Here is a 47,294-nt window from a genome sequence, read left to right as displayed (position 1 = left end):
CGGCCGGCGGCATTGTCCAGACCGATGCCGACCTGTCCTGGTCGGGCGACATCAGCGGCAGCGGCGCCCTGACGAAGACCGGGAACGGCACCCTGGTGCTGACCGGAACCAACACCTATTCCGGCGGCACGACGATCGCCGGCGGCGTCTTGCAGATCGGCGACGGCGGTACCTCGGGTTCGATCACCGGCGCTGTCGTCGACAACGGCACGCTCGTCTTCAACCGCTCGGACGATATCGCCTTCGCCGGCGCGATCTCGGGCACGGGAGACGTGCAGAAACAGGGCGCCGGAGCGCTCACCCTGACCGGAACCAACACCTATTCCGGCGGGACGACGATCGCGCAGGGCACGCTGATCGGATCGGCGACGAGCTTCGGCAGCGGCGCGATCGAGATCACCGGCGCGCTGGTGATCGACCAGCCGAGCGACGCAGGCTTCGCCAATGCGATCGACGGAACCGGCTCCTTCACCAAGCGCGGCGCGGGCGATCTCGACCTGACCGGCACGAGCGCGCTCGTCGGCTCGACCACTGTCGAGGCCGGCAAGCTCTCGGTCAACGGCTCGCTCGCCGCCTCGGCGGTCACCGTGATGAGCGGGGCGGAGCTCGGCGGCTCAGGCACGGTCGGCGCCACCACGATCCAGTCAGGCGCGACGATCGCCCCCGGCAACTCGATCGGCACGCTCACCGTCAACGGCGATCTTCTGCTGTCGCCGGGCTCGACCTACGAGGTCGAGATCACGGGAAATGGTGACTCCGATCGCATCGCGGTGACCGGTGCCGCGACGATCACCGGCAGCCAGGTCAGCGTTACCGCCCTCGACCCGCAGACCAGCTATGCCAGCGGCCAGCGCTATACGATCCTCACCGCCTCCGGCGGGATCAGCGGCACTGCCGCCGCCACCGTCTCGAACTCGGCCTTCCTCGATCTCACGCTCGACCAGCAATCCAACCAGCTCGACCTCGTCATCCAGGTCAAGGGCAGCGGCACCTCGCCGGATCCCGATACGGACCCGTCCACGCCGCCGCGCGTGTTCCAGGGCGTCGTCGAGACTCCGAACCAGCTCACGACCGCGCTTGCGCTCAACACGCTGCCGCAGGCGGGGGGCACGCTGGCGCTCTACAACAGCCTCTTAGTGCTCGACGCCGCCTCCGCCCGCCGGGCCTTCGACCAGCTCTCGGGTGAGATCCACGCCTCGGCCCGGACGGCGCTGGTCGAGGAGAGCTGGCTCCTGCGCAATGCGATGAACGACCGGCTGCGCTCTGCCTTCGGCGCCGTCGGCGCCGCGCCCATGGGGACGCTGGCCTATGGTTTCACGGCCGGTCTCGCGCCGCGCATCCACGGGACGATGCCGAGACTGCCTGCGCCGGAGCGCTTCTCGCTCTGGGGCCAGGGCTATGGCGCCTTTGGCCGGACCGATAGCGACGGCAATGCCGCCAAGCTGACGCGCTCGACGGGCGGCTTTCTCATCGGCGCGGACGTCGCGGTGGCCGACAGCATGCGCTTCGGCATTGTCGCCGGATATAGCCGCAGCGTGTTCGACGTGAATGCGAGGCTCTCCTCGGGCGAGAGCGACAACTACCATCTCGGCCTCTATGGCGGCGGCCAATGGGGCGCGCTCGGCCTGCGCTTCGGGGCGAGCTACACCTGGCACGACCTCTCGACCCGCCGCACCGTCGCCTTCGCCGGCTTCGGCGACAGGCTGCGCGCCGATTACGATGCCGGCACGGCGCAGCTCTTCGGCGAGATGGGCTACCGGATCGCGCTCGGCCAGGTCGCGCTCGAGCCCTTTGCGAGCCTGACCTATGTCGACCTGCGCAGCGATAGCTTCGGCGAGACAGGCGGAGCAGCCGCCCTCGGCGCGCGTTACGGCGACACGCGGGTCGGCTACTCGGCTTTGGGGCTGCGCGCCTCGGCCAGCCTCCGCCTGCAAGGCATGGACCTGACCTTGCGCGGGGCCCTCGCCTGGCGCCATGCCTTCGGCGAGGTGAAGCCGGAGGCGATGCTCGCCTTCTCGGGCTCGAGCCCGTTCACCGTCGCCGGCGTCCCGATCGCCAATGATGCCGCGCTGGTGGAAGCGGGGGTGGACCTCGCCATCGGCCGAGACGCCACGCTCGGAGCGTCCTATACCGGCCAGCTCGCCGAAGACGCTCAGGACCACGCCTTCAAGGGCGTGCTGGCGGTCAGGTTCTGAGGCGGCCACGCCGGCCCATCCGCGAGGAGCGTGAGCGACGAAGCAATCCAGGGGCCGCCGAGCGCTGCCGCCACTGGATTGCTTCGCCTAGGCTCGCAATGACGGAAGGCGCGGCGCCCTCCCTCCCGCCTCGTGGAGAGAGCCGGAGAGGGAGATCGTCAGCCGCGCGCTGATCGAAACCGACGCCACGGCGCGACGGGCACGGCGTAGCCCTGCATACAAAATTCCGCATACACACTTGCCGCGTCGGCACGGGCGCTCTACTCCTTGCATGCAAGAAATGACGACAAGCATGGGAGGAGCATGATGAAGGGTTTCCGCAAGCTCGCTTTGGGCGTCGCCGCGCTCGCCATCGGCGCGGCGCCGGCCTTCGCCTTTCCGGATCGGCCGGTGCAGCTGATCGTGCCCTGGGCGGCCGGCGGCGGCATGGATTCGGTGATGCGCATCTTCGCCGCCGGGCTCGAGGCCGAGCTGAAGCAGCCGGTCAACGTGGTCAACCGCACCGGCGGCGGCGGCGTCACCGGCCATACCGCGATCGCGACGGCCGCACCGGACGGCTATTCCATCGGCGGCGTCAGCCCGGAGATATCCTTCTTCAAGACGCTCGGCCTCGGCGATCTGACGCCCGAGAGCGTCGACATGTTCTCGCGCGTCTCGCTCATCCCGGCCGGCGTCACCGTCAAGGCGGATTCGCCCTACAAGAGCGTCGCCGACTTCCTCAAGGCGGTGAAGGAGAGCCCGAAGGGCACCTTCACCTCCTCCGGCACCGGCACCGGCGGCTCCTGGCACATCGCCTCTGGCGGGCTGATGAAGGCGGCCGGCCTCCCGGCCGACCAGATCCGCTGGGTGCCGAGCAATGGCGGCGCCCCGGCGCTGCAGGACCTCGCCGCGGGCGGCATCAGCGCCTTCACCGGCTCGCCGATCGAGGCCAAGGCGATGCTGGAGGGCGGGCGCGTGCGCACCATCCTGATGATGACCGAGGAGCGCCACCCGAACTTCCCGGACGTCCCCAGTGCCAAGGAGGCGGGTCTCGACTGGACCTATCAGAACTGGTTCGCCATCGCCGCGCCCAAGGGCGTCCCGGACGATCGCCGCAAGATCCTCTATGAGGCGGCCGCGCGCACGATGAAGCGCGAGGATGTCCGCAAGGGCATGGCCGATCGCGGCATCACCCCTGTCTGGGACACGCCCGCCGAGTTGCAGGCCTATGTGAAGAGCTTCGGCGAGCGCGGCAACGGCGTGCTGAAGGATCTCGGCCTGGCGAAGAACTGACGGCTTGGCCGTCATTCTCGGGCGAAGCGAAGCGCAGACCCGAGAATCTCACGACGAGAAGGCACCCGTCGGCGCCTTCTCCGGCCTGAGATGCCCGGGTCATGCCCGGGCATGACGGCTGTGGGGCGCCCTACATCCTGAACACGCCGAAGCGCGTCTCCGGGATCTCGGCGTTGAGGCAGGCGGAGAAGGCCAGCGCCAGGACGCGGCGCGTCTCCGAGGGCAGGATGATGCCGTCGTCCCAGAGCCGGGCGGTGGCGTAATAGGGCGAGCCCTCCGCCTCGATCTTGTCGCGGATCGGTGCCTTGAAGGCCTCCGCCTCCTCGGCCGACCAGGGCCTGCCTTCGGCCTCGAGATTGTCGCCGCGGACGGTCGCGAGCACGCTCGCCGCCTGTTCGGCGCCCATCACCGAGACCTTCGAGTTCGGCCAGGCGAACAGGAAGCGCGGCGAGTAGGCGCGCCCGCACATGCCGTAATTGCCGGCGCCGAACGAGCCGCCGACCAGCACGGTGATCTTCGGCACCCGCGCCGAGGCGACCGCGGTCACCAGCTTGGCGCCGTCCTTGGCGATGCCGCGCGTCTCGGCCTCGCGCCCGACCATGAAGCCCGTGATGTTCTGCAGGAACAGCAGCGGGATGCGGCGCTGGCAGCAGAGCTCGATGAAATGCGCGCCCTTGAGCGCGCTCTCCGAGAACAGGATGCCGTTATTGCCGATGATGCCGACCGGGATGCCGTGGATCCGGGCGAAGCCCGTGACCAGCGTCGAGCCGTAGAGCGGCTTGAACTCGTCGAGCTGCGAGCCGTCGACCAGCCGGGCGATGACCTCGCGGATGTCGTACTGCTTCTTGAGGTCGGTCGGCACCACGGCGTCGAGCTCGTCCGCCCCGTAGAGCGGCTCGGCCGCCTCGGCGATGTCGATGTCGGGCCGCTTGACGCTGTTGAAATTGCTGGCGATCCGCCGCGCGATCGCGAGCGCGTGGGTGTCGTCGCCGGCATAGTGATCGGCGACGCCCGAGAGCCTGGCATGGACGTCGGCGCCGCCGAGGTCCTCGGCCGAGACCACCTCGCCGGTCGCGGCCTTCACCAGAGGCGGACCGCCGAGGAAGATGGTGCCCTGGTTCCTGACGATCACAGTCTCGTCCGACATCGCCGGCACATAGGCGCCGCCGGCGGTGCAGGAGCCCATCACCACCGCGATCTGCGGGATGCCGAGGCCCGACAGGGTCGCCTGGTTGTAGAAGATCCGGCCGAAATGCTCGCGATCGGGGAAGACCTCGGTCTGGTGCGGCAGGTTGGCGCCGCCCGAATCGACCAGATAGATGCAGGGCAGCCTGTTCTCGCGCGCGATCTCCTGCGCCCGCAGATGCTTCTTCACCGTCATCGGGTAATAGGTGCCGCCCTTGATGGTGGCGTCGTTGCAGACGACCATCACCTCTCGCCCTGAAACGCGGCCGACGCCGGCGATCATGCCAGCGCCGTGCACGTCCTTGTCGTACATGTCGAAGGCGGCGAGCGAGCCGATCTCGAGAAAGGCGGAGCCGGGATCGAGCAGGCGCAGCACCCGCTCCCTCGGCAGCAGCTTGCCGCGCGCCGTATGGCGCTCGCGCGAACGGGCGTTGCCGCCGAGCGCAGCGACGGCGCGCCGCTCGAGCAACTGCTCGCGCAGCACGGTCCAGGCCTGGGTATTGGCGCGCGCCTCGGCCGAATTGAGGTCGACCTTGCTCTCGATGACCGCCACGGCGCGCTCCCTTGCGATAGTCTTGCCCCGGTTATGGCGCGCTCGACGCAAAAGGCAAACCGGCGGCGGCGCACAGATGCGCCGTGCGCAAAGCCGAAGCGGCGGTCGCCGCGGGCTTGACCATGTCGGACAGTCGTCCTAGAAGCCGATTAGGACAATCGACCTAGGCATTCGACCAGGACGAAGCGTCGGCCGGAGGGGATGTGGTGACCGGTAAGGATACGCGCGGGCTCATCGTCGAGACGGCCGACCGGCTGTTCTACGAGGCCGGCTTCGACCATACCTCCTTCGCCGACATCGCCGGCCAGCTCGGCATCTCCCGCGGCAATTTCTACTATCATTTCAAGAGCAAGGACGAGATTCTCGACGCGGTCATCGCACTGCGCCTGGAACGGACCGCCGCCATGCTCGCCGCCTGGGCGCAAGGCTCGGACGAACCGGCCGGCCGCATCCGCAGCTTCATCGACATGCTGGTCGCCAACCGGACGAAGATCATGGCCCATGGCTGCCCGGTCGGCACGCTCTGCAACGAGCTGGCGAAGCTCGACCATGGCGCCCGTTCCCGGGCCGGCGCGATCTTCACGCTGTTCCGGGACTGGCTCGGCCGCGAATTCGCCCGGTTCGGCCGTTCGGCCGATGCCGACGCGCTCGCCATGGAGCTGCTGGTCCGCAGCCAGGGCGTCGCCACGCTCGCCAGCGCCTTTCGCGACGAGGCTTTCATCCGCCGCGAAGTCGCGCAGATGCACGCCTGGCTGGAAGCGCAGCGCCCCTCGCCGCAGCCCGGCTGATCCTGCCCGCCCTACCCGCCGCGCTCACGAAGAGGTACAGCATGTTCATCGTCCTGCTCAGATTCTCGCGGAATGTCGGCCGGGCCGGCGAATTGATGGCCGGCCATAATGCCTGGCTGAGGCGCGGCTTCGCCGAGGGCGTCTTCCTGCTCGCCGGCAGCCTCCAGCCCAAGCTCGGCGGCGCCATCCTGGCGCATGCCGCCACGCTGCCGGAGCTCCGGGCCCGCGTCGACGAGGACCCGTTCGTCGCCGAGCGCGTCGTCGAGGCCGAAATCCTCCCGGTCGCGCCCGGCAAGGCCGACGAGCGCCTCGCTTTCCTGCTCGACGGCGCTCCGGGGGCCGAAAGGTGAGCGCGACCATTTCCGGACCGGACGGCAGGCCGCGTTGCCGCTGGTGCGCGGCGGCGCCGGAGTTCCTGGCCTACCACGACACGGAGTGGGGATATCCGGTCGGCGACGACCATCGCCTGTTCGAGAAGCTGTCGCTCGAGGCGTTCCAGTCCGGGCTGAGCTGGCGAACCATCCTCGCCAAACGCGACAACTTCCGCCGGGCCTTCGCCGGCTTCGACGTCGATCGCATCGCCGGCTTCGGCGAGCAGGATGTCGCCCGTCTCCTCGGGGACGAGGGCATCGTGCGCCATCGCGACAAGATCGAAGCCGTCGTCGACAATGCCCGGCGGGCGCAGGCGATCATCGCCGAATTCGGCTCGCTGGCGGCGTTCATCTGGCGCTACGAGCCGGCCGCCGACCAGATCGCGGCACCGCAGAGCGCCTCGACATCGGCCGCGTCGATCGCTCTGTCCAGAGAGCTGAAGCGGCGCGGCTGGCGCTTCGTCGGCCCCACCACCGTCCATGCCTTCATGCAGGCGATGGGGCTGATCAACGACCATGTCGAAGGCTGCGTCATCCGGACGGAGGCCGAGCGCGCGAGGGCGGGTTTCCCGCGGCCGGGGCGACCGGCCGCCTGAGCGGAGGTCGCGCCGCTATTCGCGCATGCGCCGGACCGAGCCGGTCACGGTCGGGGCGGCGATGGCGCCGACCGCTCCGCCTGCGACCGCGCCGATCGGCCCGCCGATGATCGCGCCCGTTCCAGCGCCGGCGGCTGCGCCCGCGATCCGCTCCTCGGTCGTGGTGCAGGCCGAAAGCAGGGCCGCCAGGCAGCCCGCGAAGATGATCCTCATCGTCGTCCCCGTGGTTGGCTCGTCACGGGGCAGAGCATCCGGGCGGATGGTCAACGCAAGGTAAACGTCAGGAAACCGCGACGGTCGGGCCGAAGACCCGCTCGAACTCCGCCCTGAGCGCGCTGTCGACCTCGGGCATGGTCACCGGCAGGCCGAGATCGACCAGGGAGGTGACGCCCTGGTCTGAGACGCCGCAGGGCACGATTCCGTCGAAATGGCCGAGATCGGGCTCGACATTGAGGGCGATGCCGTGGAAGGACACCCAGCGCCGGACGCGGATGCCGAGCGCGGCGATCTTGTCCTCGGCATTCGCCCCCTTCTCCGGCCGGCGCACCCAGACGCCGACGCGCTCCTCGCGCCGCTCGCCGCGGATGTTGAAAGCGGCGAGCGTGCCGATCAGCCAGGCCTCCAGCGCCGAGACGAAGCGGCGCAGATCGGGCTCGCGCCGCTTCAGGTCGAGCATGACATAGGCCACGCGCTGGCCGGGGCCGTGATAGGTGAACTGGCCCCCTCGCCCGGTGCGGTGCACCGGAAAGCGCTCCGGCGTCAGCAGGTCCGCGTCCTTCGCCGAGGTGCCGGCGGTATAGAGCGCCGGATGCTCGACAAGCCAGACACGCTCGCGGGCGGCACCGTCCGCGATCAGCGCGGCGCGCGCTTCCATCTCGGCGACGGCGGCCTCATAGCCGACCGGCTCCTCGGCGATCAGCCATTCGACCGGCTCGGAGCCCGCCGCCGGCAGGAACGACACCGAAAGCGCCTCGCGCGTCTTCACCTTGCCTTAACCCTGTCCGTTCAACTCTTGGAAACCGGTGCTGCGCCCATTCGCTTCGCCGCTGCTCATGCGCCGTTTTCCACGTCGCTGGCAAGGTCTTGGAATTGTATTCAGGTAGATCTGCGGAGGCGGATTTTGAAGGCTGATCTCGATCTCGTCTCGGTGGAGCTGACGGTGGTGCTCGGCTCGGCGCAGATGCCGATCTACAAGCTGCTGCGCATGGGCCGCGGCGCCATCATCGAGCTCAACGCGACCGAGAACGACGAGGTCCAGATCCTCGCCAACAACCACCCCTTCGCCAAGGGGCATGTCGTCGTCGCCGGCTCGCGAATCTCGGTCGAGATCACCGAGATGCTGAAACGGCCGACGGTCTACTCGCTCGAAACCGTCGCCGACGCGGCCTGAGCCCCCCGCCCCTTCGCAACTCCAGCGCTCGCCCCGAGGATTTTCGAGGGATGCGACGGCTTCGGGCCGGCTGCGCGCACTTCCCTCGATTTTCCTCGCAGCCGGTACTTGTAGCCGGGAACCCGATTTGCTAGACCCGCGCCGCTCCGGAGTTCACCGCCACAGCGCGGTGCCCTTTGGGAGCCGCTGCGGTCATGGCGGAATTGGTAGACGCACTACCTTGAGGTGGTAGCGGGGAGACCCGTGGAGGTTCGAGTCCTCTTGACCGCACCAGTTTGGAGCGAAGCTCGTGAAACGGCGATCCGCGAGGATCGCCGTTTTTCGTTCCGGGCGCATCGAATCCGCGCCCGGCGCGTTGCCTTGGAGCGGCAGCGCTGACACAAGGGCGCTGGCGCGTCCCCGGCGCGAATCTCCAGCCCCGACCCCCCTGCCCTCGAATCGCGGAGCGACCCATGGCGGACGCCGAGCACGCTCCGGACGAGATGCAGAAGCGCAAGGTCCGCGACGAGGACGGCGCGATCGACGCCGGCTTCGTCGAACAGGTCTCGCAGGCCGTCCTGCTCTCCGACATCACCGCGCTGCGCGAGCTCGTCGCCGAACTGCACGAGGCCGATCTCGGCGATCTGATCGAGGCGCTCGACACCGAGGAGCGGCCGAAGCTGATCTCGCTGCTCGGCGGCGATTTCGACTTCGCCGCGCTGACCGAGGTCGACGACGCCGTCCGCGAGGAGATTCTCGAGGAACTCTCGCCGGAGACCGTCGCCGAAGGCGTGCGCGAGCTCGACACCGACGACGCGGTCTACATCCTCGAGGACCTCGACGAGGCCGACAAGCGCGAGATCCTCGACAAGCTGACGCCGGCCGAGCGCACGGTGCTGCAGCAGGGCCTCGACTATCCCGAGGGCTCCGCCGGGCGGCGCATGCAGCCCGAGGTCATCGCGGTCCCGCCCTTCTGGACCGTGGGCCAAACCATCGATTTCCTGCGCGAGACGGCCGACCTGCCCGAGCGCTTCTTCGAGATCTTCGTCGCCGACCCCGCCCATCATTTCGTCGGCACCGTCAGGCTCGACCGGTTGCTGCGCACCAAGCGCCCGGTCAGCGTCGCCGACCTCGTCGAGGACGATCGCCGTGTCGTGCAGGCCACCGACGACATCGAGGACGTGGCGCGCCAGTTCCAGCGCTACAATCTCGTCGCGGCGCCGGTGCTCGACGCCGCGGGCCGGCTCGTCGGCGTCATGACCGTCGACGACATCGTCGACGTGATCGAGGAAGCCGCCGATGACGACGTCAAGCAGCTCGGCGGCGTCGACGCGGAGGAAGAGATCTCCGATTCGGTGCGCCAGGTCGCGCTCGGCCGCTTCCGCTGGCGCTTCATCAGCCTGATCGCCGCCTTCGTCAGCGCGTCCGTCATGGCCCTGTTCGAGGAACAGCTCGGCAAGCTCGTCGCGCTCGCCGTGCTGGCGCCGATCGTCGCCAGCCAGGGCGGCAACGCGGCAACGCAGACGATGACGGTGGCGGTGCGCGCGCTCGGCACCGGCGAGCTCGGCGGCTGGAACATGGGCCGCTTCTTCCGGCGCGAAATGGTCGTCGGCCTGCTGAACGGCGTCGCCTTCGCGCTGATCACCGCGCTGGTCGCCGGGTTCTGGTTCGGCAATCCCATGCTCGGCGCCGTGATCGGCCTCGCCATGGTCGCGACGCTGATCATCGCCGCGCTCGCCGGGGTCGCCGTGCCGCTCGCCCTCGACAGGGCCGGCATCGACCCCGCGATCTCGTCCGGCACCTTCGTCACCACCATCACCGACGTCGTCGGCTTCTTCTCCTTCCTCGGCATCGCGACCTTGCTGCTGCGCCTGGGCTAGAGGCGCTCCGATCACATGGAAGCGTCATTCCGGCCGTAGCGAAGCGGAGCGCCGGCGCCATCGTAGAGCGCTGTTCCCGACGATGGATTCCGGGGCTGCGCGGCTTCGCCGCTTGTCCGGAATGACGGAGATTGGGCGAACAATGTTCCAAATCTCGAAGCGACGGCCATCGAAAAACCGGTAACGTAAACCGGGCGTCAAGCTTTCTCCGCAATTGTCCGGGAAATGACCGCCCGCCGCATGAAATCCTTCTCCCTCGCCCCTTTCGCGCTGCTCGCCGCCCTGACGGCCCTGGGCGGCTGCGTCGCGCTGGATAATTATCCGGCGAAGGGCGATGCACGCCCGCATCCGGGCGTCGAGGCGGCGCGGCGCTATCCGATCCAGGGCATCGACATCTCGCGCTGGCAGGGCGAGATCGACTGGGCCGCGGTCAAGGCCGCCGGCACCCGCTTCGTCTACATCAAGGCGACCGAGGGCGGCGACCATATCGACCCGGCCTTCCTGAAGAACTGGGAGGGCGCGCGCCGCGCCGGCGTCCCGCGCGGCGCCTATCACTTCGTCTACTGGTGCCGCCCGGCGCATGAGCAGGCGGTCTGGTTCAAGCAGCACATCCCGAACGATCCCGACGCGCTGCCGCCGGTGCTCGACCTCGAATGGAACGGCCACTCCAAGACCTGCCCGAAGAAGGTCGAGCGTTCGCTGGCGCTCGAGAAGATCCGGCTGATGCTGACCGAGCTCGAGCAGCTCACCGGCAAGAAGCCGGTGATCTACACCGACATCACCTTCCACAAGGACGTGCTGGAAGGCGAGTTCAACGACTACCCCTACTGGATCCGCTCCACCGCGGCGAAGCCCGAGGTCCGCTACCACAACCGGCCCTGGGCCTTCTGGCAGTTCACCACCACCGGCCGCGTCCCCGGCATCAGGGGCGATGTCGACCGCAACGCCTTCTTCGGCAACGAGGGCGAGTTCACCGGCTGGCGCGAGGGTCGCTTCGACATCGGCACCCGCACCTGGACGCGCGAGCGCCCGGCGGCGCCCAATCCCAGCCCGGGCCCCGAGCATACGCCTGTCGCGACGCTGCCGGGCGCCAGCAGGCCCGTGGCCGCCGCCTCCTTCGAGCCCGCGCAGCTCGGCCAGGCGGTCGACGACGAGGCCGGCCCGGATTCCGAATAGCGCCGCCGCGCGGCCCCGCCGGTTAACCAAGGCTGAAGCCGGCCGCTCGAATGCTAACCACCTCTTAACCCGCCCCTCGCCTATGCTTTTCTCGCGAACAGGAGACGAGCATGGCGCCCCGCGCTGAGACCAGACCAGAGGCGCGGCGCATGACGGGAGCGACCGGGCGGCTCGCGATCTGCGTCCTGCTCGGCCTGCTCGGGGCCCAGCCGGCGCTGGCGCTCTATCCGAAGAAGGGCGATTCCGACCCCCATGCCGGCGTGCGCGACGCGCGCCGCCGCGTCATCCAGGGCATCGACGTCTCGCGCTGGCAGGACGACATCGACTGGCGCAAGGTCAAGGACGCCGGCACGCGCTTCGCCTTCATCAAGGCGACCGAGGGCGGCGACCATCTCGACCCGATGTTCAGGAAGAACTGGGCCGAGGCGAAGGCCGCCGGCGTGCCGCGCGGCGCCTACCATTTCGTCTACTGGTGCCGGCCGGCGAAGGACCAGATCCGCTGGTTCAAGCGCCACATCCCGCGCGATCCCGACGCCCTGCCGCCGGTGCTCGACGTCGAGTGGAACGGCGAATCCGCCAGATGCGGCAAGAAGATCCCGCGCGACAAGGCGCTCGCCAAGATCCGCGAGATGCTGAGGGGCCTGCAGGAGCACACCGGCAAGAAGCCGATCATCTATACCGACATCACCTTCCACGAGGACGTGCTGGAAGGCGAGTTCAACGACCATCCCTACTGGCTGCGCTCCACCGCCGCCCCGCTGCACCATCGCTATGAGCGCAAGCAATGGGAGTTCTGGCAGTTCACCACCACAGGCCGCGTACCCGGCATCGGCGGTGACGTCGACCGCAACGCCTTCTTCGGCACCGAGCAGGAATTCGCCGCCTGGCGCGAGGGGCGCTACGACATCGGCGCCCGCAAATGGCGCGGCGGCGAGCCCAGGGTCGCGACCATGCCCAAGCCGCCCGCCAGCCCGGCCGGGCTCCGCACGCCCAGGGCGGCCGGGGCCGCCCCGCCGAAAGTCCTGCCCCCCGGCCGGATACCGCGCTCGGCGCAGCTCCGCGACAGCGCGACGACCGGCTCGATCGCGCGCGACTGAGGCGCCGTCGCAAAACTGTCATCTGACGGGTGCTGATGCGCGCCAGCACCGGCGGGACATGGAAGCGCGACATCTCGATGCGGCTTGATCTCCAATCGCAGACGGGCATCGTCTGGGCCTACCGCTTCGCCGCGGACGGAAGGCCCGCGCTGATGCCGCGTGACGAGCTGCCGACGCTGGCGCCGGACGAGGGTTTCGTCTGGCTGCATCTCGACCTCGTCCACACCAGGGCGCAGGCCTGGATCGACGAGCGCCGGGAGCTGCCGCCGGCGGCGCGTGAGCTCCTGCTCTCGCGTGAGACGCATCAGCGCCTCGACCATTCCGCCAGCCTGGTCTGGGGCATCGCCCATGACCTGACCCGCGACATCGTCGACCGCACCGACAATGTCGGCACGCTCGCCTGGGCGGTGGGCGAGCGCTTCCTGCTCACCGGACGGCGCGAGGCGCTGCAATCGGTCCGCAAGGCGGTCGAGGCCCTCGACGCCGGTGAGCAGATCGCCTCGCCGGCCGAACTGTTCGAGCACCTCATCGAATACCTGATCGACGACGTCACCGACGCGGTCGTGCGGCTCTCGGACGAGACCGACAGCATCGAGGACCAGATTCTCCTCGACAAGCTCGAGGATGGGCCGCAGCGCGTCGGCGCCGTGCGCCGTTCCGCCGTGCAGCTGCACCGCCAGCTCGCCGGCCTGCACCTGCTGTTCCGGCGCTTCGCCGAAACGCCCTCCGGCCGCTCGGCGCCGGAAGCGGTGCGGGCCGTCGCGCTCAGGCTGCTGCTGCGGGTCGATACCTTGCGCCAGGACATCCAGTCGGTGCAGGACCGCGCCCGCCTGCTCCAGGACGAGATCGCCGTGCGCTCGGCCAACCAGACCAACCGGCAGCTCTACACGCTCTCGATCCTGACGGCGCTGTTCCTGCCGGCGACCTTCATCACCGGCCTGTTCGGCATCAATGTGAAGGGCCTGCCCTGGGTCGAATCGGATCTCGGCGCCGAGATGGTGGCGCTGGCCTGCCTCGCCGCCTCGATGGCGACGCTGTTCCTGCTGCGCCGGCGCGGAGTGATCGGGCGGTAGGGCGCAAGTCGTCACCGCTTCAGCAGCGGCTCGGCATCAGCGCCGGGGGCGGGAGCAGACAGTTGGAATGCCGCGTCGAGTGGGCGGAGATCGGCGGCGGCTGCCGCGATAGGCCCGGTGCCGCAGGATAATATGCTGTCCCCATGGTCTAGAATGGCTCGGCGGAGCAAAACGGGACGGGCGCGCGCCATGGAGACATTGCTGCTCAGCAAGGAGAACGTCGCGAGTCTCGCCGTGCAGTCCGACGTCATTTCCGCCGTCGAGGATGCCTATCGCGCCTATAGCGAGCGGCAGATCGAACAGCCCGATTATATCGGATTCCATTGCGGTACGGGCGGGGAGATCGATTTCAAGATCGGCCATCACAAGCCTTGTTCGATCATCTCCGCGAAGGCCTCGTCGGGTGGCTTCAGGGACAATCGGGTCAACTATCAGCTGCCGAGCGGGATGGGCACGGTTCTGCTGTTCGACTCGCGAAACGGCGCACTGCTTTGCGTCATGGACGGGAGCCTCCTGACCGGGTTGAGGACGGGCGCCTCAGGCGCGGTTTCCGTCAAGGCGCTGGCGCGCCGCGACGCCCGGACAATTGCTGCGATCGGGCTGGGCAATCAGGCGCGGATGCAGATCCGCGCCATCAGGGAGGTCCTGGATATCCAGTCCATCCATGCCTGGCACCCCGACGGAGAAAAGGCTCAGGCATACAAAGCCGACATCGAAGGCGCTTTCGGCATTCCCGTCGTCCTGGCCACATCTGCCCGAGCGGCCGTGGAACAGGCGGACATCCTCGTCACCACCACGCGCGGCAAGGGCCCGGTCGTCGAAGCATCCTGGGTCAGACCCGGCACGCACGTCATCGCAATCGGCACCGATCAGAAGGGCAAGCGCGAACTCGATCCGCAGCTTTTTGCCGGCGCCAAGCTCGTCGTCGATTCGAAGGGCCAGTGCGTGGAGAAGGGTGAAACCGCCAATGCGCTTGCGGCCGACGTCATCCGTCGCGATCAAATCCATGCCGAGATCGGCGAGGTTCTCCTCGGTCTCAAAGCCGGACGATCGAACGACGACGAGATCACGATCTTCGATTCGACCGGCATGGCGATACAGGACAACACGACGGCTTACGCGATCTATCGCAAGGCTCTGGCCGGCGGCGTCGGATCCAAGTTCGCATTCTTCGAATCGTGACGGCAGCTCATCATGCCCTCAACGGAAATCATGAAGACCTTCCCCACCATTCAAGACATTCACGAGGCGCGAGAGAGGATCCAGCCGTTCATCCGTCGAACGCCACTGCTGCGCGCCGAGAGGATCGAGCCCAAGGTCGGATGCGAGCTCTACTTGAAGCTCGAAACCCTGCAGATCACCGGAGCGTTCAAGCTTCGCGGCGCGCTCAATTGCACTCTTTCGCTGCCGCGCGACCGGATCGCCAAGGGCTTGATCTCATCGTCTTCGGGCAATCACGCTCAGGGACTATCTTACGTCGCCAGAATGCTTGGCATCGGGGTCACCCTCGTCCTGCCCGTTACGACACCCGAGATCAAGATACGGAACACGAGGGATCTGGGTGCCGAGGTCATTCTGTTCGATGGCGATAACGCGGCCCGCTGGCGCGAAGTCTATGCGCTGGCCGAAAAGAACGGATATGCCGTCGTGCACGGCTTCGAGGACCCGATGGTAATGGCCGGTCAGGGCACCGTGGCCTGCGAAATCCTCGAAGACCTGCCTGAGATCGACACGATCATCGTGCCGCTTGGCGGCGGCGGCCTGATCGGCGGAATCGCAACCGCCATCAAGGAGACCAAACCGGATGTCCGGGTCATCGGGGCGGAGCCCGCCTTGACGCCGAAATACTACCATAGCCGCCTGAATGGGCAGCCGACGCCGCTGCCGCTCGGCAATACGATCGCAGACGGGCTGCGGCTCAGCGTCCCCGCTCGAAATCCGTATCCGATCATCGAGAAATATGTCGACGAGATCGTGCTGGTGAGTGACGAGCACATCATCGCGGCGATGCAGACGCTCGCAAGGGAAGCAAAGCTCGTCGCCGAACCCGCGGCATCCATCGGCGTCGGAGCTTTGTTGGCTGGTTCGATAAAGCTCAGGCCCGACGAGAAGGTTGCGACAATCCTGACGGGCGGAAACTGGGATCTCTTCGATCTCGCGACCGTCTTTCAGGACCGATGGCGCGCGCCGGTCTGATTGTCAGCCATCGGAAGAGAGCTGTGCCTCACCCGCTCCGGTGCAGGGACCTCCGGTGACTTCTCGGCTGCTCCTGCGCAAGCCTGCGCATCGGCGCAGAACCGTCTGCCGCCTCCCGCCCGCTGACTCCGCCGCCGGCCGCGCTATAACCGGGCAAAGGCCTCATCCGAGCCGGGAGGACATCATGCTCGCCAACGCGCCCCGCCCCTTCAATTTCGATCTCGGCGAGACCGCCGACGCGATCCGCGACACCGTCCACGCCTTCGCGCAGGAGAAGATCGCCCCGCGCGCCGAGGAGATCGACCGCACCAACCAGTTCCCGCGCGATCTCTGGCCGCAGATGGGCGCGCTCGGCCTGCACGGCATCACCGTCCCGGAGGAGTATGGCGGCGCCGGCCTCGGCTATCTCGAGCATTGCGTCGCGATCGAGGAGGTCTCGCGCGCCTCGGCCTCGGTCGGCCTCTCCTACGGCGCCCATTCCAATCTCTGCGTCAACCAGATCGCCCGCAACGGCAACGAGGCGCAGAAGCGCAAATACCTGCCGAAGCTGATCTCCGGCGAGCATGTCGGCGCGCTCGCCATGTCGGAACCGGGCTCGGGCTCCGACGTCGTCTCGATGAAGACCAAGGCGGTGAAGAAGGGCGACCGCTACGTCCTGACCGGCAACAAGATGTGGATCACCAACGGCCCGATCGCCGAGACCCTGGTGGTCTACGCCAAGACCGATCCCGAGGCCGGACCGCGCGGCATCACCGCCTTCCTGATCGAGAAGGGCATGACGGGTTTCTCGACCCATCAGAAGCTCGACAAGCTCGGCATGCGCGGCTCCGACACCTGCGAGCTCGTCTTCGAGGACTGCGAGGTGCCCGAGGAGAACGTGCTCGGCTCCGTCGGCCGCGGCGTCAACGTGCTGATGAGCGGGCTCGACTATGAGCGCGTCGTGCTCTCGGCCGGCCCGCTCGGCATCATGCAGGCGGCGCTCGATATCGTCCTGCCCTATGTCCACGAGCGCAAGCAGTTCGGCCAGCCGATCGGCGAGTTCCAGCTCGTCCAGGGCAAGGTCGCCGACATGTATGTCGCGATGAACTCGTGCAAATCCTATGTCTACGCCGTCGCCAAGGCCTGCGACCGCGGCGAGACCACCCGCGAGGACGCCGCCGGCGCCATCCTGATCGCCGCCGAGAAGGCGACGCAGCTCGCCCTCGACGCGATCCAGCTGCTCGGCGGCAACGGCTACATCAACGACTACCCGACCGGGCGCCTGCTGCGCGACGCCAAGCTCTACGAGATCGGCGCCGGCACCAGCGAGATCCGGCGCATGCTGATCGGGCGGGAATTGTTCAACAAGACGAGGTGACGGCGCGCCGCTTTCTTCCTTCTCCCGGATGGGAGAAGGTGGCGCGGAGCGCCGGATGAGGGCCTGCCCTCTCCGCAGAAGGCGCGTCGGCGCCGTTGCATCCGGATGATCAGCGGCGGTCCCTCACCCCTGCCCCTCTCCCATCCGGGAGAGGGGTTCCCGCGCTCTACGACCGAGCGGACGAGCTCAATGCCCCTCTACTTCGCCTACGGCCTCAACATGGATGTCGCCGGCATGCGCGAGCGCTGCCCGCGCTCGGTGCCGCTCGGCCTCGCCCGCCTGCCGCGCCACCGCTTCATCGTCACCAGCGACGGCTACGCCTCGCTGATCCGCGATCCGCGCGAGAGCGTCCATGGGGTGCTCTGGGACTGCGCCCTCGGCGACATCCGCACGCTCGACAAGTTCGAGGAGCTGGCGAGTGGCCTCTACGTCAAAATCAGCCAGCCGGTCGTGGTCGAGGGTGGCGCCAGGCGCGCCCTGATCTATGTCGGGCGCAGCGCGCAGATCGGCCGGCCGCGCCCCGGCTATATCGAGCAGGTCGTCGCGGCAGCCAAGGAGCGAGGCCTGCCAGAGGCTTACATCGCCGGGATGACTCGTTTTCTGAGCAAGCCGGTTCCGGATCTGAAGTCGCCGCCGAGCGCGGACGCACCGCTGCTGCCCGGACCAGTCGCCGGTGTCCGCCCGCGCGCGGCCGCGCCGAAGTGACGCGGTCAGCCGTTATGCTCGGAATCGACCCGCATCGGAAGAGCCGCGGGGAACCCCTCTCCCGGATGGGAGAGGGGCAGGGGTGAGGGACCGCCCTCTCCGCAGCAAGCGTCAACAGCCCCGTTGCGCTCTCTGCGGAAACGGCAGGCCCTCATCCGGCGCTCCGCGCCACCTTCTCCCATCCGGGAGAAGGAAGGCCGCGCGGGCGGCATCAAGGTTGGCGGCTTTACGCCGCCAGCCCCTTGGCCAGCTCGCTGACCTGCTTCTCGAACAGCGCCCGGTAGATGCCGCCGTCATGGCCGAGCAGCGCCTCATGCGTGCCCTGCTCGACCACCTTGCCCCGGTCGAAGACCAGGATCCGGTCCATCGCCCTCACCGTCGAGAGCCGGTGGGCGATGACGATGGTGGTGCGGCCCTCCATCAGGCGTTCGACCGCCTGCTGGATCAGCGCCTCCGATTCCGAATCGAGGCTCGAGGTCGCCTCGTCCAGGATCAGGATCGGCGCGTCGGCGAGGAAGGCGCGCGCCAGCGCCACCCTCTGCCGCTCGCCGCCCGAGAGCTTGACGCCGCGCTCGCCGACCAGCGTGGCGTAGCCCTTGGGCAGGCGCATGATGAAGTCATGCGCGTTGGCGAGCTGCGCCGCCTGCTCGATCTGCGCCTGGCTGGCGCCGGGCCTTCCATAGGCGATGTTCTCCGCCAGCGAACGGTGGAACAGCACCGGCTCCTGCTGCACGATCGCGATCTGCGCCCGCAGCGAGGCCTGCGTCGCCGCGGCGATGTCGCGCCCGTCGATGGCGATGCGCCCGCCGGTGACGTCGTAGAGGCGCTGCACCAGCTTGACGAAGGTGGTCTTGCCGGAGCCGGAGCGCCCGACCAGGCCGACCTTCTCGCCCGCGCCGATCGTCAGCGAGAAGTCGCGATAGAGCGGCTCGACATGGCCTCCGTAATGGAAGGTCACCCGCTCGAAGGCGATCTCGCCGGCGGTCACCTCCATCGGCGAGGCACCCGCGCGATCCGGCACGCCGAAGGGCAGCGCGTGCATCGCGACCATCTCCTCCATGTCGTTCACCGAACGCTGGAGATTGTGGACGTGCTGGCCGACATCCCGCAGATAGCCATGCACCACGGCATAGCTGGTCAGAACGAAGGCGACGTCGCCGGGCGAGGCCTGGCCATGGGCCCAGAGCCAGATCACCAGGCCGATCACCGAGGCGCGCAAGCCAAGCAGCACGAGCTGCTGCGCCGTGCCGGAGAAGGTGCCGCGGACCCAGGTGCGCCGCGTCCGTTCCGCCCATTTCACCAGCACGCCGGAAAGCCGGGCGTCCTCGCGCGTCTCGGCGCCATAGGCCTTGACCACCGGATTGCACGAGATCGCGTCGGCCAGCGCGCCGCCGAGCCTGGTGTCCCAGCTGTTGGCGAGCCGCGCCGCCGGCGCGACATAGCCGAGCGAGAGCGCCACCGTGACGGCGCAGTAGATCACCGCCCCGGCGAGCACGACCGCGCCCATCGCCGGCCAGTGCCAGGCCAGCAGCGCCGTGGTGCCGGCGAGCACCACCAGCGAGGGCAGGAGCGCGATCAGGATCGTGTCGGTGAGCAGGTCGAGCGCGCACATGCCGCGCGTGATCTTGCGCACGGTCGAGCCGGCGAAATTGTTGGCGTGCCAGTCGGTCGAGAAGCGCTGCAGGCGCGCGAAGGCCTCGCGCGCCACGTCGCTCATGGTGCGCAGCGTCATCTCGGTCAGCCCGATGAAGGTGAGATGCCGGAAGAAGACCGTGCCGGCGCCGAGCGCGATCATCATCGCGAGCGCCGCGAGCGCGGCGTCCAGCCCGCGCGACCGTTCGCCGGCGACGGCGTCGACCAGCCGGCCGGCATAGAGCGGCATGAACAGGTCGGCCGCGGTCGCCGCCATCACGGTGAAGACGACGCCGGCGACGCGCCAGCGCTGGCGGCCCCAATGCGAAAAGGTGAAGCCGAGAACGGCGCGGAACGGCTCCTGCCGCTCCGTCTGCGAAGAAAGGGACATGAAAGCATCCGGTCTCGGCGAGACCGGCTCCAAATTCAGGCGAAGCGGGACAGCGGCCGCCGCTTCAGAAAACACGCTGGAAAATGCTGGCTCGGGCCGCCGGCGGGGCGGGCCTCGTGCGGATCCGACCTAGTGGTGGGACGCCCGCATGGTGGGAGCGGCTACGACGATGAATCTCATTCAGCCCTCCCTGTCCTGAGTTGGAGCCAAGGCGGACAACATGCCGCATGCGCGCTGGCTGTGCAAGCCGCGCCCGATGCATGGGGTGGTTGCATCCGCAACCGGGCGGGCTTCACATTGCGGTCACGCTGGCGCGGGCCGCCGAGCTCTGATGAGTCGGAGCAGGCGCGATGCGAAACCGCCCCCTTCCGCGGCATGCCCTATGGCAGCCCGAGGAAGCGGAACGGGGCGGCCGGCCGGAAGCTCGCATTCGCTTCCCCTGCGAAGATGTTGGTCTGGTTCTCGCCGAGGTCGAGCTTCAGCACCTTGCCGGTCTCGGCCGACAGGTCGACCTTGCGCAGATCGACCCAGAAGGTGTTCGGGGTCAGCGCCGATTCGAAGAAATACAGCCTGCGCTTATGGTCGATCACCGTGCGCCAGCGTGTCGAGGAGATGTTCGGCTCCTCCGGCGTCGTGATCCCGAACGGCACCGAGGCGTTGCGGATCACGCTGAAGACGCTCGCGACGGCGATGTCGGGGTCGTCGAACTTCGGAATGGCGCTGATGTAGAACGAGGCGCGCGCGAACCGGTCCGCGGCGCGGTTGGTCCCCGGCAGCATCACCGTGCCGCCGATCTGCTTCCAGTAGCTGTTCAGCGCCAATTGCTCGTCGAAGATCGGAGAATTGGTCATCACCTGATAGGCGGGGCCGTGATGGATCACGAGCTTGCCGGCGATGTATTCGAAGATGGCGCTGTTGCCGCTCGCATCCGAGAGCGACAGATGCAGGGTGGTGAGCCGGTCCTCGCCCGGAACCCTGTCGGTCACCAGGACGAACGGCTCGGCCCGCAATGCCGCGACGGCCTCGTCGACCGTCGCGAAATTGTCGAGCGCATACTGGGCCCAGGCGGCGATGGTGAGCCCCGGCCGCGACCCCGTCATGGACGGGATATTGCGACTCGACCAGCCACAGCACGTTCGCCGCCAGCCCGGCCTCGTTGACGCCGTCGGTCGTGGAGACGTCGTAGCCGGAGGCGATCACGCTGCCATAGCGTGACCGCCAGCGCAGCGAGTTCGGGCCAGCCTCGCCGCTGCGCTCCATGCCCCGCGGGAAGATCCAGAGATTGGTCGCGACGTCGCGCCGCCAATCCATCGAGCGCGCGGTGATCACCATGCCGTCGCGGCCGAGATAGACCGCCCGCGTGCAGGCTTCGGCCGCGACCGAGGCCGCTCCGGCGAGCATCAGCGACATTGCAAGGGCGCGCATCCGCCGCCGAAAGACCCCGGGCATGGCACCATCTCCGGCTGCTCCGGGGCGATGATAGCGCCGCGCCCGCCGGCCGGCCATGGCGCGCTACAGGAAAAGCGCGAGCAGCCGCGCCCCGATCACCAGCAGGAAGGCCGCGATGATCGTGCCGAGCACGCGCTGGCGCTTCTCCCGATCGGGAAAGCGCTTCGCCAGCAGGCGGCCGAGCGGCTTGCGGAAGACGAAGCAGACGACGAGGAAGACGATGACGAAATGGGACAAGCCGCGGGCTCAGCCTTGCTTCGGCTCGGGCGCATCGACGGGCGCGCCGGCCTTCTTCCAGGCGCCGAAGCCGCCGGCGACATGGGCGACGGGCTTCAGCCCCATCTCCTGCGCCGCCTTCGCGGCGAGCGCCGAGCGCCAGCCGCCGGCGCAGAAGAAGACGAAGCGCTTGTCCTCCTGGAAGACCGGCTTGGCGTAGGGGCTCTCCGGATCGATCCAGAACTCCAGCATGCCGCGCGGGCAGTGGAAGGCCCCCGGCATGCGCCCTTCCCGCTCGAGCTCGCGCGGATCGCGCAGGTCGACGAAGACGGTGTCCTCGCGCCCGACCAGTTCCTTCGCCTCCTCGACCGAGAGCGTGGTCACCGCGGCCTCCGCCTCCGCCAGCAGCGTCTTGTAGCCCTTGGTGATCGTCTGCGGCATGGCCGGCCCTCCCCTGCGAGGCCGGCAAGGTGGCGGCTGCTGCGGCTGTCGTCAATCGCGCCATCCCTCTCCCCGCTAGCGGCGGGAGGGGCGGGGTGGGGCCAGTTCCGCTCGGCGCGGCGAATCCGGTTGCCCAGGTCCGCGACGCCCGTCAGATTGCCGGCCGGAGGGCTCATGGCCGGATTCGGACCACTCGACGCGATCGCCATCGCATTCTTCGCCGCAGCCTGGATCGGCTACCTGCTGGCAGTCGAGGTCGGCCCGCACTCGCGGCGCAGCCTGAATGCGCTGATGAATACGCGCCGCGAACGCTGGATCATGGAGGCGGTGAAGCGCGAGAACCGGATCATCGACACGCAGGTGATGAACGGCCTTCAGAACGGCACCGCCTTCTTCGCCTCGACCTCGCTGATCGCCATCGGCGGCTCGCTGACGCTGCTGCAATCGGCCGACCGCGTCGTCCAGATCTTCGCCGACCTGCCCTTCGCCACGCAGACGACGCGCACCGCCTGGGAGATCAAGGTGATCGGCCTCGCGGTGATCTTCGCCTACGCCTTCTTCAAGTTCGGCTGGAGCTATCGCCTGTTCAATTACTGCGCCATCCTGATCGGCGCGATCCCGTCCCATACCGAGGCCGACAAGCCCGAAACGATCGCTGCGGCGCGCGAGGCGGTGAGAATGAACATCGTCGCCGGCCTGCACTTCAATCGCGGCCAGCGTGCCTTCTTCTTCGCGCTCGCCTATCTCGGCTGGTTCATCTCGCCCTGGCTCTTCCTGATCGCCACGGCCGCGGTGCTGACCGTGATGTGGCGCCGGCAATACGTCTCGGATTCGGCCGCCGCGGTCGGCGCAGGGCGCCACAGCGCTTGACGAACGCGGGCCGCGAGCCCAGCAAGCGGCATGACCAGACCGACCGACGACGAGCTCGCCGATATGATCCTGCGTCTCGCGGCCGCGCGCGGCGACCGCACGCTCGGACCGATGGACGTCGCCCGCGCCCTCGGCGGCGACCATCCCGACGGCTGGGGGCCGCTGATGCAGCCGATCCGCCGCGTCGCCGTGCAGCTCATGAAGGACGGCCGCCTGGTCATCACGCGGAAGGGGCGTCCGGTCGATCCCGACGATTTCCGCGGCGTCTACCGCCTGCGGCTGCCCGGACGGGACGAGGCCAGCCAGGGCTAGGCCGCCCGGAGCGATCAGCTCGCTCGGAACCGCAGTGACAGTCTGCCGGCAGCGACGGCGCCCGCCCGCTTCACGCTGCCTGGAATGGTCGAGGATGTCGCGGCGGCTGCGCTGCCAGCCCGCAAGGAGCGCCTTCCGCTGCAACAAAAAAGAGGCCGGGGAACACCCCGCCTCTTGCCACTATCATCGTCTAACCTGCCCGGGGGCTTGCGGCAAGCCCCCCTCCATGGCCTAGGAACGCTGCCCTCGACCTGAACCTCAGGTCCAAGGGAGTAGCAAAATGCGTGTCTTGTTATCGACTTACGGCTCGCGCGGCGATGTCGAGCCCATGGTGGCGCTCGCGGTCGAATTGCAGAAGCTCGGCGCCGAAGCCATCATGTCCGCCCCTCCGGATCAGGAATTCATCGGCCTGCTGGCCCGGGCCGGCATGCCGCTCGCGCCGGCCTTCATGCCGATCCGGCAATGGGTCGGCGAAAGGGCCAAGCCCTCTTCGACCGCGGATTTCCACAAGCTCGCCTCCGACATGATGGCGGCGCAGTTCGAGGCCATCTCCGCAGTCGCCGGGGGTTGCGATGCGATCGTCGCGACCGGCCTGTTCCCGTCGGCGAGTGCCGCGCGCTCGGTCGCGGAGCTGAGGGGCCTCGCCTATCGGCACGTCACCTTCTGCCCGCTCTTCCTGCCGTCGCATCACCACCGGCCCTTCCCCTATCCGGGCCATCCTCTGCCGCCGGAGGTGAGCGACAATCGTGAACTGTGGGATTTCAACGCCCGGACCATGGATGCCCTGTTCGGCGAAGCCCTCAGGGCCCATCGGTCGGCGGTCGGCCTGCCGCCCGTCGACAATGCCCGCGATCACATCTTCACGGAGCAGCCGTTCCTGGCGTCGGATCCGACCCTGTGGCCCTGGCGCGAGACGAAGCTCTGCGACGCCGTGCAGACGGGTGCCTGGATCCTGCCTGATACCCGCCCCCTCCCGGACCGGCTGACGGCATTCCTCGAAGCAGGCGAACCGCCGATCTACATCGGCTTCGGCAGCATGTTCATGCCGTCGGCAGGGGACGCCGCGCGCGTCGCGATCGAGGCGCTCCGGGCGCAGGGCCGCCGCGCGGTCGTGTTGCGGGGCTGGGCCGGCCTGTCGGCGGAGGACGACGGCCATGATTGCCTCGTCGTCGGCGACGTCAATCAGCAGGCGCTGTTCCCGCTGATGGCTGCCGTCGTGCACCATGGTGGCGCCGGCACGACGACCGCGGCGGCCCGCGCCGGCGCTCCGCAGGTCATCATCCCGCAGATCGTCGACCAGCCCTATTGGGCCGGCAGGGTGGCGGAACTGGGCATCGGCGCGGCGCATGAGGGTCCGACGCCGAGTTTCGAATCATTCTCGGCGGCGCTCGCCACGGCGCTGGCACCCGAGACCAGGACACGGGCAGCGGCTGTGGCCCGCACGATCCGCCCCGATGGAGCGGAGGTCGCTGCACGGCTCCTGCTCGAGGGGATCAGCCGGGAAAGGCCGCCGTCCTAGCGCCGGGTCGCCGCCTGCGCCGGGCCGGGAAACAGCGAATCCGAATAGCCGGCGAGGTAATAGGCCAGCAGCCCGGCCCACTCCTTGAAGGCGTCGTCGGCGATGTCGAGCCCGCGCGCCGCCTTGCGATAGGGCCGGATGTAATCGGCCCTATCGCCGCCCGACAGGAAGTCGACCGGGAAGGCCTCGACATCGAAGCCGGCCTTGCGGAACACGCCCATCGCCCGCGGCATGTGCCAGGCCGAGGTCACCAGCAGCCAGCGCTCGCCCGGCTTCGGGTCGACCAGCCGGCGGGTGAACACCGCGTTCTCGACCGTGTTGCGCGACTTGTCCTCGAGGACGAGGCGGCTCTCCGGCAGGCCGAGCCCGAGGAAGAGCAGGCGCGCTCCGTCGGCTTCGGTGCGCACCACCGGCGAGAGCAGGTTGGCGCCGCCGCCGGTGAAGACCAGTTTCGCCTCCGGATGGGCCCGGGCGAGCTCGACCGCCTTGGTCATCCGCGCCGCGGCGTTGTTGAGAACGATGTCCTCGCGCGCCACGCCGATCGCGCCGCCGAGCACGATGATGCCGTCGACCTTGCCGGAGTTCACCGCCTGCTGCGGGAACCGGTCCTCCAGCGGCCTGACCACGATGCGCGGCAGCGGGCTGAAGGCGAGCAGGCCGAGAACGACCACGCAGACGAGCCCGAGCCAGCGACCCGGCCGGGCGAAGCGCGTGAAGGCGAGCAGGCTGGCCAGAGCGAGGCCGCCGATGGCGAGGTTCACCGGCGAGGCGGCGAACCAGAGGATCTTGGAGAGGACGAAGAACATGGCTTTCCTGAACGACCCGGCCTTCATACGCGCAGAATGCTGACAGCCCGTTAGAGCCGGATCCGATCAGATTGACTCAATCTGATCGGTGAATCCGTCTCTCACTTTTAGGTTTGAGATCGTTTTACCGATCAGCTTGCAGTGCAAGCTGATCGGAACGGGCTCTCGGAAACGGGGCGCAAAGGGCGCGGATCGGGTTCGGATGAGTGCCAGCCACCACCGTCGTTCCGGACAGGCCGCGCAGCGGCGCAGTTCCGGAATCCATCGAAGGGCGGCGCGCTCTACGAGGGATTCCGGCGCTCCGCGTCGCTGCGGCCGGAATGACGGCGCAGGGGTGAAAGGATTACCGGATGATCCGCGGCGGCGCCGCGGGCGGCCGCCGGCTGCGCCCTTCCGCGAAACGTTCGACTTCCAGCGCCCGCTCCGCCACCTCGCGCAATTCGCAGCCGGCCTGCAGCCCGGCCGCGCGCGCCGGCGGCTGCGCCGCACCGTAGAAGGCGCATTTCTGCACGGCGTAACTCTGCCAGGCGAGCTGCAGCGCGGCGAACTGGCTGCGGGCGCCGGCATCGAGCGTGCGCCCCAGCGCCTGCGTCGCCAGCGTCAGCCGCTCGCGCCAGACCGCCTCCTCGCGCCGGGCGCAGGAGATCTCGGCCTGGGCCCGATCGGTGCTGGCCGCGGCGCGGACGCAAGGCACGGCGACGAGCCCGATGCAGGCGGGGCTGGCGCTGAGGCCCTGCCGCACGCAATTCGCCACCTGTATGCGGTCGGCGGATTGCACGGGATTGGCCGGTACCTGCGCGAGCGCCGCCGCGCCCAGCACCTGCGCCAGCCCGATGGGAACGACGAGAAATCCGCGCATGGCGGCGATCATGACTGCTCCGGCCGGCCGGTCAAGCCGGCGACGGCCCGCTTCACGAAATCGGCAATGGCAGCGCCGGAGCGGCCGCGGGCCGCGCCGAGACCAGCCCGTACCAGCGCCGGATACCGGGCCATGGCTTCAGCGGCACCGGCATGTTGAGCCAGCGATGCGCGCCGGGCGCCACCGTGATGTCGGCCATGCCGAAGCGCTCGCCGGCGAGATAGCTGCGTCCCGCCAGATGGGCCTCGAGGATGTCGAGCTTGGCTTCGGCCCGGGCGACCGAGGCGTCGATCACCGCCTGGTCGGTATAGCCGGCCGATTTGCGGATCAGCCCCCAGAACGCCGGCGTCATCGCCGGCTGCAGCTCGGAGATCATCCAGTCCATCCAGCGATCCGCCTCGGCGCGCCGGGCCGGCTCCTCCTCCCAGATCCAGCCGGCGCCGTAGCGGGCCGCGAGGTAGCGCACGATGCTGTTCGATTCCCAGACGATCGTCTCGCCGTCCTCCAGGGTCGGAATCTGCCCGTTCGGATTCTTGGCGAGATAGGCGGGCTCGCGATTGCCGCCGAACTTGCCGCCGATATCGATCCGCTCGAAGGGCTGGCCGACCTCGCCGGCGGCCCAGACCACCTTCTGGACATTGATCGAGCTGATCCGCCCCCAGATCGTCAGCATGGTCGCCACCTTCGCGTGATAGGGCGGCGACAATCGGCTTGCCGGCGCGCGAAGGCAAGCGCCTGCGGCTGCCCGGATACGCCCGTCATTCCGGCCGCAGCGACGCGGAGCGCCGCAATCCATCCTAAACTGCCGAGCTCCACGATGGATTCCGGAGCTGCGCGCCTTCGGCGCCTGTCCGGAATGACCGAGCGTGAGGGCGGCTAACGCGCCCGCTCACGCAAACTCCATGATCACCGCGTCGACCGCCAGCGAATCGCCCTCCTTCGCCAGGATCTTGGCGACGGTGACGTCCTTCTCGGCGCGCAGCACGTTCTCCATCTTCATCGCCTCGACCATGGCGAGCGGCTCGCCCGCCTTGACCTCCTGGCCGACCGTGACGAGCAGCGCCTTGACCAGGCCAGGCATCGGGCAGAGCAGCACCTTGCCGGTGTCGGCCGCGGCCTTTTCCGGCATCAGCGCCGCCAGTTCCGCCTCGCGCGGCGTGTAGACATGGGCGTCGGCATAGGCGCCCGCATGGCCGAGCGCGACGCCGTTGAGGATCGGCCGGACCTGCGCCGCGATCACCACGCCGTCGAGCGTTCCGCGCCAGACCGGCTCGCCCGGGCGCCAGTCGCTGGCGACGCTGAGCTCGCGATCGGCGAAGGCGATGACGACGGCGCCGCCCTGTTCCGAGACCGCGCCCTCGAAGCGCTCGCCGCCGAGGGTGACGATCCGGGTGCGCTCGAACTCGACCTTGCGCCAGCCTTCCATCTGCGCCGAGACCTGGCGCTTGCGGGCGTTGAGCCGATGGTCGCAGGCGATCGCGATCGCCGCCATGCGCAGCGCCGTCTCGCCCTCCGGCTGCGGCAGGGAGAAGCCCTCCGGGAACTCCTCGGCGATGAATCCGGTCGAGAGATTGCCCGAGATCCAGCGCGGATGCTGCATCACCGCGGCGACGAACGGAATGTTGTGGCGGATGCCGTCGATGGCGAAGGCGTCGAGCGCGCGCGCCTGCGCCTCGATCGCCGCTGCCCGCGTCGGCGCATGCGTGACCAGCTTCGCGATCATCGGGTCGTAATAGATCGAGATCTCGCCGCCCTCGAACACGCCGGTGTCGTTGCGCACGGTGGCGTCGCCGTCCGGCCCCTCGCTCGGCGGGCGATAGGTGACGAGCCGCCCGGTCGAGGGCAGGAAGTTGCGGGTCGGGTCCTCGGCATAGACGCGCGACTCGACCGCCCAGCCGTGGAGCTTCACATCGTCCTGGCTGATCGCGAGCTTTTCGCCGGCGGCGACGCGGATCATCTGCTCGACCAGGTCGATGCCGGTGACCATCTCGGTGACCGGGTGCTCGACCTGCAGCCGCGTGTTCATCTCGAGGAAATAGAACGACCTGTCCTGGCCGGCGACGAATTCGACCGTGCCGGCGCTGTCGTAGTTCACGGCCTTGGCCAGGGCGACGGCCTGCTCGCCCATCCTGCGCCGCGTGGCTTCGTCGAGCAGCGGCGACGGCGCCTCCTCGAGCACCTTCTGGTTGCGGCGCTGGATCGAGCATTCGCGCTCGCCGAGATAGATGACGTTGCCGTGCTTGTCGCCGAGCACCTGGATCTCGATATGGCGCGGATCGACGATGAACTTCTCGACGAAGACGCGGTCGTCGCCAAAGGACGAGGCCGCCTCGGATTTCGCCCGGGCGAAGCCCTCGGCGACTTCGCCGGCCGAATGGGCGATGCGCATGCCCTTGCCGCCGCCGCCGGCCGAGGCCTTGATCATCACGGGATAGCCGATCTCGTCGGCGATCTTCACCGCGTGCTCGGGGCTCTCGATCACGCCGAGGAAGCCGGGAACGGTCGAGACCTTGGCGGCCGCCGCCGCCTTCTTCGACTCGATCTTGTCGCCCATCGCGGCGATGGCGCCGGGGTTGGGGCCGATGAAGACGATGCCGTTCTCCTTCAGCGCCGTCGCGAAGGCCTCGCGCTCCGAGAGGAAGCCATAGCCGGGATGCACCGCCTCGGCGCCCGTCTGCCTGCAGGCGGCGATGATCCTGTCGATCTGGAGATAGGACTCGGCGGCCGGCGCGGCGCCGATATGCACGGCCTCGTCCGCCATCTCGACATGCAGGGCGTCGCGGTCGGCGTCGGAATAGACCGCCACCGTCTTGATGCCCATGCGCCTCGCCGTCTTGATGACCCGGCAGGCGATCTCGCCACGGTTCGCGATCAGGATCTTCGAGAACATGCGTGGCGTCCCCCCTGCCTTTACTGTGCAGTGCGGGATTTACGGGAGGCGAGCGCATCCGTCCACTGATGCGAAAGTTCTGTAACGTGCGCGAAGCCCGCAAGGCGCTGTGCGCGGATCGCCGGGCCTGGCGCCGCGGGGGAGATTCGGTCGCCCGGGCAGCGGGCGCAGCGAAGCGGAGATCCGGGCCCGTGCCTCAGCTCGCCAGCAGGACGCGCCGGGCGCTCGCGCCGGCGGCGACCCGGGCGTCGGCCTTGCGCAGGGCGAAGCTGACCAGAGCCTCGTCGCAGCTCTCCGCCTCGCGCACGATCTCGAAGGCGATCTTCTGTGCCAGCGGCGTCGGGCCCTCGCCGGCGGCGAGCGTCGTCACCAGCCAATGCGCCTTGTCGCGGTCGATCCGGCCGGTCGGGCGGCTCTCCCAGACGGCGAAGTCGACGCTGAACGCCAGCAGCACATCGGCGAAGAGCGGCGACTTGTCGGCGACGGCGCGGTCGAGCGCCACCAGCACATCGATGATCTCGCGGGTCATCACGACCTCCTGCAAGATCTCGCGCTGAAGAATTCGGACGTCTTCATCGTCGATCACGCGCCTGTCCATCACGTGATCGACGAATTCGCGAAGTTCGTGGCCAATCATCGTTCAACCCCTGTCCGACGTTGTTGTGTGTCGGTTCGTCCCTGTCGTGTGAAGACGATGCGGCCGGGCCGGTCATCAGGTGGTTAACACGCAAATCTGAACGTCCGTTCAGGTTAAACGGTGCTGAGTCGACGTGGTTGCGCGGAGATTACCGAGACGCGCCGTGCGGTCATGGCACGAGCGGCCGGCCAGTGCTCCGTCGCGGTTCCCGACGACCGGAACGATGCCGCCATCCCGCCGCGGCGGTTATCCGGCTCCGGGGCGCCGGCCGGCGGCTGCGGTGGCGGGTGGCCGCAGGGCGAGCGCATGCGCCATGCCCGAACGGCTCGGCCGATGCCGCCGCCGAAGGCCCGGCTCCGTCTCTGGAGACTGGTCCGCGAGAGCGGGACCCGCCCTCGCGACGAGACCATGCTCCGCCTCCCGGCGGCGCGCGAGGGCTTCCGCCCGCTCGAATCCGACCGGAAAAGCGGGCTACGCCACCAGCTGCGCGGCGCCGATCAGCGGGACGAGCTCGGCGCAATCCTCGATCACATGCCGCGCCCCGGCCGCGCGCAGAGCCGCCACCGGCTGGAAGCCCCAGGAGACCGCGACCGGCGTCACGCCGGCCGCCACGGCCATCTCCATGTCGAATGTGCTGTCGCCCACCATCAGCGTGCGCTCCGGCGCGGCGCCCGTCTCGGCCATCGCCCGCAGGATCATCTCCGGATGCGGCTTCGAGAACGCGTCGTCCGCGGTCTGGACCGTCGTGAACAGCTTCCCCCAGCCATGGCGCTCGACGATGTAGTCGGCGCCGCGCCGCGACTTGCCGGTGGCGATGCCGAGCAGCGTCCGCGGCCGCCGCGACAGCCCCGCGAGCAGGTCGACGACGCCGGGAAACAGCGGTTCGGCCAGGGCCGGGTCGCTCTCCGCCTGCTGGCGCATGCCGTTGAACACCTGCCTGTAGGTCTCGGTCAGCACATCGTCCGGCTCGGCCAGCCCTGCCAGCCGCATCAGCGCGATGTCGAGCGTCAGGCCGATGACGCCGAGACCCGCCTCGCGGCCGGGGTGGCTGCGCCCGCAGCGCGCGAAGGTCTCGTACTGGGCGCCGAGGATGATCGCTTCGGAATCGATCAGCGTGCCGTCGAGGTCGAAGATGACGAGGTCCATGCCGGCGCTCTACAGGAGATGGCGGGCCGCCGCCATCGCCAGCGGCGCAGGGGCCTCATGCAGCGCCTCAGCCTTCACGGCTGCGGGCGCAGCCGGCGAGCGCGGCACGCAGCGCCTCGCCGTCGAGCCCCCTGGCTCGGGCCTCCTTGCGGCACTCGGCGCGCTGGGCGAGGTCCGGACGCTTGCCGTTGAAGCAGGCGACCAGCGCCGAGGTACGCTCCGCGCCGGCCAGCCCGCGCGCATCGGCCTCCTGCTTGCAGACGGCCCGCGCCGTCGCCGCGGTCGGCTTGCCGTCGCGGGTCAGCCCGTCGCTGGCATAGAGCTTCACGCCCGGAAAGCGTTCCTGCATGCAGCTGCGCATGGCGCGGCGCAGATCCTCGCCCGAAAGCGCGACGTTCTCGGCATAGCAGTCGCGCCGGGCCTCGGCGCGGGCGGCGCGCGGCACCGGCTCGTCGGTGGCGGCGGGCGGCGGCGCGGCCGATGCCGGTTGCGCCTGAGCGAGGGCCGCGGAGGAACAGGAGAGAGCGAGGCCGGCGGCAAGTAAGGCAATGCGCATCATGGAAAGCCTCCCGTGCTGGAATTCACAGGAACAAACTTAGAACATAACGCGCTTTGTTCCGCAAGTGTTCTGACCTGAGGTCACGCAACTTTCCGTTGCACCCGGTCTCACTCGTCAGGCGCCTCGACGATCGGATCATAGGGCGCGTCGTCGAAGCCGAGCAGGTTCCAGCTCTGGCGCATATGCGGCGGCAGCGGCGCGCTGACGTCGATCGTGCCCTTGCCGCGCGGATGCGGCAGCACAATCCGCCGGGCGAGCAGGTGCAGCTTGTTCTGGATGCCGCCCGGCAATTCCCAGTTCAGGATGTTGAAATATTTGGGGTCGCCGACGATCGGGTGCCCGATATGGGTGGTGTGGGCGCGCAATTGGTGGGTGCGGCCGGTGACCGGCTTCAGCGAGAGCCAGGCCAGCTTCTGCGCCGCGGTCTCGACCACGGCGTAATAGGTCACCGCGTGCATGGCGCCCTCCTCGCCATGCTGGGCCACGGCCATGCGCTGGTCGCCGTCATAGGCTTCCTCGCGGGCGAGATAGGTCGAGATCCTTCCCTGGCGCACGCGCGGCACGCCGGCGACCAGCGCCCAGTAGACCTTGCGGGCCGAGCGCGAGCGGAAGGTCTTGGCCAGCGTCGCGGCCGCGAAGCGCGACTTGGCGATGACAAGGCAGCCGGCCGTGTCCTTGTCGAGCCGGTGGACGAGGCGCGGCTTCTGCCCGTCCTTGCCGGTCAGCGCCGCCAGCATGCCGTCGACATGCTTCGTGGTGCCGGAGCCGCCCTGCACGGCCAGCCCCGCCGGCTTGTTGAGGACCATCACGTCCTCGTCCTCGTAGAGCGTGATCGAGCGCAGGAAGCCGATCGTGTCGGCGTCGAGCCTGGCCGAGCGCGGGCGCTCCGCCTGCTGCTCGAGCTTCAGCGGCGGGATGCGCACGGTCTGGCCGGCCGCCAGCCTGTCCTTGCTGTCGGCGCGCTTGCCGTCGACGCGCAATTCGCCCTTCCGGACGATGCGCTGGATATGGCTGAAGGAAAGCTGCGGGAAGCGCGCCTCCAGGAAGCGGTCGATGCGCATCTCGTTCTCGTCCGGCGTCACCACCAGCTGCTGCACGCCGGTGGAGAGCACCTGCGCGGTCGCGGCCTTGACCTCGGCGCGCGTCGGCGCATCCGCGATCGGCGGCTTGCGCGTCGCGGGCTTGCGCGGTCCCGCCGACCTCGGCGCAGGATGATGGGGCTTCGGGTCGCGCGTCGGCTCGGTGTGAACGACCCCTTCCTCCGCCGGGCGCGGCCTCGCCGCGGCGCGGGCCGAGCGGCGCGCATCATGGCTCGGGCGCCGGCCCTTCGGCGCGCCGGAGGCAGGCGGTCTGCCGCCGCGCTTGGGGCCGTTGCCGCGCGGGGGGCCGCCGGTTCCCTTGCCGCCGGTTCTCATGTCAGCCCCCGCACGATGGATAATCCCGCGGCCAGCGCCAGCAGCGACAGCAGGACCGAGCCGAGCACGTAGCACGCCGCCGGCACCATCTCGCCGCGCTCCCAGAGCAGCATCGCGTCGAGCGAGAAGGCCGAGAAGGTGGTGAAGCCGCCGAGGATGCCCGTGGTGAGGAACAGCCTGAGGTGCTGGCTCCAGCCCTCGCCGATCCTGAAGGCGAACCAGCCGGCGATAAGCCCCATCGCGCCGGAGCCGACGATGTTGATCGCCATCGTGCCGTAGGGGAACGAGGCGCCGAGCCATTTCAGCGCGGCGAGGTTGACGCCGTGCCGGAGCACGCCGCCGATGCCGGCGCCGAGGAAGACGAGGAAGGTCGCGATCATCCGCCTGCAATAGCCAGCGCGCCCTGCCGGCACAAACGAAATCGCCGCCGTCCCGCCCGCGCCGCGCCTGATTGACTTGCCGCCCGCGTGAACGGCAGAAACAGCGACCGGCAGGGGGGCGCCGCGCCGATGGCATGTGATTCAGATTCCGGAGGCGAACGGATCGGCGCGGCGCTCCGGTGGCATGCGCTGCCGTCCGGATTCTGCCTCGCTCTCCTCGCGCAGGCCGCGCTCGCCGCGCCGGAGCCCCTGCCCTCCCGCGCGCCCCCCGCCGCGAGCTTCGCGCGGGCCTGCACCATCGCGCTTCCCGAGCCCGCCCCGCTCTTCGCCGCCGCCCCCGCCGAACCGGCGGCATCGGGCGAGGACGAGGCGGAGGAGGACAGCGACGACGCGGACGAGGACGAGGACGACGACGAGGACCCGCCCGAGCGTGGCCTCGTCCTGCCCGGCTCGGCCACCTGCCTTGCGATCTCGGGCACGGTCAGCGCCGGCCTCCAGCGCGATTCCATCCGCGGCTCGCGCCTCGGCCCGCCGGCGCCGCCCGACGCGACCTCCTTCCCGGTCAGCGCCGCCTTCCGCATCGCGACCTCGCACGAGCTCGCCTCGGGCCTGCGCATCGGCACCGCCTTCGGCTTCACGATCTACGGCCCGGTCGACGGCAGCAGCGAGACCACGATCGACGAGGCGACGATCCTGGTCGGCCCCTGGACCTTCGGGCTCGACAGCTCGCGATTCTCGTTCTGGACCGGCGACGAGTTCATCTTCTCGACGCGCGTGCCCTCGCGCACCGTCGGCCTCATCGCGCTGGAAGTGCCGCTGACCGAGAGCTGGACCGCGACGCTCGCCCTGGAGGACCCGGCGCTCGGCAACACGGCCTCGACCGCGCCGGTCCCGTCCGGCCGGCGGATTCCGGACGCGGTCGGCCGGCTGGTCTATGAGCAGGGCGGCTGGACCGTGCATGGCGCGCTCGCGCTACGCGAGATCCCGGGGACGCCCGCCCGCTTCGGCCGGGCCGGCATTCTCGGCGCGACCTACGAGACCACGCTGCTCGGGCGCACCGGCAGCCTGACGGCCCAGATGGCCGGCGCGATCGATGGCGCGCCCTATATCGGCTCGCAGCTCGACGCGCGCACCGTCAGCCGCGTGCTCCTGCCCAGCGATGCCACGCGCGGCTTCTCGGCGCTCGTCTCCGCCCGCTACGAATGGACCGACGAGCTCGCCAGCAACGCCTATCTCAGCCGCTACTGGCTCGAGGTGCCGCTGCCCGGTCAGATCCGCGGCGACATCAGGATCGACCGCTTCGCCGCCAATCTGGTCTGGACCCCGGTCGAGGGCTTCAAGGCCGGCATCGAGAGCTCGCTCGCCTGGGCGAAGATCGCGCTCAGCGGCCGCGAGATCCCGGTCGGGCTGGCGGGACGGCAGATCTCGACGCAGATCTTCGTGGAGCGCAGTTTTTAGAAGAAACGCAATGTAACACTCTAAAAATAAATGAAAACTATCGCGCACTCAGTTTCAATTTGACCCAATTCAGAAAATGAGGAAGCCAAGAAAGACTCTCTCCAGTTGCAGCCGCCAACAATTTTAACTGATCAGCATTTCCTGTGAAAAATTGAGTTGAAGCATTAAACAGCGCCGACCCGAAGGCAACGCTAGCTCCCCCTATAACACTCGACTTAAAGGACTCTTTGGTTATTTCTGCTATAGTCACCTTGGCCATTTTGACGAGCAGCGTCTGCGTGGTTGCCTCAGCCACCGCCGTAGACCGCTCAGGCTGGGGGCCAGACCCAACTTCGGCGGAAACCTGTTCCATGAGCTCTTTGCCCGCTGGCGTGACCAAATTGCGCGCAACCCGCAGTTTTGCGGCGAACTCTTCAGCCTGTGCTTTGAACTCAATTTCATCCGACCGGCTACGTACATCTTCGCGCGCGCGCCGAACCAGCTCATTACCTCGGGTAGTTCCAAGCAAACACGGACCATGAAGTCCAAGGGTGCTGTCAAAAGCCTCCCCGATCTCCGCACTTAGATCCGGAAATCCTTCTTCCGCGACCTCCAGCGCAAGTCGATGCTGGGCGTTTCGGAGCCTGACACCAGCTGCAAACATACCGTCAATCGAGAATGTCTCGGGTGGCTGAGAAACAGCAGCAAAGTATCTCTCAGCTACAGGCGCAATACGCTGAGCAGAATTCGACCTAGCCCCCTGGAGCATTCCAACCAAGTCGCGCGCAGCATCAACCAGCGGCGGCAATAGTGACCTTAACTCGTTCTCCTCGCGTGAGGATAGCGAGGTGACAGGCGGGGCCGGCGTAAGAAGCCCAGTTACAACCTCGGCCGTCCAGTCCATTCCCGGAAGCGGGGCAGCGACAGCAGGAACTTCAAACTCATCAAAAATGCCGTGCTGTACGCTGTTACTTAAATCAAGCGAACGAAGACCCGCCTCGGTAAGCGCCCAAATACCACGAGAAACGATCTTAACGAGCCCATCTTGCTTTAGGCGAGTTCTAGCCCAAGCTAGACGATACTGAAAATCAGACCGAGGATCGTTATAGTGCCTTAAACTGAGCTGGTGGCTGCTCAGCTTCAAATCCGCAGCCACTTCCCGTTCAATAATTCGAATATGCGCTCCACCGGGATATCGCATCAATACTTTTAAAGTAGAATCTTGATATTCGCTATAAGTTGGCTTTCTATCTTGAATATTCATAGAAATTCCCTAGATCAATAGATATAAATTAGCGCCACAAAACTAAGATCGCTCCTGCCGCAGCTTCTCCCACCACTCCAGCCGCTTGCGGATCTCGCGCTCGAAGCCGCGCTCCGGCGGGTCGTAGAAGTGCTGGCGGCCGAGCGCCTCCGGCCAGTAGTCCTGGCCGGAGAAGGCGTCGGGGGCGTCGTGGTCATAGGCGTAGTCGGCGCCGTAGCCCTCGCTCTTCATCAGCTTGGTCGGCGCGTTCAGGATGGTCTTGGGCGGCATCAGCGAGCCGGCCTGCTTGGCGACGCTCGTCGCCGCCTTGAAGGCGACATAGGCCGCGTTCGATTTCGGCGCGGTGGCGAGATAGATCACCGAATTGGCCAGGGCGAGCTCGCCCTCGGGCGAGCCGAGTTGCTCATAGGTCTCGGCGGCGGCGCGCGCATGCACCAAAGCCTGCGGATCGGCGAGGCCGATATCCTCGACCGCCATGCGCACCAGCCGCCGCGCCAGGAAGCGCGGATCCTCGCCGGCGTCGAGCATGCGGGCGAAATAGTAGAGCGCGGCGTCGGGATCGGAGCCGCGGATCGTCTTGTGCAGCGCCGAGATCAGGTTGTAGTGGCCGTCCTGCGCCTTGTCGTAGATCGGCGCGCGGCGCTGGATCACCTCGCCGAGGCCCGCTTCGTCGAAGATCTCGCCCGGCTTGGCGGCGCGCCAGATCTCCTCGGCCAGGGTCAGCACCGCCCGTCCGTCGCCGTCGGCGAAGCGCGCCAGCGCGAGGCGCGCCTCCGGCGTCAGCGGCAGCTCGCGGTTCTCCAGCGTCTCGGCCCGGCCGAGCAGGAACAGCAGCGCGCCTTCGTCGAGCGCCTTGAAGGTCAGCACGCGGGCGCGCGAGAGCAGCGCCGCGTTGAGCGCGAAGGATGGATTCTCGGTGGTGGCGCCGACCAGGGTGATGGTGCCGTCCTCCATCACCGGCAGGAAGGCGTCCTGCTGGGCCCGGTTGAAGCGGTGGATCTCGTCGACGAACAGCAAGGTGCCTTTGCCGCCGAGACGGCGGCCGCGGGCGGCGTCGAAGGCCTTCTTCAGATCGGCGACGCCGGAGAAGATCGCGCTGATCTGCTCGAAGCCGAGATCGGTCGCGCCGGCGAGCAGGCGCGCCACGGTCGTCTTGCCGGTTCCGGGCGGGCCCCAGAAGATCAGGCTGCCGAGCGAGCCCGAGGCGATCAGCCGCGTCAGCACGCCGTCCTCGCCGGTCAGATGGTCCTGACCGGCGACCTCCCCGAGCGTCGTCGGCCGCACCCGGTCGGCCAGCGGGCGCGGGCCGGATCTGTCGAGGCCGGAAGCGGAGAAGAGGTCGGTCACCTCAACCGCCGAAGACCGAGGTCACGGTCTGGCCGTTGCGCGAGATCGTCACCTCCCAGGCGCGCTTGCGCTCGCGCGTCGCCAGCTCGATGTCGCGCGAGGCGTTGATGCGCTCGCCGTTGATGGCGAGGACGAGGTCGCCCTTCTGGAAGCCGACGCGGGCGGCGGCGCTGTTCTCCTCGATCATCGCCACCACCACGCCCTCGGTCGACGGGTCGATCGACAATTCCTCGGCCACGGCCGGCGACAGGTTCATCACCGTCAGCCCGGTGAAGGGCGAGCGTCCGCCGACCTTGACCGGCTCGCGCGGACGCGTCTCCGGCGCCGGCGTCAGCTTGACGGGGATGGTGATGCGCTTGCCGCCGCGCAGCACGGTGAGCTGTGTCGTGCCCCCGAGCGGGCGCGTGGCGAAGCGATAGCCGAAGCCCTCGGGATCGTCGACCGCGACGCCGTCGATCGCGAGGATCACGTCCGAGCGCTTCAGCCCGCCCTCCGCCGCCGGCCCCTTCTCGACCACGCTGGCGACGACCGATCCCGCCGGGCGGTCGAGCCCGAGCCCGTCGGCGACCTCCTGGGTGAGCGCCTGCAGCCGCGCCCCGAACCAGGGCCGGCGGACCAGCACCGCGCCGGACTTGGCGCTCTCGACGACGACGCGCACCATCGCCGAGGGAATCGCGAAGCCGATGCCGTGGCTGCCGCCCGAGCGCGAGAAGATCGCGGTGTTGATGCCGGTGAGCCGGCCCTGCATGTCGACCAGCGCGCCGCCGGAATTGCCGGGGTTGATCGCCGCGTCGGTCTGGATGAACGATTGGGCGTCGCCGACCCCGACCTGGGTGCGGGCCAGCGCCGAGACGATGCCCTGCGTCACCGTCTGGCCGACGCCGAACGGGTTGCCGATCGCGAGCACGAGGTCGCCGATCTGCAGCGCGTCGGAATCGCCGAGCTCGATCGCCGCGAGGTCCCTGGCGCCCTTGACCCTGAGCACGGCGAGGTCGGTGCGCGGGTCGCGCAGCACGATCTCGGCCTCGTATTCGCGCTTGTCGGCGAGCGCCACCTTCACCTCGGTCATGTTCTGGATGACGTGGTTGTTGGTGACGACCAGCCCGGCTGCATCGACGATCACGCCCGAGCCGAGCGAGCGCTGCACCTGCTCGCGCGGCAGGCCGAAGCCGCCGTCGCCGAAGAAGCGGCGGAAGAACGGATCGTCCATGAACGGGTTCTGCGGCCGCCGCTCGACGCGGGCGCCGTAGACGTTGACGACAGAGGGCGCCGTCTTCTGCACGACGGGGGCGAAGGACAGCGTGATCTGCTGGCGTGTCTCGGGCACCTGTCTGGGCTGGGCCGGCGCCGGCGCGTGCAGGCCCGCCGAAAGCCCGAGGCCGAGGGCCAGGGCGACGAGACGGCTGCGGTTCGGCATGATGGAACGGCGCATGCCGATCTCCTCCTTGAAACAAAATTGCTGCCTTGGCGGTTGAGTTCCTGAACCTTTTCCCCGCGGCAGCGTCCCGGATCATCACGGAAACACGCATTGCGTGGTCCTGTTCCGGGCGGCGAACACCCCGCCCTGCCCTTCGACGGGAGCAATGATGTGAGCCTTGTGCGCCTTGTTTATGCCAGCCGCAGCCGACTCGTCGAGGCGGATCGACGGGTCGAGCTCGCGCGCATTCTCGAAACGGCGCGGCAGCTCAATGCCGAGAGGCACGTCACGGGTTTCCTGATGGCGACTCCCGGCGGCTTCGCCCAGATTCTCGAGGGCGAAGCCGAGCATGTCGCGGAAACCTATGGCCGGATCATGGCCGATCCGCGCCATGCCGACCTGCGCCTGCTGGCGCAGGACATCATCGACGAGCGGCGCTTTGCCGGCTGGGCGATGGCCTTCGCCGAGCGCGACGAGACGACCCAGTTCATCTTCGGGCTCTACGGCGTCTCGCCGGAGACCGAGATCTTCGAGCAGCCGCTCGACGTGCTGCTCGATCTCGCGGGCGAGCTCTACGCTCCCCGCGCTTAGCCTGCCGCGATGACATGGCGGCAGCCTCTGCGCCTGAACGGTTTGCTCCGGATGCGTGAGCTGGGGCTCACTTGCCGTCGCTGAGCAGCACCTTGTACCGCTCGATCTCGGACGGGACCATCTTCGCGACGAATTCCGGCGACATCTCGTCGCTCGAGGGCAGCACCGAGGACAGCTCCTTGAAGCGCGCATGCAGCTTCTCGCTGGCGAGCGCCGTGCGCAATGCCTGGTTCAGCCGGTCGATCACCGGCTGCGGCGTGCCTTTCGGCGCGAACAGCGCGTTCCAGCCCTGCGCCTGGAAGGCCGGCAGCCCGGCCTCGGTCGAGGTCGGCACATCGGGCAGGCTCGGCAGCCGCTGCGGCGTCGCCACCACCAGCGCCTTGACCTTGTTGCCCTGGATCGCCCCGGAGAGCGAGGTCGCGGCGTCGCAGACGCCGTCGATCTGCCCGCCCATCAGGTCGTTCAGCGCCGGACCGGCGCCGCGATAGCTCACCAGCGCCACGTCCAGGCCGGACGCCTTCAGGAAGTTGCGGCAGATCAGGTAGTTGGACGAGCCGACGCCGGCATGGCCGAGGCTGATCTTGCCGGGGTTCGCCCTGGCATAGGCGAGGAACTCCTTGAGGTCCTTGGCCGGGAAGTCGAGCTTCAGCGCGATCATCGGCGAAGTCTTGGCGACGAGGCCGATCGGCACGAAGTCGGCCGGCGTGTATTTCAGGTCGTTGTAGATCGTGTAGGAAGCGGCGTTGGTGCCGCTGTTGCCGATCACGATGGTGTAGCCGTCGGGCTCGGCCCTCGCCGCCCGCGTCAGCGCGGTCGCGCCCCCCGCCCCGCCCATATTCTCCATCACGATGCGCTGGCCGAGCACCTGGCTCATCTCCTCGCCGACGAGCCGGGCGATCACGTCCGAGGAGCCGCCGGCCGCGAACGGCACCAGCATGTTGATCGGCTTCGACGGATACTTGTCCTGCGCCTCGGCCGGCAGGACGGAGATGGCGGCCAGGAGGGCCAGGACGACGCGCTTCATGTCTTTCCCCCATTGCCGGGCCTGTTCGATGGCGGCGCCGTGCCGCCCTGCCTGGGCGGAGCAGCAGGCTAGCACCGGCCCGGCGCCGCCAAAAGCGCGAGCGGGCGCAACAATCTCCGGCAGCAATCGCGGCCGCGGCCGTTGTCGCTATGGCAATGAGCGCAGCCGCACCGGCGAGGCTCGGTGCAAGAGCAGGAACTGCGTCACCGCCACGATCAGAACGCCGTACAGAGCGAACATGACCGCCTGGCCCGACGTCCAGCCCGGGTCGCTGACAGAGCGCCCCGTGAACAGCGCCGCAGCCCCGAGCTCGGGATAGTAGGACATGATCATGAGCGCGCCGATGTTGTTTCCGAAATGCGCTCCCATGGCCGCCGCCAGGTTTCCGGTCGCGATCAGAAGCCAGCTCATGCTCAACGAGAACCCGAGGATGATGAACAGCCCTGCCAGGTTCATGGCGGTCGAAGCTCCGCCTTGCCAGTGCAGGAGCGTGAAGAGCGTTGCCGGCATGAGGAGCCAGGCGAGCGGCGTTGCGAAGCGCGCTGCCAGAGTCTGCTGGAGATAGCCGCGAAAGGCGATCTCCTCTGCGGAGGTCTGGAGAAACAGGGCGACGAGCAGAAACGGCATCGCCGCAAGCCAGTCGGACAGGCTGAGACTCCCGCGCGTGACCGTCGGATCGATGAGCAGGGCGAGCGGAGCCGTGGCAATTCCGACGGCCAGGGTCACGATGGTGCTTCTTGTGAAATCGGGCCAGTACAACCGGCGCTCGACGCCGAGCAGGTCGCGAATGCGTCGCTTGTGGACGAGCCGTATCACCAGCCACACGCCAGCCCAGAGCGAGGCGACCGACAGCAGAAAGGCGGCTATTCCGACCGGATCGGCGAGCAGCGCCCTGTAGTCGAAGGCTTCGAGGACCTCGTCGAGGCCGAACGGCCACTCCCCTCCTCGAGCCAGGATAACGGCGACGCCCGCGACAAGCGAGGCGATGGACGCCGCGGCCCAGACGAGGGCAATGATCGCGACCGCGAGAATGATGCGCCACGGCGCGTTCTTCCCATTGCGGGCCAGATCGACATAGGTGGCAAAACGGCTTTCCCGCATCTGTATATCCAGAATCGAGTCCACTCGTATTAGTATACCCACCGAAGCTCCGCATGTCAGGCCCGGGCAACAAAAAAGGGCGGCCCGAAGACCGCCCTTTCATAAGCTGGATGCCTCGAGACGCTCAGGCCGCCTGCTCGTCCGCCACCTGGACCGGACCCGAATCCTGGCCCTTGGCATCGACGTCGCGATCGACGAACTCGATCACCGCGAGCGGGGCGTTGTCGCCGAAGCGGAAGCCCGCCTTCATGATCCGGGTGTAGCCGCCATTGCGCTCCTTGTAGCGCGGGCCGAGCACCGCGAAGAGCTTGCCGACCAGCGCGACGTCCTTGATCTGCGCGATCGCCTGGCGGCGGGCGTGCAGGTCGCCGCGCTTGCCGAGCGTGATCAGCTTCTCGACGACCGGGCGCAGGTCCTTGGCCTTGGGCAAAGTGGTGGTGATCTGCTCGTGCTTGATCAGCGCCTGAGCGAGATTGGCGAACATCGCCTGGCGATGCTCGGCGGTGCGGTTGAAACGACGACCGCGGAAACCGTGACGCATGGTTGGCTCCTTCGTTGCTTACGGCCGCCGTGCCACGGAACGGCCGTTCTTTATGCTCCGGCGTGACCTCACGCCGGGCCGGAAGGCGCAGGCGGACGCCTGCGCCGTCTTGCCTCAGTAGTGCTCTTCGAAGCGCTTCGCCAGCTCTTCGATGTTCTCCGGGGGCCAGCCCTGCACGTCCATGCCGAGATGGAGGCCCATGGTGGCGAGCACTTCCTTGATCTCGTTCAGCGACTTGCGGCCGAAGTTCGGGGTGCGCAGCATCTCGCCCTCCGACTTCTGGATCAGGTCGCCGATATAGACGATGTTGTCGTTCTTCAGGCAGTTCGCCGAGCGCACGGAGAGTTCGAGCTCGTCGACCTTCTTGAGCAGGGCCGGGTTGAACGGCAGTTGCGGCGCGGTCGAGACGGCCTCTTCCTTGCGCGGCTCCTCGAAGGTGATGAAGACGGCGAGCTGGTCCTGCAGGATGCGGGCGGCGAGCGCCAGCGCGTCCTCGGGCGAGACCGAACCGTTGGTCTCGATCTGCATGGTCAGCATGTCGCGGTCGAGATTCTGGCCCTCGCGGGTGTTCTCGACGCGGTAGGACACCTTCTTGACCGGCGAGTAGAGGCTGTCGACCGGGATCAGGCCGATCGGCGCGTCCTCCGGACGGTTCTGCTCGGACGGGACATAGCCCTTGCCGGTGTTGACCGTGAACTCCATGCGGATCTCGGCGCCCTCGTCGAGCGTGCAGAGCACGAGCTCGGGGTTGAGGATCGAGACGTCGCCGATGGTGTTGATGTCGCCGGCGGTCACGACGCCGGGGCCGGTCTTGCGCAGGGTCATGCGCTTGGGGCCCTCGCCCTGCATCTTGAGCGCGACCGCCTTGATGTTGAGGACGATGTCGGTGACGTCCTCGCGCACGCCCGGGATCGAGGAGAACTCATGCAGCACGCCGTCGATCTGGACGGCGGTCACGGCCGCGCCCTGCAGCGAGGAGAGCAGCACGCGACGCAGCGCGTTGCCGAGCGTCATGCCGAAGCCGCGCTCGAGCGGGCGCGCGATCACGGTGGCCTGACGCTTCGGGTCGTCTCCGACCTTGACTTCGAGCTTGTTCGGCTTGGACAGATCCTGCCAGTTCTTGCTGATCACGACCGCACTCCTGGTGCTTCAATAATGGCGGCGGCGGGCCGCCCCGTACCGGCGCCCGCCCCTGCGGGCGCCGCTTCGATCCGGCGTGGCTTTAGACGCGGCGGCGCTTGCGCGGCCGGCAGCCATTGTGCGGGATCGGGGTCACGTCGCGGATCGAGGTGACGGTGAAGCCGGCGGCCTGCAGCGCGCGCAGCGCCGACTCGCGGCCCGAACCCGGACCGGTGACCTCGACCTCGAGGGTGCGCATGCCGTGCTCGGCGGCCTTGCGGGCGGCGTCCTCGGCCGCGACCTGGGCGGCGTAGGGGGTCGACTTGCGCGAGCCCTTGAAGCCCATCGTGCCGGCGGACGACCACGAGATCGTGTTGCCCTGCGCGTCGGTGATGGTGATCATGGTGTTGTTGAACGAGGCGTTCACATGCGCGACGCCGGAGACGATGTTCTTGCGTTCGCGACGACGGACGCGCTGGGCTTCCTTGGCCATATCTCTTTCTTTCATCCTTCAGGCGCGCCCGTGATGCCAGGCGCTGGGGAGAGAACGTCATGCCCGGGCTTGACCCGAGCATCTCTTTCAAAAGAAGGCGCGGGAACGCGCCCTCCACGACGGAATCCCCGGGTCAGGCCCGAGGATGAGGATCGCCTCAGGCAATCCTCACTTCTTCTTGCCGGCGATCGGCTTCGCCTTGCCCTTGCGGGTGCGGGCGTTGGTGTGGGTGCGCTGGCCGCGCACCGGCAGCGAGCGGCGATGGCGCAGGCCGCGATAGCAGCCGAGATCCATCAGGCGCTTGATGTTCATCGAGACCTCGCGGCGCAGATCGCCCTCGACGAGATAGTCGCGGTCGATCGTCTCGCGGATCTGCAGCACCTCGGCGTCGGTCAGCTGGTTGACCCGGCGCTCGGCGGCGATGCCGACCTTCTCGCAGATCTCCTTGGCCTTGTGGGCGCCGATGCCGTGAATGTACTGCAGGCCGATGACGACGCGCTTGCCGGTCGGAATGTTGACGCCCGCGATACGAGCCATGGTCTTCACCTCTCCATGTCGGCCGCGACGCCGGGCGCCGCAGCAATGACGATAACTCCGCGTCCGGTGGAGGCCGGCCCTTGCGGAGCACTGAACCCGATCCATGCGAGAATGCGACGTCGTCCCTTCTCGCGAAGGCAACGGCATCGCTCATATGAAACCGGATGGCGGCTCGTTAAAGGGTCGGGTGCAACGAGTCAACCCATCGCACCCAAGAAACATGCCAAGACCGGCAAGGCTGCCCTTCCCTTCTCCCCTTGCGGGAGAAGGCGATCCCCTATTTCTTCACCAGCGGGCACTTGCTCTGCGACAGCGGCGCGATGATCTCCGCCGCCGGGATCTTGCGGACCACCTTGAAGTAGTCCCAGGCCGCCTTCGACTCCGAGGGCGCCTTCGCCTCGACCAGCAGCATGTCGTTCATCAGCCGGCCGTCCTCGCGGATCCTGGCGCCGGGAGCGAAGAAGTCCTCGACCGGCAGCTCCTTCATCTTGGCCGCCACCGCCGGGCCCGCCGCCGTCCCGGCCGCCTTCACCGCCCTGAGATAATGCGACACCGAGGAATAGACGCTGGCCTGGATCATGCCGGGCATCTTCCCGGTGCGCGCCATGTAGCGATCGGCGAAGGCGCGGCTCGGCTTGTCGGCGTCGTGATAATAGGCGCTGGTGGTGATCAGGCCCTTGGCCTTGTCGAGGCCGAGCCCGTGCACGTCGCTCAGCACCACGACCATGGCGGCGAGCTTCTGGCCGCTATCGACGAGGCCGAACTCGCCGGCCTGCTTGATCGAGTTGATCGTGTCGGTGCCGGCGTTGGCGAAGGCGACGATCTTGGCCTTGGAGGCCTGCGCCTGCAGCAGGAAGGAGGAGAAGTCCGGGGTCGAGAGCGGCGCCCGCACGGTGCCGAGCGTCTTGCCGCCATTGGCCGCGACGATCGCCTCGATATCGGCCGTCAGCTGGTGCCCGAAGGCGTAGTCGGCCGCGATGATGTACCAGCTGTCGCCGCCCTCGCGCAGGATCGACAGCGCCGTGCCCTTGGCCGATGTCGCGGTGTCGAAGGTCCACATGAAACCGGTCGCGGAGCAGTCCTCGTTGAACAGCCGCGTCGTCGCCGGCCCGTTGTAGAGCGCGACCTTCTGCTTCTCCCTGGCTATCCCGGCGACCGCGAGCGCGACCGCCGAATTGGTCAGGTCGGCGATGGCGGTGACGCCGTCGACGTCATACCAGCGCCGCGCCAGCCCGGCGGCGACGTCGGGCTTGTTCTGGTGGTCGGCGGCGACGAGCTCGATCGGCCTGCCCAGCACGGAGCCGCCGAAATCCTCGATCGCCAGCTTCGCCGCCTCGACCGAGCCGAGGCCGCCGAACTCGGCATAGGTGCCCGACTGGTCGTTGAGGATGCCGATCTTGGCCGCATCCTGCGCCCGCGCGCTCGGCGCAGCCGCCAGCAGCGCGGCCGCCACAAGGCAAGCAACCCGTTTCATGCTCTCCTCCCGGTCTCGGGAGTCGGCCGGCCGGCGATGGCGCACGCCACCGGCCCGAGGCCGCCGCCGCTCCCTGTCTCGGCCGTCATGGCCTGGGGCGAGTTCAGTCGGTGGGAGAAGATGTGTCAATCGCGGCAGCGGAGCGCGAAATCGCCCCCGCGGCGGCGAAAATCCGCACTGCGCCGGCAGCCGCGACTCAGCGCTTGCGCACGAACTCGGTGCGCAGCACCAGCCCCTTGATGCTCTCGTGACGGCAGTCGATCTCCTCGGGATTGTCCGTCAGCCGGATGGAGCGGATCACCGTGCCCTGCTTCAGGGTCTGGTTGGCGCCCTTGACCTTGAGGTCCTTGATCAGCGTCACCGCATCGCCGTCGGCGAGGATGTTGCCGGAGGCGTCGCGGACCTCGGGCTTCTGCGCCGCGGCCGCAGCCATCTCGGCGGCCGGGCGCCATTCGCCGGTCGCCTCGTCATAGACGTAATCGTCGTCGCCATTGGCCATGGGCCTGCTCCATCATGAAAAAAGCCGCGCGGCAGAGCCCGCGCGGCATCCGGCTGTCATCGCTGACCGGTTCAGCCCGCCAGCGCCTGCTCGATCGCCGCCGCGACCTGGTCGATCGGCTGCATGCCGTCGATCGGGGTCAGCTGGCCGCGCTTCTCGTAATAGGGAGCGACGATCGCCGTGTCGCGGTTGTAGGCCGCGAGCCGGGTCTTGAACACCTCCGGGTCGTCGTCCTTGCGCACCGGCTGCCCGGCCGCCCGGGCGTCCTCGGCGCGGCGCACGATGCGGTCGACGAGCTTGTCCTGGTCGACCCTGAGCTCCAGCACCTTGTCGAGCTTCAGCCCCTTCTGCGCCAGCATGGCGTCGAGCGCCTCGGCCTGCGCCAGGGTGCGCGGGAAACCGTCGAGGATGAAGCCCTTCTTCGCGTCGGGCTCCTCGATGCGGTCGGCGACGATGCCGATGACGATCTCGTCCGAGACCAGCCCGCCCGCATCCATCACCGCCTTCGCCTTGAGGCCGACCGGCGTGCCCGCCGCCACGGCGGCGCGAAGCATGTCGCCGGTCGAAAGCTGCGGAATGCCGTGCTTCGCGACGATCCGCGTCGCCTGAGTACCCTTCCCCGCCCCGGGCGGTCCCAGGAAAATCAGCCTCATCAGCGCCTCGCCCCCCTCAGCTTCGCCTTCTTGACCAGGCCCTCGTACTGATGGGCCAGCAGATGACCATGGACCTGAGCCACCGTGTCCATCGTCGTCGTCACCACGATCAGCAGCGAGGTGCCGCCGAGCAGGATGATCGGAATCTGGGCATAGGTGATCATGAACTCGGGGATCAAGCAGACGATAGTCAAATAGGCGGCGCCGAGCACGGTGATGCGGGTCAGCACCCGGTCGATATGCTCGGCGGTGCGCTCGCCCGGACGGATGCCGGGCATGAAGCCGCCATGCTTCTTGAGGTTGTCCGCGGTCTCGACCGGGTTGAACACGATCGCGGTGTAGAAGAAGCAGAAGAAGATGATCAGCGCCGCATAGAGGAGCATGAACAGCGGCCGGCCATGCGCCAGATAGGTCGCCAGCGTCGCCAGGAAGCCGGTGCCGCCCGAGGCCTGGCTGAAGCTG

At 68.3% G+C, this 47,294-nt stretch carries 47 protein-coding genes, 1 tRNA gene and 1 pseudogene (1 of these 49 only partly in view); 20 read left to right on the top strand and 29 right to left on the bottom strand.

The genetic code is table 11. The features are described 5' to 3' along the window. The coding region (locus CS1GBM4_RS01370; RefSeq protein ID WP_186416874.1) for an autotransporter domain-containing protein at positions 1–2,195 on the top strand (2,195 nt) is incomplete at its 5' end. A gap of 306 nt (positions 2,196–2,501) precedes the next feature. Continuing rightward, positions 2,502–3,467 carry a tripartite tricarboxylate transporter substrate binding protein gene (locus tag CS1GBM4_RS01365; protein ID WP_186416873.1) on the top strand — a complete coding sequence of 322 codons (966 nt, stop codon included), beginning with the start codon at positions 2,502–2,504 and terminating at the stop codon, positions 3,465–3,467. Between the two features lie 130 nt (positions 3,468–3,597). Here CS1GBM4_RS01365 and CS1GBM4_RS01360 read toward each other — a convergent pair whose 3' ends face one another. Continuing rightward, positions 3,598–5,205: a carboxyl transferase domain-containing protein gene (locus tag CS1GBM4_RS01360; protein WP_186416872.1), complete on the bottom strand. Its 1,608-nt coding sequence runs from the start codon at positions 5,203–5,205 to the stop codon at positions 3,598–3,600. A 206-nt stretch (positions 5,206–5,411) separates the two neighbouring features. Between CS1GBM4_RS01360 and CS1GBM4_RS01355 the strand changes: the two genes are divergently transcribed. From CS1GBM4_RS01355 to CS1GBM4_RS01345, 3 genes are read left to right on the top strand one after another with little or no spacing between them, the layout of a single operon-like run. Next, positions 5,412–5,993 (top strand): TetR/AcrR family transcriptional regulator, encoded by a 582-nt coding sequence (locus tag CS1GBM4_RS01355; protein ID WP_186416871.1) that lies wholly within the window; start codon positions 5,412–5,414, stop codon positions 5,991–5,993. A gap of 41 nt (positions 5,994–6,034) precedes the next feature. Continuing rightward, entirely contained in the window at positions 6,035–6,343 is a 309-nt protein-coding gene (locus CS1GBM4_RS01350; protein WP_186416870.1) for a YciI family protein, read from the top strand. Beyond that, on the top strand, positions 6,340–6,960 hold the full coding sequence (locus CS1GBM4_RS01345; RefSeq protein WP_186416869.1) for a DNA-3-methyladenine glycosylase I: 621 nt from the start codon (positions 6,340–6,342) through the stop codon (positions 6,958–6,960). The genes CS1GBM4_RS01350 and CS1GBM4_RS01345 overlap by 4 nt, the downstream gene beginning before the upstream one ends. 15 nt (positions 6,961–6,975) lie before the next feature. Here the strand turns inward: CS1GBM4_RS01345 and CS1GBM4_RS01340 are convergent, their stop codons facing one another. Together CS1GBM4_RS01340 and lipB are read right to left on the bottom strand one after the other, a co-directional pair. Beyond that, on the bottom strand, positions 6,976–7,173 hold the full coding sequence (locus CS1GBM4_RS01340; RefSeq protein WP_186416868.1) for a hypothetical protein: 198 nt from the start codon (positions 7,171–7,173) through the stop codon (positions 6,976–6,978). A gap of 67 nt (positions 7,174–7,240) precedes the next feature. After that, entirely contained in the window at positions 7,241–7,945 is a 705-nt protein-coding gene (gene lipB, locus CS1GBM4_RS01335) for a lipoyl(octanoyl) transferase LipB (RefSeq protein WP_186416867.1), read from the bottom strand. A 135-nt stretch (positions 7,946–8,080) separates the two neighbouring features. Between lipB and CS1GBM4_RS01330 the strand changes: the two genes are divergently transcribed. From CS1GBM4_RS01330 to CS1GBM4_RS01285, 10 genes are all read left to right on the top strand, one after another. Further along, positions 8,081–8,350, top strand: a complete 270-nt coding sequence (locus tag CS1GBM4_RS01330) for a FliM/FliN family flagellar motor switch protein (protein ID WP_186416866.1) — start codon at positions 8,081–8,083, stop codon at positions 8,348–8,350. 188 nt (positions 8,351–8,538) lie between these two features. Further along, positions 8,539–8,623 (top strand) — tRNA-Leu (locus CS1GBM4_RS01325). Positions 8,624–8,802: 179 nt separating this feature from the next. Further along, the gene (mgtE, locus tag CS1GBM4_RS01320; RefSeq protein ID WP_186416865.1) at positions 8,803–10,209 is read left to right on the top strand and encodes a magnesium transporter; all 1,407 of its coding nucleotides are present in this window, start codon (positions 8,803–8,805) and stop codon (positions 10,207–10,209) included. 240 nt (positions 10,210–10,449) lie between these two features. Beyond that, positions 10,450–11,385 carry a glycoside hydrolase family 25 protein gene (locus CS1GBM4_RS01315; RefSeq protein ID WP_244606995.1) on the top strand — a complete coding sequence of 312 codons (936 nt, stop codon included), beginning with the start codon at positions 10,450–10,452 and terminating at the stop codon, positions 11,383–11,385. A gap of 110 nt (positions 11,386–11,495) precedes the next feature. Beyond that, entirely contained in the window at positions 11,496–12,482 is a 987-nt protein-coding gene (locus CS1GBM4_RS01310; RefSeq protein ID WP_186416863.1) for a GH25 family lysozyme, read from the top strand. Positions 12,483–12,517: 35 nt separating this feature from the next. Then, positions 12,518–13,555, top strand: coding sequence for a CorA family divalent cation transporter (locus CS1GBM4_RS01305; protein WP_186416862.1), 1,038 nt, complete (start codon positions 12,518–12,520; stop codon positions 13,553–13,555). 189 nt (positions 13,556–13,744) lie between these two features. Then, a complete protein-coding gene (locus CS1GBM4_RS01300) occupies positions 13,745–14,737 on the top strand; it encodes an ornithine cyclodeaminase family protein (RefSeq protein ID WP_186416861.1) in 993 nt (330 codons plus the stop codon). Between the two features lie 30 nt (positions 14,738–14,767). After that, complete coding sequence (locus tag CS1GBM4_RS01295; RefSeq protein WP_186416860.1) at positions 14,768–15,751, top strand: threonine/serine dehydratase; 984 nt, start codon at positions 14,768–14,770, stop codon at positions 15,749–15,751. 184 nt (positions 15,752–15,935) lie between these two features. Further along, positions 15,936–17,108, top strand: coding sequence for an isovaleryl-CoA dehydrogenase (locus CS1GBM4_RS01290; RefSeq protein WP_186416859.1), 1,173 nt, complete (start codon positions 15,936–15,938; stop codon positions 17,106–17,108). A gap of 189 nt (positions 17,109–17,297) precedes the next feature. Next, positions 17,298–17,813 carry a gamma-glutamylcyclotransferase family protein gene (locus CS1GBM4_RS01285; protein WP_186416858.1) on the top strand — a complete coding sequence of 172 codons (516 nt, stop codon included), beginning with the start codon at positions 17,298–17,300 and terminating at the stop codon, positions 17,811–17,813. A gap of 226 nt (positions 17,814–18,039) precedes the next feature. Here the strand turns inward: CS1GBM4_RS01285 and CS1GBM4_RS01280 are convergent, their stop codons facing one another. The 4 genes and pseudogenes from CS1GBM4_RS01280 to CS1GBM4_RS01265 form a co-directional block, all read right to left on the bottom strand. Beyond that, positions 18,040–19,836 carry an ABC transporter ATP-binding protein gene (locus tag CS1GBM4_RS01280; RefSeq protein WP_186416857.1) on the bottom strand — a complete coding sequence of 599 codons (1,797 nt, stop codon included), beginning with the start codon at positions 19,834–19,836 and terminating at the stop codon, positions 18,040–18,042. 380 nt (positions 19,837–20,216) lie between these two features. Further along, positions 20,217–21,261, bottom strand: a pseudogene (locus CS1GBM4_RS01275) (linear amide C-N hydrolase). Positions 21,262–21,348: 87 nt separating this feature from the next. Continuing rightward, a complete protein-coding gene (locus CS1GBM4_RS01270) occupies positions 21,349–21,522 on the bottom strand; it encodes a hypothetical protein (protein ID WP_186416856.1) in 174 nt (57 codons plus the stop codon). 9 nt (positions 21,523–21,531) lie between these two features. After that, positions 21,532–21,942 (bottom strand): rhodanese-like domain-containing protein, encoded by a 411-nt coding sequence (locus CS1GBM4_RS01265; RefSeq protein WP_186416855.1) that lies wholly within the window; start codon positions 21,940–21,942, stop codon positions 21,532–21,534. A 174-nt stretch (positions 21,943–22,116) separates the two neighbouring features. Between CS1GBM4_RS01265 and CS1GBM4_RS01260 the strand changes: the two genes are divergently transcribed. The 3 genes from CS1GBM4_RS01260 (at position 22,117) to CS1GBM4_RS01250 (ending at position 24,643) form a co-directional block, all read left to right on the top strand. After that, entirely contained in the window at positions 22,117–22,812 is a 696-nt protein-coding gene (locus CS1GBM4_RS01260) for a DUF599 family protein (protein ID WP_186416854.1), read from the top strand. 30 nt (positions 22,813–22,842) lie between these two features. Continuing rightward, positions 22,843–23,124, top strand: coding sequence for a DUF3253 domain-containing protein (locus CS1GBM4_RS01255; protein ID WP_186416853.1), 282 nt, complete (start codon positions 22,843–22,845; stop codon positions 23,122–23,124). A 280-nt stretch (positions 23,125–23,404) separates the two neighbouring features. Then, a complete protein-coding gene (locus CS1GBM4_RS01250) occupies positions 23,405–24,643 on the top strand; it encodes a glycosyltransferase (protein WP_186416852.1) in 1,239 nt (412 codons plus the stop codon). On the opposite strand, the gene CS1GBM4_RS01245 is transcribed toward CS1GBM4_RS01250, so the two are convergent. From CS1GBM4_RS01245 to crcB, 9 genes are all read right to left on the bottom strand, one after another. After that, the gene (locus CS1GBM4_RS01245) at positions 24,640–25,449 is read right to left on the bottom strand and encodes a YdcF family protein (RefSeq protein WP_186416851.1); all 810 of its coding nucleotides are present in this window, start codon (positions 25,447–25,449) and stop codon (positions 24,640–24,642) included. The two genes, CS1GBM4_RS01250 and CS1GBM4_RS01245, sit on opposite strands and share 4 nt — an antisense overlap. A 343-nt stretch (positions 25,450–25,792) precedes the next feature. Beyond that, a complete protein-coding gene (locus CS1GBM4_RS01240) occupies positions 25,793–26,320 on the bottom strand; it encodes a lysozyme inhibitor LprI family protein (RefSeq protein ID WP_186416850.1) in 528 nt (175 codons plus the stop codon). Between the two features lie 40 nt (positions 26,321–26,360). After that, on the bottom strand, positions 26,361–26,981 hold the full coding sequence (locus CS1GBM4_RS01235) for a glutathione S-transferase family protein (protein WP_186416849.1): 621 nt from the start codon (positions 26,979–26,981) through the stop codon (positions 26,361–26,363). Between the two features lie 216 nt (positions 26,982–27,197). Further along, positions 27,198–29,198 carry an acetyl/propionyl/methylcrotonyl-CoA carboxylase subunit alpha gene (locus CS1GBM4_RS01230; protein WP_186416848.1) on the bottom strand — a complete coding sequence of 667 codons (2,001 nt, stop codon included), beginning with the start codon at positions 29,196–29,198 and terminating at the stop codon, positions 27,198–27,200. A 196-nt stretch (positions 29,199–29,394) separates the two neighbouring features. After that, positions 29,395–29,727 (bottom strand): hypothetical protein, encoded by a 333-nt coding sequence (locus tag CS1GBM4_RS01225; RefSeq protein ID WP_186416847.1) that lies wholly within the window; start codon positions 29,725–29,727, stop codon positions 29,395–29,397. Positions 29,728–30,306: 579 nt separating this feature from the next. Then, positions 30,307–30,981, bottom strand: coding sequence for an HAD-IA family hydrolase (locus CS1GBM4_RS01220; RefSeq protein ID WP_186416846.1), 675 nt, complete (start codon positions 30,979–30,981; stop codon positions 30,307–30,309). A gap of 67 nt (positions 30,982–31,048) precedes the next feature. After that, positions 31,049–31,540, bottom strand: a complete 492-nt coding sequence (locus CS1GBM4_RS01215) for a hypothetical protein (RefSeq protein ID WP_186416845.1) — start codon at positions 31,538–31,540, stop codon at positions 31,049–31,051. A 107-nt stretch (positions 31,541–31,647) separates the two neighbouring features. Further along, on the bottom strand, positions 31,648–32,955 hold the full coding sequence (locus CS1GBM4_RS01210) for an RluA family pseudouridine synthase (RefSeq protein ID WP_186416844.1): 1,308 nt from the start codon (positions 32,953–32,955) through the stop codon (positions 31,648–31,650). Next, complete coding sequence (gene crcB, locus CS1GBM4_RS01205) at positions 32,952–33,335, bottom strand: fluoride efflux transporter CrcB (protein WP_186416843.1); 384 nt, start codon at positions 33,333–33,335, stop codon at positions 32,952–32,954. The genes CS1GBM4_RS01210 and crcB overlap by 4 nt, the downstream gene beginning before the upstream one ends. Positions 33,336–33,464: 129 nt before the next feature. Here crcB and CS1GBM4_RS01200 point away from each other — a divergent pair, with 129 nt between their 5' ends. Continuing rightward, positions 33,465–34,793: a hypothetical protein gene (locus CS1GBM4_RS01200; RefSeq protein ID WP_186416842.1), complete on the top strand. Its 1,329-nt coding sequence runs from the start codon at positions 33,465–33,467 to the stop codon at positions 34,791–34,793. A gap of 37 nt (positions 34,794–34,830) precedes the next feature. On the opposite strand, the gene CS1GBM4_RS01195 is transcribed toward CS1GBM4_RS01200, so the two are convergent. The 3 genes from CS1GBM4_RS01195 to CS1GBM4_RS01185 are packed head-to-tail and all read right to left on the bottom strand — an operon-like array spanning position 34,831 to position 38,815. Beyond that, positions 34,831–36,036 carry a winged helix-turn-helix domain-containing protein gene (locus CS1GBM4_RS01195; protein WP_186416841.1) on the bottom strand — a complete coding sequence of 402 codons (1,206 nt, stop codon included), beginning with the start codon at positions 36,034–36,036 and terminating at the stop codon, positions 34,831–34,833. 42 nt (positions 36,037–36,078) lie between these two features. Then, positions 36,079–37,383 (bottom strand): replication-associated recombination protein A, encoded by a 1,305-nt coding sequence (locus CS1GBM4_RS01190; protein ID WP_186416840.1) that lies wholly within the window; start codon positions 37,381–37,383, stop codon positions 36,079–36,081. A 1-nt stretch (position 37,384) separates the two neighbouring features. Beyond that, positions 37,385–38,815: a DegQ family serine endoprotease gene (locus tag CS1GBM4_RS01185; RefSeq protein ID WP_244606994.1), complete on the bottom strand. Its 1,431-nt coding sequence runs from the start codon at positions 38,813–38,815 to the stop codon at positions 37,385–37,387. A 156-nt stretch (positions 38,816–38,971) separates the two neighbouring features. Here CS1GBM4_RS01185 and CS1GBM4_RS01180 point away from each other — a divergent pair, with 156 nt between their 5' ends. Beyond that, a complete protein-coding gene (locus tag CS1GBM4_RS01180; protein WP_186416839.1) occupies positions 38,972–39,391 on the top strand; it encodes a BLUF domain-containing protein in 420 nt (139 codons plus the stop codon). Between the two features lie 67 nt (positions 39,392–39,458). Here the strand turns inward: CS1GBM4_RS01180 and CS1GBM4_RS01175 are convergent, their stop codons facing one another. From CS1GBM4_RS01175 to secY, 10 genes are all read right to left on the bottom strand, one after another. Further along, positions 39,459–40,415 carry a tripartite tricarboxylate transporter substrate-binding protein gene (locus tag CS1GBM4_RS01175; protein ID WP_186416838.1) on the bottom strand — a complete coding sequence of 319 codons (957 nt, stop codon included), beginning with the start codon at positions 40,413–40,415 and terminating at the stop codon, positions 39,459–39,461. 147 nt (positions 40,416–40,562) lie between these two features. After that, positions 40,563–41,516: a CPBP family intramembrane glutamic endopeptidase gene (locus CS1GBM4_RS01170; protein WP_186416837.1), complete on the bottom strand. Its 954-nt coding sequence runs from the start codon at positions 41,514–41,516 to the stop codon at positions 40,563–40,565. A 124-nt stretch (positions 41,517–41,640) separates the two neighbouring features. Beyond that, positions 41,641–42,057, bottom strand: coding sequence for a 50S ribosomal protein L17 (gene rplQ / locus CS1GBM4_RS01165; protein WP_186416836.1), 417 nt, complete (start codon positions 42,055–42,057; stop codon positions 41,641–41,643). Positions 42,058–42,171: 114 nt separating this feature from the next. Continuing rightward, on the bottom strand, positions 42,172–43,188 hold the full coding sequence (locus tag CS1GBM4_RS01160; protein WP_186416835.1) for a DNA-directed RNA polymerase subunit alpha: 1,017 nt from the start codon (positions 43,186–43,188) through the stop codon (positions 42,172–42,174). Between the two features lie 91 nt (positions 43,189–43,279). Next, positions 43,280–43,669, bottom strand: coding sequence for a 30S ribosomal protein S11 (rpsK, locus tag CS1GBM4_RS01155; protein ID WP_043237079.1), 390 nt, complete (start codon positions 43,667–43,669; stop codon positions 43,280–43,282). A gap of 168 nt (positions 43,670–43,837) precedes the next feature. Then, positions 43,838–44,206: a 30S ribosomal protein S13 gene (gene rpsM / locus CS1GBM4_RS01150; protein ID WP_100962332.1), complete on the bottom strand. Its 369-nt coding sequence runs from the start codon at positions 44,204–44,206 to the stop codon at positions 43,838–43,840. Between the two features lie 277 nt (positions 44,207–44,483). Continuing rightward, positions 44,484–45,680, bottom strand: a complete 1,197-nt coding sequence (locus tag CS1GBM4_RS01145) for an ABC transporter substrate-binding protein (RefSeq protein WP_186416834.1) — start codon at positions 45,678–45,680, stop codon at positions 44,484–44,486. Between the two features lie 196 nt (positions 45,681–45,876). Further along, positions 45,877–46,179: an alkylphosphonate utilization protein gene (locus CS1GBM4_RS01140; RefSeq protein ID WP_186416833.1), complete on the bottom strand. Its 303-nt coding sequence runs from the start codon at positions 46,177–46,179 to the stop codon at positions 45,877–45,879. Between the two features lie 71 nt (positions 46,180–46,250). Further along, positions 46,251–46,832 carry an adenylate kinase gene (locus CS1GBM4_RS01135; protein ID WP_186416832.1) on the bottom strand — a complete coding sequence of 194 codons (582 nt, stop codon included), beginning with the start codon at positions 46,830–46,832 and terminating at the stop codon, positions 46,251–46,253. Continuing rightward, positions 46,832–47,294 carry the final stretch of a preprotein translocase subunit SecY gene (gene secY, locus CS1GBM4_RS01130; protein WP_186416831.1) on the bottom strand. 875 nt of this gene lie beyond the right edge of the window, so only the last 463 of its 1,338 coding nucleotides appear in the window; its start codon lies beyond the right edge, outside the window; its stop codon occupies positions 46,832–46,834. Before secY ends, CS1GBM4_RS01135 begins: the two co-directional genes overlap by 1 nt.

Source organism: Allobosea sp. CS1GBMeth4 (assembly GCF_900185715.1).
In the GTDB taxonomy this organism is placed as follows: domain Bacteria; phylum Pseudomonadota; class Alphaproteobacteria; order Rhizobiales; family Beijerinckiaceae; genus Allobosea.
This window is presented reverse-complemented; position numbering and strand designations above follow the sequence as displayed.

What these genes read in the sequence shown, in the direction of transcription:
- rpsK (WP_043237079.1), bottom strand. Translation starts at nt 43,669, where the DNA reads ATGGCCAAGGAAGCCCAGCGCGTCCGTCGTCGCGAACGCAAGAACATC.
- CS1GBM4_RS01170 (WP_186416837.1), bottom strand. Translation starts at nt 41,516, where the DNA reads ATGCGGGAAAGCCGTTTTGCCACCTATGTCGATCTGGCCCGCAATGGG.
- CS1GBM4_RS01290 (WP_186416859.1), top strand. Translation starts at nt 15,936, where the DNA reads ATGCTCGCCAACGCGCCCCGCCCCTTCAATTTCGATCTCGGCGAGACC.
- CS1GBM4_RS01240 (WP_186416850.1), bottom strand. Translation starts at nt 26,320, where the DNA reads ATGATCGCCGCCATGCGCGGATTTCTCGTCGTTCCCATCGGGCTGGCG.
- CS1GBM4_RS01220 (WP_186416846.1), bottom strand. Translation starts at nt 30,981, where the DNA reads ATGGACCTCGTCATCTTCGACCTCGACGGCACGCTGATCGATTCCGAA.
- CS1GBM4_RS01305 (WP_186416862.1), top strand. Translation starts at nt 12,518, where the DNA reads ATGCGCGCCAGCACCGGCGGGACATGGAAGCGCGACATCTCGATGCGG.
- rplQ (WP_186416836.1), bottom strand. Translation starts at nt 42,057, where the DNA reads ATGCGTCACGGTTTCCGCGGTCGTCGTTTCAACCGCACCGCCGAGCAT.
- CS1GBM4_RS01175 (WP_186416838.1), bottom strand. Translation starts at nt 40,415, where the DNA reads ATGAAGCGCGTCGTCCTGGCCCTCCTGGCCGCCATCTCCGTCCTGCCG.
- CS1GBM4_RS01215 (WP_186416845.1), bottom strand. Translation starts at nt 31,540, where the DNA reads ATGATGCGCATTGCCTTACTTGCCGCCGGCCTCGCTCTCTCCTGTTCC.
- CS1GBM4_RS01255 (WP_186416853.1), top strand. Translation starts at nt 22,843, where the DNA reads ATGACCAGACCGACCGACGACGAGCTCGCCGATATGATCCTGCGTCTC.
- CS1GBM4_RS01310 (WP_186416863.1), top strand. Translation starts at nt 11,496, where the DNA reads ATGGCGCCCCGCGCTGAGACCAGACCAGAGGCGCGGCGCATGACGGGA.
- CS1GBM4_RS01140 (WP_186416833.1), bottom strand. Translation starts at nt 46,179, where the DNA reads ATGGCCAATGGCGACGACGATTACGTCTATGACGAGGCGACCGGCGAA.
- CS1GBM4_RS01200 (WP_186416842.1), top strand. Translation starts at nt 33,465, where the DNA reads ATGGCATGTGATTCAGATTCCGGAGGCGAACGGATCGGCGCGGCGCTC.
- CS1GBM4_RS01285 (WP_186416858.1), top strand. Translation starts at nt 17,298, where the DNA reads ATGCCCCTCTACTTCGCCTACGGCCTCAACATGGATGTCGCCGGCATG.
- CS1GBM4_RS01265 (WP_186416855.1), bottom strand. Translation starts at nt 21,942, where the DNA reads ATGCCGCAGACGATCACCAAGGGCTACAAGACGCTGCTGGCGGAGGCG.
- CS1GBM4_RS01280 (WP_186416857.1), bottom strand. Translation starts at nt 19,836, where the DNA reads ATGTCCCTTTCTTCGCAGACGGAGCGGCAGGAGCCGTTCCGCGCCGTT.
- CS1GBM4_RS01225 (WP_186416847.1), bottom strand. Translation starts at nt 29,727, where the DNA reads ATGACCCGCGAGATCATCGATGTGCTGGTGGCGCTCGACCGCGCCGTC.
- CS1GBM4_RS01210 (WP_186416844.1), bottom strand. Translation starts at nt 32,955, where the DNA reads ATGAGAACCGGCGGCAAGGGAACCGGCGGCCCCCCGCGCGGCAACGGC.
- CS1GBM4_RS01245 (WP_186416851.1), bottom strand. Translation starts at nt 25,449, where the DNA reads ATGTTCTTCGTCCTCTCCAAGATCCTCTGGTTCGCCGCCTCGCCGGTG.
- CS1GBM4_RS01250 (WP_186416852.1), top strand. Translation starts at nt 23,405, where the DNA reads ATGCGTGTCTTGTTATCGACTTACGGCTCGCGCGGCGATGTCGAGCCC.
- CS1GBM4_RS01260 (WP_186416854.1), top strand. Translation starts at nt 22,117, where the DNA reads ATGGCCGGATTCGGACCACTCGACGCGATCGCCATCGCATTCTTCGCC.
- CS1GBM4_RS01340 (WP_186416868.1), bottom strand. Translation starts at nt 7,173, where the DNA reads ATGAGGATCATCTTCGCGGGCTGCCTGGCGGCCCTGCTTTCGGCCTGC.
- CS1GBM4_RS01195 (WP_186416841.1), bottom strand. Translation starts at nt 36,036, where the DNA reads ATGAATATTCAAGATAGAAAGCCAACTTATAGCGAATATCAAGATTCT.
- CS1GBM4_RS01230 (WP_186416848.1), bottom strand. Translation starts at nt 29,198, where the DNA reads ATGTTCTCGAAGATCCTGATCGCGAACCGTGGCGAGATCGCCTGCCGG.
- mgtE (WP_186416865.1), top strand. Translation starts at nt 8,803, where the DNA reads ATGGCGGACGCCGAGCACGCTCCGGACGAGATGCAGAAGCGCAAGGTC.
- CS1GBM4_RS01295 (WP_186416860.1), top strand. Translation starts at nt 14,768, where the DNA reads ATGAAGACCTTCCCCACCATTCAAGACATTCACGAGGCGCGAGAGAGG.
- CS1GBM4_RS01365 (WP_186416873.1), top strand. Translation starts at nt 2,502, where the DNA reads ATGAAGGGTTTCCGCAAGCTCGCTTTGGGCGTCGCCGCGCTCGCCATC.
- CS1GBM4_RS01235 (WP_186416849.1), bottom strand. Translation starts at nt 26,981, where the DNA reads ATGCTGACGATCTGGGGGCGGATCAGCTCGATCAATGTCCAGAAGGTG.
- CS1GBM4_RS01185 (WP_244606994.1), bottom strand. Translation starts at nt 38,815, where the DNA reads ATGCGCCGTTCCATCATGCCGAACCGCAGCCGTCTCGTCGCCCTGGCC.
- CS1GBM4_RS01135 (WP_186416832.1), bottom strand. Translation starts at nt 46,832, where the DNA reads ATGAGGCTGATTTTCCTGGGACCGCCCGGGGCGGGGAAGGGTACTCAG.
- crcB (WP_186416843.1), bottom strand. Translation starts at nt 33,335, where the DNA reads ATGATCGCGACCTTCCTCGTCTTCCTCGGCGCCGGCATCGGCGGCGTG.
- rpsM (WP_100962332.1), bottom strand. Translation starts at nt 44,206, where the DNA reads ATGGCTCGTATCGCGGGCGTCAACATTCCGACCGGCAAGCGCGTCGTC.
- CS1GBM4_RS01315 (WP_244606995.1), top strand. Translation starts at nt 10,450, where the DNA reads ATGAAATCCTTCTCCCTCGCCCCTTTCGCGCTGCTCGCCGCCCTGACG.
- CS1GBM4_RS01145 (WP_186416834.1), bottom strand. Translation starts at nt 45,680, where the DNA reads ATGAAACGGGTTGCTTGCCTTGTGGCGGCCGCGCTGCTGGCGGCTGCG.
- CS1GBM4_RS01300 (WP_186416861.1), top strand. Translation starts at nt 13,745, where the DNA reads ATGGAGACATTGCTGCTCAGCAAGGAGAACGTCGCGAGTCTCGCCGTG.
- CS1GBM4_RS01350 (WP_186416870.1), top strand. Translation starts at nt 6,035, where the DNA reads ATGTTCATCGTCCTGCTCAGATTCTCGCGGAATGTCGGCCGGGCCGGC.